This window comes from Microcosmobacter mediterraneus, assembly GCF_031846265.1.
GTDB lineage: Bacteria > Bacteroidota > Bacteroidia > Flavobacteriales > Flavobacteriaceae > Microcosmobacter > Microcosmobacter mediterraneus.
Map to the genome: position 1 here is coordinate 171,313 of NZ_JAVRIA010000003.1, position 57,671 is coordinate 228,983.

The following is a 57,671-nucleotide window of genomic DNA, read 5'->3' on the forward strand; positions in this document are numbered from 1 at the left end:
TCCAAATATCTGTATGGTTTGCTGTTCGTTCTACCGAAGTTCCCATAGCATATCCATTATTTTCGCAGATAAAAACTACTGGTAATTTCCAGAGCATAGCCATGTTAAACGTCTCATGCAATGAGCCTTGTCTAACTGCACCATCTCCCATATAACATAAAGTTACTGCTCCTGTGTTATTATATTTGTCTCCAAAAGCCATACCTGCTCCTAAAGGTATTTGTCCTCCAACGATACCATGACCACCATAAAACCCTTTTTCTTTTGAGAAAATATGCATAGAACCTCCTAAACCTTGAGAGGTTCCTGTAGCTTTTCCATAAAGCTCTGCCATGACGCGCTTTGGGTCTACTCCCATTCCGATCGGTTGTACATGATTACGATATGCTGTTATCATTTTATCTTTAGAAAGATCCATGGCATGCAATGACCCAGCCAAAACAGCTTCCTGACCATTATATAAATGAAGAAATCCTCTTACTTTTTGCTGAATATAAACAGCGGCAAGTTTATCTTCGAACTTACGCCAAAACATCATATCCTCATACCATTTTAGATATGTACTCTTTGTGACTTTTTGCATGTATTCTGTTTTTATTTCAAACGAATAACAAAAATAGCACTTTAGTTACGAATCAAAAAACAGTAATCTTTAAAATTTAAACTATAACGTTATAGGACTTCTTTATCAAAAATAAAAGGAAGCAAATTTGTTAAGGAACTAGATTTAGCTACTTCTCCAACTTTTCCCATAAAATAAATTTCTATTGGCTGTTTTTGCTTAATCTCATACTCTAAAATAGCCTGTCTACAAGCTCCACAGGGCGGGATTGGTTTATCCGTAACTTTTGTTTTTGAAGAAGCTGTTATTGCCATTCTAGTAATCTTTGAATTAGGATGTTGTGATCCAGCATAATAAATCGCTGTACGTTCAGCACACAATCCTGAAGGATATGAAGCATTCTCTTGATTGTTTCCTGTAATTATCTTGCCATTATCAAGACTTAATGCAGCTCCAACCTGAAAATTAGAATATGGTGAATAAGCTTTAGCTCTAGCCTCTATAGCTTGTTGCATTAACATTTGAATATCATTTGGTAATTCTTGTAAAGATGAATAAACTTCTAAAGAGGATTCTACAGTAATTTTTCTCATAGTCTTTAATGAGTTTAGACAAAAAAACTATTGCGCTAACAATAGTTTTTTTATGATTATTATGTAATATGATATCTAATATTCTTCATACTCTTCATCTCCAAAATTAAAAGTTAGAGAAAAACGCAACGTATTCTCTAAAGGACTCTGAACTTTAGATGCAGAGAACAAATACGATAAGTCTATATTAATAGTTGAGTACTTAAATCCTGCGCCTAGTGCAAAGAATTTACGTGCTCCTTTTTCTTCAGCTTCATTAAAGTACCCAGCTCTAAAAGCAAATGATTCTTGGTACTGATACTCTGCGCCTAATGCCCAAGTAAATTCTTGAATTTCTTCACTAAAACCTCCTGGTGCATCTCCAAACGATTGGAAAATACCATTAATAAAACTTACATTGTTATCTTGTCCTTCAACAATTATAGTAGGCTCATTACTATCCTGAACTCCATTAGGTTCTGTGTCTCCATCTTGAATGATATCTTCAAAACCTAAAAGTGGTGGCGTTGGCACCAATAATTTAGTTACCTCAGCAGTAATACCTAATTTATTATAATTGTCGAAAATAAAATCGAAACCACCTCCTAATCTTAAGTTAGTTGGTTGAAAATTTTCTCTTCCGCCATCATCATATTTAAACTTTGGTCCAACATTCTGAATGGCAAACCCTGCTCTCCAACGACCATTAAAATCGTTATATGCTTCTTCCTCACTTTGGTAATATCCAGAGATATCTACACCAAAAGTATTGGCAGCATTAGCATTTGGGTCTACTTGATTAATTCTTAAATCTGATCTTAAATATCTTAGCGTTACACCCATAGCAAATTGATCTGCTAAGCGAAGTGTATACGCTATATCTGCTGTAAATTCATTAGGCTTTACATTAACTCCTGGATCTGTTGGTCCTTGAGTTAGTGTAATCTCACCTAAACTGAAATATTTAAAACTACCAGAGATAGCACTATTTTCTGTTAATCTATTGAAATAGGTTAAATAACCTACAGAGATATCATTTACAAGTCTACTGAGGTAAGGAGTATAACTTAAACTAATTCCTGATTTTGCCTCAGAAAATGCATACTTAGCAGCATTCCACTGTTGAGCGTATCCATCTACAGAAGTTGCAACTCCCATATCTCCCATACCAGCAGCTCTGGCATCTGGAGCAATTAACATAAAAGGAACACCTGTTGTAATTACAGAGGACTGATCTGGGAATACAACTGTTTCCTGTCCAAACGATAGGTTTAAATATATAAGAGTGATAAGGGTTAAAACGTACTTTTTCATATTCTATTTAGTGTCTTTGTGCTGTGTACACGACATTATAAACGTTCGCAAATATAAGTTATTATTAGAGGATTACAAGTTTTTGAATTTTTTCCACTTGTACATTGAGTGTTTGTGATTTTACTTTAAGTTTATAAACATAAACTCCTTTTCCTATTTTATCACCAAAATCATCTCTTCCATCCCAGATAATATCTTTAGATAAGGTACCTGTAGATTTACCACTTGTATTCGTAGAACCATTTAAGGTTCTGACCAATTTTCCGGAAACTGTGAAAATTTGAACCGAGATATCTAATGAATCTGCGCTATTATGATTAAACCAAAACTCAGTATAGTCTACAAAAGGATTAGGATAGTTTAAAACATTTGTGATTTGGAGGCTCTCATCTTTATCAAAAACAACAAACTGAACTTCTGATGTTGTTGAGTTATTGTAAACATCCCAAGCCTTGAAGGTTAAAGTGTGCAAGCCTGGCTCTAAATCTCTGAATGGAAATGAGACCACACCAGAAGTGTAGTCATCTACATTAGCTTGGTAATAATCATTTAAAATAAAAGGATTAGTTTCATCACCATCTAAAATAGCTGAAATATCATGACCAATTCCACTGACTGTATTTATTCCATTTGTATCAGACAATTTTGCTAACAATGTTGGAGATTCGTTTGTTATCCCTCCATTCACAAAGTTTTCATCATTCATAAATAAATTAACTATTGGTGGCTCATTATCTGCTTCTGCATTTTCATTAATACCTCCTACAGTAATATCAAAACTATGACCTGCTTTATCTTGAGTGAAATTTTCATCTACTGCATAAAAACTAACTTTACCTTGTCCTAACGGAATGGTGATGTCTCTTGGTACAACAAATTCAAACTCAAATATTCCATTAGTTACAGAGGCTTGCCCTTTGAAGATTAAATTTCCTAAGGTTTCAAATTCTATCTTAATAGCACTACCTCCTTGTTGTACTCCATCATTAGCGAGTGTTTCTCTTTGGATAGGTTTATCAAAAATAGTTGCTGTTAACACACCATTAAAATTAGTGTTTAAAGCTCCTGAGAGGTCCAACACTTCGCCAGACATTTTTATTTTACTAAGTGCTTCTAAATTATCAGTATTTTGACCTATTGGTGTATCGTTGATAGCTGTTAATCTAATATTGGGCTCTGCAAAAGCCAATTTCATTGCTGGATCTCCAATAAAAAAGACTAGGCGCTTCTGTGGATTACCAGCTACACCAGGATCTGTTTTAGTTAATCTGAGAGCTTCTGCCATTGATGGGTATTCATTAGAACCATAAGCAAATAAATACTGATTCATTTCCTCATTAATAATTCTCCCAGGTGTTACAAAAATTTGACGCGTTGTAGTAATTAAAGCAATGGCTCCTGCATTTTTATTCCAATAGGTGAATTCACCTGCTGTTGGTCTATTAGGATCATCAAACTTAGTGTACTCGCAAGTAACGGTTATAAATAAATTAAACTTACAAACATTATTAACTTCTTGCGCATCATCCTTATCAAAGATTCGCTCTTTTGCTAATCCGTCTTCTCCTCCATGACCAAAATAATTAACGACTAGTGCTCCAACTTCTATAGCATCTCTGATAGCTTCATTTACATCTGGATATCGATCACCTGCAGATGATGATTCTTGTTGGTAAGCATCAGTTAATATTTTAACAGAGTTTACAAAGGGCTTATCTAATGTAATTTCATCTGCAATATTATTGGTTGTTGTTTGTAATGTATTTTCCCAAGCTTCATCTACATCATCAGCCACACCTAAAAACGTATTTCTCCAACTACCATAAGCTTCATTAGCATAATAGCCTTGAATTTTATCGACTAAGTCTTTGGCACGTTGCGGAGAATCAGCCAAAATTCTACCTACTGCTATATCTAATCGATCGCTTCCAACGAGATCGTCACCTTCATTATCATCTAGCATACCATAATAATCGTCTGACACAAATGAACTTGTTAAACTAAAACTACTTAAAGCATGCCAAGAGGGTACATAATTAGTATTATTGGGTATTCTATTTTTATAATCATAAGATCCATCTCCAAATAAACAAAGGTATTTTAAACGACCTGATTGTGATTGAGCATTATCATAAACATACTTTACCAAATTTCTAATTGCAGAAATATCTGGATTACCAGAGCTAAACTCTAAATAAATGTCTTCTAGTTTAAGCACTCTTACAGTTAAACCATATTGCTGTCTGTTAATATCAGCTAAACGCAAGGCTTGATCGTAAAAAACACTTGGTGTTACGATAATATAATCTACATCTTCTACTTCACCTTGCTCATTAATAAAAACAGTACCTTTTATATCCTGGTTAGAAATTGAAATTAAATTATCTGTTAATGGTGTATAAGCATCTTCTGGAGAAAAAGCTAAATAGTTTTTTAATGTTCCGGCCGAAGCATTAAAACTAAATGTGTTTAAATTATCTGCATTGGTTACACTTGTTACATTATATTTATCTGAAATATCCCAAACTTCTGATACTGATGTTGCGTTGCTAATGTTATATTCAACAATACCAGAAATTGTAGCCACACTATTATTTTTAAATAGTAACTGTTCATTATTGTAAGTTAATGCTCGAGTCGCTTCAATAGAAATAAAATCCAAATAGCCTTTTGAGGATGGATTACCTGCATTATCATAAGTAAGTGTTATACTAATATCTTCTGAACTTACCGAGATAGGCTCATCTAACTCATTAGAACTTGCTAAAACAGCATCATCTGGATTTATAACTGAAAAACCTATAACACCAGCATTAGTTCCATTTACATCAATGCTAAAACTCGTGGCAGACTCAGAAATCCCTGCAGTTAAGACACGCAATTGAATAGGTATTGTTGTCACCAAATTAGGAAACAAAAACTCGTAGGTACGTACTGTTTCAATATCAAATTTATCTCCAAACCATCGCCTTCCTAACTTAGCTAAATTAAACTCATCTACTTCATAGAATTGGTAATCTTGAAACTCATCAATAAAAACATCTGGAGTTTGCTCTGATTGTATCATAGATTGAATACGTTTACCGTTACCAGAGCTAATGTTTACATAGTAATATGATTTTTCTGAATACAAATTAATATTAGTATCACTTACGTCGCTATAACCTGTTGGTCCTTCAGCGTAAAATAAAATATAATCTTCATTATCAAATGAGCCATCGCTTTCTCCAACAAATCTTATAGCATTCTCCATTAAATCTAATGGATAAAACTCACTGTTAGCCTCAGGCAACATTGCACCTCCATTACCAAAAATTTTAATATTTCTTGGATCTACTGCATCAGTATTAATACCTATTTGATTAAGAAAGCTTTTACTTAAACGAAAAACTCCTGTTTTATCAACATGAAATCTATACCAATTACCTGAGCTTAATACTGAGTTGGTAATATCTTGCACATCATTAGCATCTCTTCGATTTGAAGGAGTAAAGTTTATAGTAAAACTTACCAATTTTTTATATTGTCCTCTATCCTTAATTATAGGGCTTAATGTTAAATACGCAGATAATTTATCTCTACTCTTAGCATTACTTAACTTTACATTATGACCAGATGATATAGTTTTAAGGTTAATATCTTTTAAGTCTGAAATTGATATTGGTTGATAAACTGTATTAGAAATTGTTGGCGAACCTTCATCGATGTAACTAGAATTTTCCCACTGCGCAAAAAAAGTAATACCATTATCAATTGTAAAGCTGAAGTTTTCTTTCTGAAATGAAGGAATTTCTTTTACTGTAATGCCAGAAGCATATTCTGTAGTACCTTCCCATTCAATCACAAAATCTTTTCCCTGAGAAAACGCAATGCTTAAAAAAAACAGACAAGTAATGGTTAGTAGTATCTTTTTCATAGTAAATTAACGAGACAAAATGACCCTTATTATTGTACTCTTCTTTTTTTATCAAAATTACAACAATAATTTATTTTTGGCGTCGTTAACTAAGAACAAATTACAGCTAAAAAGGGTCTAAAAATCCGATATTCTGTAATAAAAACAGGATGAAATGCACTTTTTTTTGCAAATTCATTCCAAAAAAGGTTGCTTTGTAACCTATTATTATTATATTGCGAATCAAAATTTAACTAGCTTACTTAAAACGTATGGATATGAAAAATGTCTCAAATCTAAGGATATTACTAGCCCTAACGCTATCCTTAGCGATGTTCAGCTGTAAAAAATCCTCAAGCTCTTCTAACAGTTCTAGAGCCACTGGATGGAACATCAATAATAAAAAAGGAGGATTTCAATACAATACAAACTTCAAAGAGCAGCAAACTGCTCCTGGTTTAGTATTTGTTGAAGGTGGTACTTTTACAATGGGTAAAGTATCTGATGATCCTATGCATGATTGGAACAATAGTCCTAATCAGCAACATGTTCAATCCTTCTACATGGATGAAACAGAAGTTACTAATTTAATGTATATGGAATACTTAGATTGGTTAAAAAATGTTTATCCGCCAGACGATCCAAATTATTCATTAATATATAAAGGTGCACTTCCAGATACTCTAGTATGGAGAAACCGATTAGGTTATGCCGAAATGATGACCGAAAACTATTTACGCCATCCAGGATATGCAGAATATCCAGTTGTTGGTGTTAGTTGGATTCAGGCCGTTGAATTTGCAAATTGGAGAACAGATCGTGTTAACGAATTATACTTAGAAGAAGCTGGTTACATTGGAAGAGATGCTAAAGTATCTGAAAATATTACTGCAGATTCTAATTTTAACACTGATGCCTACATCAATGCACCATCACAGACCTATGGTGGCAATGAAGATATTTTAAATGGTGGAAGAAGGAAACAACAGACTGATGCTGAAGGAAATCCTATAAATGTATATGCTAAAAGAGAATCTGGTATAATTTCTCCGGATTATCGTTTACCAACTGAGGCAGAATGGGAATATGCAGCTCTTGGTCTTAGCGAGTTAAGAAGCTATAATGTTTACAGAGGTCGAAAAAAATATCCTTGGGATGGTCAATACACACGTTCAGGTAAACGTAAATGGAAAGGCGATCAGTTAGCTAATTTTAAACAAGGAAAAGGTGACTATGGTGGAATTGCTGGGTGGTCAGACGATGGCGCAGACATTACTGCTCAAGTAAAATCTTACGAACCTAACGATCATGGTTTATATGACATGGCTGGTAACGTTGCAGAATGGGTAGCTGATGTTTACAGACCTATTGTTGATGATGAGTTTAATGACTTTAACTACTTCAGAGGTAATGTTTATTACAAAAATGCTTTAAACGAAGATGGCACTACAAGAATTGTAACAACAGATGAGATGGCTTATGATACGCTACCTAATGGTAAAGTTGTTGTTAGAAATTTCCCTGGTGAAGTTGCTAAAGTTGCTGTTGATGAAAATGAAACGTACTTAAGAACTAACTTTGATAGGAGCGATAATCGTAACTTTAGAGATGGTGATAAGAAATCATCTAAGAGATATCGTGAGAGTTTCAGCGAAGACGAAAACAGAGACTCAAAAAACAAACCTAGTGAAACACGTAAAATGTACAACTCACCTCAGCATAAAATCGAAAGAGATTCTGCTGGAAACATTATTAGAGAATATGATAAATCTAATTCTAGAACATCATTAATAAATGATAATGTTAGAGTTTATAAAGGTGGTTCTTGGAGAGATAGAGCGTATTGGATTGATCCTGCGCAACGTCGCTACTTTCCACAAGATATGGCTACAGACTACATTGGCTTTAGATGCGCAATGTCTAGAGTTGGCTCTAAAAGTCAAGGCGGTTCAAAAAAACGTAACTAAGTAATTATATATTTTGAATTAAAAGTCCTAACATTGTTAGGACTTTTTTAATGGGTTAAATTCATGACAGCTGAAAAACTGCACCATTTATTTCTTAAATCTTCTCAGGTTTGTACTGATAGTAGAACCATCTCCAAGGATTGTATGTTTTTTGCATTAAAAGGCGATAATTTTAATGGCAATCTATTTGCTAAAGAAGCTCTAAATAAAGGTGCAAAATATGCTATAGTAGATGAAAATATAGATGTAGAAAAAGAAAACATCATTAAAGTAAACGACGTTTTAAAAAGTTTACAATCTTTAGCAACATACCACAGAATAAAACTAGGTATACCTGTAATAGCATTAACTGGTAGTAACGGAAAAACAACTACAAAAGAATTAATAAATTGTATACTTAGCACAACCTACAATACAAGTGCAACACAAGGAAACTTCAATAACCATATTGGTGTTCCTTTAACCTTACTCAACTTTAATAGTAATACCGAAATAGGTATTATAGAAATGGGAGCTAATCATCAAAAAGAGATTGAATTTTTATGTGAAATTGCTTTACCAGATATTGGTTTAATAACAAATTTTGGTAAAGCTCACCTAGAAGGGTTTGGTGGCTTTGAAGGTGTTATCAAAGGAAAAACTGAATTATACAGTCACTTAAAAGCCAATGAAAAACCTATAGTGACAAACCTAGACGATAAATTGCAAGTAAAACAGTTAGCAAATTACAAAAATACTATTGCGTTTTCTGCATCTCAAAGTAAAAATGTTTTGGAGATAATACAAACCGAACAAAGCAATAACTTTGTTACTCTAAAATACTTAGATACTCTTATAAATAGTAATTTAATTGGTAATTACAACTTTACAAACCTAGCCTATTCTATTACAATTGGTCATCATTATAAAGTTGATAAAGAAGACATAAAAAAGGCTATACAATCTTATGTCCCTAAAAATAATAGATCTCAAATAATTAAAAAAAATAGCAATTCAATTATACTTGATGCTTACAATGCCAATCCAACAAGTATGAAAGCTGCGTTAGACAATTTAAAAAACAACTCCTCTAATTCTAAATTCGCAATCTTAGGCGATATGTTTGAGTTAGGTGATGACGCCAAAAAAGAGCATCAATATATTGCTGAATATGCTGAAAAGAACACTAAGGTCTCTACTATTCTCGTTGGCGAAAATTTTTATACTTCCAAACTTTCAAAGCCAGAGTCTCTAAAATTTAAACAATTTTCAGATTTAGTGTACTATCTAGACAAGAATCCTATAAAAAAATCTACAATTCTTATCAAAGGTTCTAGAGGTATGGCTTTAGAACGCCTTTTAGATATAATCTAATTCTAAAAATTCGAAGATTTACGATATATATTATTTGTATAGTTATTTTTTAAGTATTAATAAAACTATACAAAGTTGTATATTGTACAATATTGCTGAAATATTAGGATATTATGAAGCATTTTAAGTACTGTTTTTTAATTGCATTTGTAATTATTTGTATACCAAAATTGGTTTCACAAGAGCTACCTCCAATACAAAATTTTCTTCCAGAACATTATCATGGTGAAACACAAAATTGGTCTATAACCCAAGACAATTCCAAAACCATTTATATAGCAAACAACAAAGGACTTTTATCTTTTAATGGTGAGCAATGGAGGCTTTATCCCTCACCAAACGAGAGTATTATTAGATCGGTTAAGGTAATAGACGAAAAAGTTTACTCTGGTTTATATATGGATTTTGGGTATTGGCAAAAGGACGAGATGGGTTTGTTACAGTATAATTCATTATCCAAAAATCTTAAAGTTGATCTTATTGAAGACGAACAATTTTGGCAAATTTCTGCACTTCAAGATTGGATACTATTTCAATCACTTAACAGAATTTACATATACAATACCATTGATGAATCCTTTAGTATTATTGAATCAAATACTGGGATTACAAAAATGTTTAAAGTAGAGGATCATATCTATTTTCAAAAAAATAACCAAGGTCTTTTTAAGATTGAAAGCGGAAAAGCCATTTTGGTAAGTGATGATCCGTTATTAATGAGTAACAGAATTATAAACGTCTTTGATAGAGACGAAAAATTACTAGTGCAAACTCAAGACAAAGGATTTTACACTTTAGGAAACTCCTCTATAAGACCATGGAATAACCAATTAAACGAGTTACTTAAAACCATTAGTACTTACAGTAGTATACAATTAAAGAATGGACACATTGCTCTAGGCACAATTTCTAATGGTTTACTTATTCTAAATAATCAAGGTGAATTATTAGACGAAATAAATCAAAATAAAGGATTAAGTAATAATACCGTTTTAGCACTACATGAAGATTTAGAACACAATTTATGGTTAGGAACTGACAATGGCTTATCCTGTATTAATATGAATCCACTTATTAAAATCTATGATGATTTTAATGGACAATTAGGATCTGTTTACACCTCAGCTTTACACCAAGGCTATTTATTTCTTGGAACAAACCAAGGCTTATTTTACAAGACCTATAATAGCATTGAAGATTTTAAATTCATTGAAGGCACCCAAGGACAAGTTTGGAATCTAACAATACTTAACAACAACTTATTTTGTGGTCATAATGCAGGGACGTTTATAATAGATAAAGCTACTGCCACAAAAATCGCTGATATTGAAGGCACATGGAACATCATGCCTATACCAAATAAACCAAATCTATTAATTCAAGGGAATTATGATGGCTTATATATTTTAGAAAAGAAAAACACCAGTTGGTCCATTAAAAATAAAATTGATGGTTTTAACATCTCCACAAAATATTTTGAATTTATTAATAACGAAGAAATTATTATAAGCCATGAATATAAAGGCATTATAAAATTAGAGCTTGATAGTGATTTCAAAAAAGTTAACTCCATTGATATTAATGACACTTTAAGAGGATTAAAAAGTAGTCTTGTAAAATACCATGACGAAATATATTACGCCTATAATAATGGTATATACAAATACAACCTAGAAGAAAACGATTTTATAAAAGATAATTATTTAAGTAAGATCTTTACAAAAGAAAGTTTTGTGTCTGGTGAATTAATTTCTGATCAAAAAAATAATCGATTATGGTTATTTACTAATAATGAAATTACATCCATAGAGCCAGGTAATTTTAGTAGTACTCCAAAAGTTGAATCTATTCCATTACCATATGAGCTTATTAAAAGTGTACCAGGTTATGAAAACGTATTATCTCTTAACGCAGATAAGTACCTTCTAGGTACAACAAATGGATACATTGTTTTAGACTTAAATAAAATTCCGAATAAAAATTATACTTCATCAATAACAAGTGTATTTAATGCAAAGAGAAAAAATGAAATCTCAAAGAATAGAGTATCTCTCAACTCTGAAGGTGAATTTACCAACGAGGAGCACGATCTAGAAATAACTTACACCATTCACGAATTTGATAAATATTTTAAGGCAGAATATCAATACCAGCTCTTAGGTATTTATGATACATGGAGTAACTGGTCAACAGACTCTAAGCAAACATTCGAAAATTTACCTCATGGTAATTACACCTTTAATGTTAAAGGTCGAATAAATAATAAAGAAACAGAAAACATTGCCTCGTATACATTTAGTATTGCAAAACCTTGGTATATAAGTAATACGATGCTCGTATTATATATAATCGGTTTTATCTTACTCTCTTTAATACTTCATAATGTATACAAACATTACTACAGAAAACAGCAAAATAAACTTGTTGAAGAAAACAGATTAGAGTTAGAGCTCAAAGAGCTTGAAAATCAGAAGCAAATTATGCGTATCCAGAATGCCAGTTTAGAACAAGATATAGAAAATAAAAATAGAGAATTAGCTATCTCTACGATGAGTCTTATTAAAAAGAACGAGTTCTTAAGCACTATTAAAAATGAGCTTAAAAAGTCTCCTAATGAAGAACTCAAAAAAGTTATTAGAATTATAGATAAAAATATAAACAATACAGATGATTGGAAACTCTTTGAAGAAGCTTTTAATAATGCAGATAAAGACTTCCTCAAAAAAGTAAAAGCTAAACATACCACCTTAACACCAAATGATTTAAGATTATGTGCATATTTACGTCTTAATTTAAGTTCTAAGGAAATTGCTCCTTTACTTAATATTTCGCCTAGAAGCGTAGAAGTAAAACGTTACCGATTACGTAAAAAAATTGGTCTAGCTCATGAAGAGAGCTTAACAAACTACATCATTGATTTGTAACAGCTAAACAAATTGATTTTTTAACCATACATAACCACAACATTTTTAAATTATTACATTATAAGCTCTGAGATTACCCAAGATTCTCTATGATATGATTATCTTTATAAACCAAGCTATTATTGAGAAAAGGTAATTATTATTGATGTTTTTTTACGATGTATGTTTTTTATTGTGGTAAATATTAAGAATTTAATAATCTTAAGTTCATAATTTAGAAATCTAAGATTTAATAACTATGATGAATAAAAAAATTTTCTATTTATTATTTGTTTTTACAACGTTCTCTTGGTCACAGACTTTAGATCTCACAGGTAACGTTAAAGACAAAGCAAACAATGATCCTCTTCCCGGAGTAAATATCGTTGTCAAAGGTACCAGTTTGGGAGCCTCAACAGATTTTGACGGAAACTTCGTTCTTAACGATGTACCTACAAATTCAGTTTTAGTTGTATCCTATCTAGGTTATCAAACTCAAGAAATCACAGTAACCAACGCCAATCCTCTAGATATTTTAATGGAGGAAGACGCAGAATCTCTTGAAACTGTTGTTGTAATTGGTTATGGTACTCAGAAAAAAAGAGAAGTTACAGGTGCAGTATCTACAGTTGGTACTGAAGTTTTAGATGAACTTAAACCAATTAAAGTAGAACAAGCACTACAAGGAACCGTTTCTGGTGTTAATGTAACATCACAATCTGGTGCACCTGGCGCAGGCTTAGATATTAGAATTAGAGGTATCTCAACTAATGGTGCTAATGGTCCTTTGGTAATTATCGATGGTTATCAAGGAGATTTAAGCATTTTAAATCCAAACGATATAGAAACGATAACGGTTTTAAAAGATGCTCAAGCAGCAATCTATGGTACTATTGGTGCAAATGGTGTTGTATTAATTACCACAAAGTCTGGTAGAAAAGGTGCTAAAACAAAAGTATCTTATAACAGTTGGGTAGGTTTTCAAGAAACTACAAGAGAGCTACCGCTTTTAAATGCAACAGAATATGCATTGATTCTTAACGAAAGTTATGCTGCTGGTGGCCAAGCTGTCCCTTTTCCAAATGTCAGTGGATTAGGGGTAGGAACTAATTGGCAACAAGAAGTATTTAACGAAGCAGTACCAATTATTAGTCATGATTTTAGTGTTTCTGGAGGATCAGAAAAAATAGCTTACTCTATTAGTGGTTCGCATTTATATCAACAAGGTATAATTGCTCCTGTGAAATCAGATTTCAGAAGAAACACAGCTAGGCTTTCGCTACGTGCAGATTTATCTGACAAAGTCAAAGTAAACACAAATCTTATTTATACATATTTAGATAGAGATGCTATTAATGATTCTGGACTAGGATCAGTACTTTTCAATGGATTAAATGCACCTCCAACGCTTTCACCTTTCCAAAGTAATGGTGACTTCTCTTTAATACCAAGTACTCCTGGTCTAGGTATAGAGATCATTAACCCATTAGCACAAATAGAAAACACATTCAATGATTTTGATCTCAAAAAATTAAATGGAACTGTTTCTCTTGATTATGAGATTTTAGAGAATTTAAATCTTACAGGACGTATAGGTTTCAATACAACAAATAGTGAAGGAAAAACGTTTGCAAAGCAAATAGATTATGGCGGAAAAGTATTTGATGTGCCAAGAAGTAGTGTTTCTCAAAATGCTATTAATGATGATAGTTACACCTTAGACTTCTATGGTACTTATAAAAATTCCTTTGCAGATGCCCACAATGTCACTTTTACTGTTGGTACAACCATCTATAAAGAATTTGGTAATGGTTTATTTGCTACTGGTTTTGATGTACCAAATAACGATTGGGGATTTGCTGATATAGCTTTAGCTAATGGCGCACCTCCAGCAGGAGCAATAACAGTTGGATCTTATCAATATGATGAAAGACGATTATCATTCTTCTCTAGATTACAATATGATTACAAAGGTAAATACCTTTTTTCTGCCATGCTTAGACGAGATTTATCAACAAGATTTGGACCAGGAAACAGAGTGGCTTATTTTCCTTCTGTAACAGCTGGTTGGGTTGTTTCTGATGAAGAATTTTTTAAAGAATCTAGTTTTATGAACTTTATGAAATTTAGAGTTAGTTATGGTATCTTGGGTAATGACCAAATTCCTAACAATGGATACATAGGGCAATTAAATGGAGAAGGTACTTATGTATTTGATGGTACACTTATTAATGGTGTTGCTATTGGCCAATTACCAAACCCAGATTTACAATGGGAAGAAGCCAAAAAATTTGATGTTGGTTTAGATTTAAAACTTTTTGATAATAAAGTAGATATTGTTACAGATTACTTTATCAATAAAAGAGATAATTTATTAATATCTAATATTCCTGTATCTGGTATTGTCGGAGTCTCTGCTCCTGGTGGAGCTGCTCCTACTGTAAATGCTGGTGGAGTTGAAAACAAAGGATTTGAATTTGCAATCACATACAAAGAAGATATTTCAGATGACTTTAATTTTAATATTAATTACAACCTAACTACATTGTCAAATAGAGTTACCGAAGTAAATAATAGTACAGGTTTTCTTGAAGGTGGTAGTTTTGGTGTTGGTCAACCAGCTATATCTAGAATGGAAGTAGGTCAACCAATTGGTTATTTCTTCGGTTATCAAACTAATGGTATATTCCAAAACCAAGGTGAAGTAAATGCACATCCATCACAAATTGCCTTAGGTGCAGATGCAGCTCCTGGTGATTTGCGTTTTGTTGACACCAACAATGATGGTGTTATAGATCCTAACGATAGGGTTAATCTAGGAGATCCAATTCCAGATATGACTATGGGCCTTAACTTAACATTTAACTATAAAAATATAGATTTCACAGCCTATGCATTTGCATCTATTGGAAATGATATGGTTAGAAATTATGAACGTACGTTGACTGATGTAAACAGATTAAATTATGTGTTAGGACGTTGGACTGGAGAAGGTACAAGTAACACAATACCTAGAGTAACAACTGCGGCTACATCTAACAATGTATTCTCAGACTTCTTTGTAGAAGATGCCTCTTATGTAAGAATCCAGAATATCCAAGTTGGATATTCACTACCTCAAGACGTTATTGATAAAATTGGTATGACAAAAGCAAGAATTTATGCTGGTGTAAACAACCTGTATACATTTACTAAATACAAAGGTTATGATCCTGGTGCTTCTAACGGAGCTCCTATTGGTGGCGGAATAGACTTCGGTTTCTATCCAATTCCAAGAACTTATCTATTCGGTATAAATCTTAACTTCTAAAAAAATGAAAATGAAAAATAATATAATTAAGAAAAGTGCAGCACTATTAGTCATAGTAGTTGCTTACTTATCCTGTACAGATGAGTTTGTTAATAGAGATCCCGTTTACTCTATAGATTCAGAGAACTACTTCAACTCAGAGAGCGATTATTTTAATGCCTTAATTGCATCTTACGATATGTTACAATCAACATATGCTAATGCAATACTGGGAGAAATCGCATCAAATAATACTCTCTGTGGTGGTGAAAGCGCAACAGATGTAGTCGGTTGGCAACAAATAGATGATATGATTCACACACCTGTCAACGGTAATCTTAGAGATATTTGGAATTGGATGTTTGCTGGTGTAAACAGAGCAAACTATATCCTAGAATTCCAAGACAGAACAGATTTTCCTGGTAAAGAAATTTACATAGCGGAAGCTAGATTTCTTAGAGCATATTATTATTTTGAACTAGTAAAATGGTTTGGTGGTGTACCTTTAAAAGTAGATGAGCGTTTTCAATTGGGAGATGAAACATCAATACCAAGAGCATCAGTAGAAGAGGTTTACAATCTTATAGAATCTGACCTAGAATTTGCTATTAATACACTATCATATACAGCACCTCAAACAGGTAGAGTTACCAAAGGTGCAGCGCAAGCTCTTCTTGGAAAAGCACACTTATATCAAAATGAATTCTCACTTGCCGCTGGTGTTTTAGATAACTTAATATTAAGTGGTCCTTATGATTTAGTTACTGATTACAATAGTATTTTTGAAAATGAAGGAGAAAACGGTATCGAGTCTGTTTTTGAAGTTCAATATACAGACGTAGAGGGCGCAGGATTTGGTTGCTTACAATGTAGTGAAGGAAATGTTGCAGTAGGTTTTAGTGGTGTACGAAGTTATGATGGTCCAGAGTTTACTTCTGGTTTTAGTTTCAACGTGCCTGTACAAGATGTTGTTGATGAGTTTGAAGCAGGTGACATAAGAAAAGACGTTGCAATTTTAGATATTGAAGCTTGGGCTTTAGCAACTGGTGCAACTTTCGGAACTGGTTTTGAACACACCGGATTTTTCAACAGAAAGTATTTACCAAGAAAAAGAAGTGCTAATGCACAAGGTGATTTAAACCTTACAAATCCTAATAACTACAGAGCTATTCGTTTTGCCGATGTTCTTTTAATGGCTGCCGAAGCCTTTAATAGAAGTGGTATAGATGATGAAAAAGCTAGACAATACTTAAATAGAGTTAGGTTTAGAGCAGGTTTAGGCGACGTAACAGCTGGAGGAAATGCATTAACCGATGCTATTTATCATGAAAGACGAGTAGAACTTGTTGGTGAAGGTCATCATTTCTTTGATTTAGTAAGAACAGGTAGAGGTACAGAAATTGATGGTTTTACAGCAAACAAAAATGAATTATTCCCTATTCCAATTGAAGAAATTCAATTCTCTAATGGTAACTGGGAACAAAATCCAGGATATTAAAAAAAAGAAGCATGAAAAGAATAAAAAACATTTTAAAATTTACGCTTGTAGTATTAGCCTTTTTTGGTTGTACTCAAGATGATGATAATACAGATTTTGTAGATGCTATTGCTGCACCTACCAATATTTCTGCAAGTGTCAGTGTAACTCAGGATAATTCAGGTTTAGTCACTTTGACTCCTCTAGGAGAAGGTGTCACTAGCTTTATCATTAATTTTGGTGATGGTTCAGATGCATCTGGAGAGATACAACCAGGCGGAAGTGTGGATCATATTTATGAAGAAGGCACATATGAAGCCTCTATAACTGGTAATGGAATTAATGGCTTATCAACAACAGTATCACAAACAGTTGTGGTATCATTTCAAGCACCACAAAACTTAGTAGTAACCATAGAGAATGATGCAGCAATATCTAAGCAAGTTAATGTTACTGCAGAAGCTGATTTTGCAATGAATTACGAAGTAGATTTTGGCCAAGTTGGAAGCGATCCAGTTGCTGCTAATATTGAAGATACTGTAAGTTTTGTCTACGAAAACGCAGGCACATACACTATAACAGTAACTGCATTTAGTGCAGCGATAGAAACCACAGTATATTCTGAAGAGTTTGTAGTCACTGAGATACTTCAACCTTTAGCTGCAGCACCAAACCCTCCAAATAGAAATCAAAATGACGTTATTTCTATGTTTAGTAATGCCTATGACTTAGATGTTAATGTTAGTTCATGGCGATCAGATTGGAGTACAAGTATATTAACAGACACTCAAATTGATGGAGATGATGTAAAATTCTATGCTGATGCAGATTTTGTAGGCGTTGAGTTTTATGGTGCAGATGCTGTAGACGCTTCTAACATGGAGTTTTTCTACTTAGATTTTTGGTCAGTAAATGCTACAACATTCAGAGTAAAATTAGTAGATCTTGGTGGTGATGCAACAGAAGCTGAGATCGTTTTTGATGATCTACCACAAAACGAATGGGTTTCTCTAGAGATACCTATGAGTGCTTTCACTGATGCAGGAATGACAGCAACAAATTCAATCCAACAATTGATTTTCTCTGGTCTACCAACAGGTACTTTCGATTTCTTTATAGATAATGTCTATTTCTACAAATCACCAACAAATCCTGCCGATGGTATAGCTGGTACATGGAGAATAGCAGATGAAGATACTGGTATTGGTGTTGGTCCTGCGCCAGGAGATACACAATGGTTTACCTGTGATGCACCATGTAGAGAAATAAGAGCATGTTATTTTGATGATACTTACGTTTTTGGTGAGGATGGCTCATTTATGAATGTTCTCGGAGCAGATACTTGGATTGAAGGTTGGCAAAGTGGTGCTGGTGATGCTTGTGGAGCACCGATTGCACCTCATGATGGCTCTAATCCTGCAACTTATGTTTTAGATGAAGGTTCTGGTACGTTAACTTTAAACGGAGTAGGTGCTTATTTAGGTGTACCTAAAGCTAATAATGATGGGGAATTACCTATGGTCGCAGTACCAAGTTCTATAACTTATGATGTTGTTTTATCCAATAACAATAACACAATGGAAGTAACCATTGAAGCTGGTGGAGGTGTATTTTGGCAATATAAATTAATTAGAGATTTGGATACATCATCAAATCCTCTTGAAGGCACTTGGCAAATAGCAGATGAAGATACTGGTATTGGTGTTGGTCCTGCGCCAGGAGATACACAATGGTTTACCTGTGATGCACCATGTAGAGAAATAAGAGCATGTTACTTTGATGATACATACATATTTGGAGCTGATGGTTCATTTACCAATTCTTTAGGTGCAGATACTTGGATTGAAGGCTGGCAAAGTGGAGCTGGTGATGCTTGTGGAGCGCCAATTGCTCCGCATGATGGTTCTAACCCAGCTACGTTTACCTATAATGAAGGTGCTGGAACACTTACCTTAAATGGTGTTGGTGCTTATTTAGGTGTGCCTAAAGCTAACAATGATGGAGAACTTCCTATGGTTGCAGTGCCAAGCTCTATAACTTATGATATAACATTATCAGATAATAACAACACCATGGAAGTTATTATCGAATCAGGAGCTGGTGTATTCTGGCAATATAAGCTTGTAAAAATTTAAAAAATGAAAAAGATGAAAAAAATTAAGTATGTAATTGGATCATTTCTAGCCATAGCAGTATTATTAACTGCATGCCAAGAAGATGACGCCTCAATTGGAGAAATTACTGCGCCAACTAATTTAGTTATTTCAGCGGAAATAATTGGACAAGATGCAGCAAATCCAAATGGAGATGGAAGTGGTTTTGTAACTCTAAGAGCAACAGCAGATAATGCCTTGAGTTATAGTTTTGTATTTGGTGATGGACTAGATGGTGTAGCACCTTCTGGTGAAATAACACATCGATACAGTATAGTTGGTACTAACACCTATAATGTAGTAGTTAATGCTATTGGAACTGGAGGTATTTCTACGACTCAAACCATGAGCATAGACGTATTTAGCTCATTTGATGATCAAGAAGCTAAAGATTTATTATCCGGAGGAGCTGGTAATTCAAAAGTTTGGTATTTAGATGCCGCTGTACCAGGTCATTTGGGTGTTGGGCCAACAGTTACTTCTGGTGATCCTGCAGGTCAAACATCATTCTATTTCCCTCTATATTTCTCTGCTCAACCATTTGAAAAATGTGGTCCTGCAATATCAGATTGTCTTTGTGATGACGAGTTTACCTTCTCATTAGATGCAGACAACCAACTTACAATGCAACTAAACAATAATGCTGGTACCTTTTTTAATGCAGGTCACCAAGCTGTTATTGGTGAAAATGCAGGAGAAGATGCTTGTTTCCCATTTGATACGTCATGGAATAGTATAGTATCCTTGGCTCCTTCTGATGATTTGGCTAATATTCCAGATCCAGATTTCCCACCAGTTAGAGGTACAGTAATGAATTTCTCTGATGATGCCTTTATGGGTTATTATGTGAGTTCTTCTTCTTATGAAATTATTTCGATAACAAATTCTACACTATATGTAAGAACTTTAGATGGTTTAAGTTCTGATTTAGCATGGTATCATAGATTTACCACAACACCTCCAGATGGTGGTTTTGAAACTATTTATAATGACTTGGTGTGGTCTGATGAATTTGATACTAATGGAGCACCTAATGCTGCTAATTGGACTTATGATTTAGGTAATGGAGATAATGGATGGGGAAATGGTGAAGTTCAAAACTATACAAACGCTCCAGAAAATGTTATAGTTGAAGATGGCTTATTAAAGATCAATGCATTAGCTGATGGAAGCGGTTATACTTCTGCAAGAATTAAAACAGAAGATATTTTTGAATTTACTTATGGACGAGTTGAAGTTAGAGCGAAATTACCAGCTTCTCAAGGCACATGGCCTGCGATTTGGATGCTAGGTGAAGACTATCAAACTAATACGTGGCCAAATTGTGGCGAAATAGATATAATGGAGCAAAAAGGGCAAGATAAAAATACAGTTTTAGCTACGTTACATTATCCTGCTGTTTCACCAGGGACTGGTAATAGTGCTTCAACTAATTTACCGACAGCTATTTCGCAATTTCACAATTACACTGTAGAGTGGACACCAGAATTAATTACATTTTTAGTAGATGACACACCTTATCATTCGGTGCCTAATACATTTGATTTACCGTTTGAGAGTGATTTCTTCCTCATTCTAAACGTAGCTATGGGTGGAACACTTGGAGGTGATATTGATCCTGCTTTCACAGAAGATACAATGGAAGTTGATTATGTAAGAGTTTACCAATAAACTATTTGAGTAGTAAATTGAAGAAAAGGTTGTATTGTCATCCACTTTACAACCTTTTTAATACCTAGAGAATTACCATTAATGAATTATATAGATCAAAACATATTGAATACAGATACTTCTATAGATTTTGTAAAGATTAATAACGAAAACTATTTTAAGATTTCTAATAGTGATGCAATGCGTCCATTTTTTATGAGCATTGTAAGTGATTCTAACCACTGGATGTTTATATCTAGTAATGGTGGTTTAACTGCTGGTCGTAAAAATGCAGAATATTCGCTTTTTCCTTACTATACAGACGATAAGATAACTGAATCGGCAGAAATAACAGGTAGTAAATCGATATTTTTAGTTAACAAATTTGGTGAATCTAAACTTTGGGAACCTTTCTCTAATCGTTTAGAAGGCTTATATCAAATTTCGAGACATCTTTACAAGAATGAATATGGAAATAAAATAATATTCGAAGAAGTTAATCATGATTTAGGACTTACGTTTAGATACCAATGGAGCTCAAGTAACAGGTATGGATTTGTTAAAGAATCTACTCTTATTAATACTAATGAAAGTTCTGTTACAGTATCGTTATTAGATGGTATTCAAAATATAATGCCATATGGTGTTGGCAGTGATTTACAGAATCAAAGTAGCAACTTAGTAGATGCTTATAAACGCAGTGAATTAGAAGAAAATACAGGTCTAGGAATATTTGCTTTAAGTGCAATCATTGTAGATAAAGCAGAACCTAGTGAAGCTTTAAAAGCCAATGTTGTTTGGTCATTAGGATTAGAAAATCCAAAATATTTATTGTCTTCTCTCCAGCTTAGAGCATTCAGAAATCGCCAACCTATTCAACAAGAGGTTGATATAAAAGCCGAAAAAGGAGCTTACTTTCTTAATGATACCCTAGAATTACATCCTAAGGAAGAAAAACAATGGTTGTTTATTGCGAATGTAAACCAAAATCATTCAGATATAGCAACATTATCAAAAAGTATTCAAGAAGATAATCAACTATTAAATAAAGTAAAAGAGAATATAAATTTTGGAACTAAACGTTTAATATCTCTTAATGGATCGTCTGATGGTCTACAATTAACCCAAGATAAATTTAGAGATACTAGGCATTTCTCAAACACATTGTTCAATATAATGCGTGGTGGGATTTTTGATTTTAACTACCAAATTGAAAAAGGTGATTTTAATACTTATATAGCTAAAGCAAATAAAAAAGTTGCTCGCAACAACGAAGACATCATTAATAAATTACCCGAACTTTTTTCACTTTTCAATCTGCGAGAAATTGCTTACGATAGTAGTGATCCAAACTTTAGACGTCTATGTTTAGAATATATGCCTCTTAGGTTTAGTCGTCGTCATGGAGATCCTAGTCGACCTTGGAATAAATTCTCCATTAATACGCGTAGTGAGATTGATGGATCAAAAATATTAGATTACGAAGGAAACTGGCGAGATATTTTTCAAAACTGGGAAGCTTTAGCAATGTCGTTTCCAGAGTTTATTGAGAGTATGATTCATAAGTTTTTAAATGCCACAACTTTTGATGGTTACAATCCTTACAGGGTTACTAAAGATGGTTTTGATTGGGAAACCATTGAACCAGATGACCCTTGGTCTTACATTGGATATTGGGGCGATCATCAGATTATTTATCTCCTTAAATTTTTAGAGTTCATAGAAAAGCGTAAACCTGGTAAACTAGAGAGTTATTTTAACTCAGATCTATTTGTTTATGCCAATGTTCCTTACAGAATAAAAGATTACAAGAGTATTTTAAGTAATCCTAAAGACACAATAGAATTTGATGAAACACTTGATGCTAAAATTAGACAAGAACGTATAGAAGTTGGTGCAGATGGTGCATTATTAAGAGATGAAAATAGATTTATTATTAAAGTAAATTTTATTGAAAAAATACTCGCAACAACGCTTGCCAAGTTATCAAATTTTATTCCAGAAACTGGGATTTGGATGAACACTCAACGTCCTGAATGGAATGATGCTAATAACGCATTAGTTGGTAATGGTGTATCCATGGTAACCCTTTATTATTTACGACGTTTTCTTAATTTCTTTCAAGGAGTTTTTGAAAATACAGATCAAGACGCATTTGAGATTTCTACTGAGTTAGTTACGTTCTTTAATAAGGTACACGACACATTAAAAACCCATGAAGCCCTTTTATCTGATAGCTTTGATGATGCTCAGCGTATGCAAGTATTAAAACCACTACTTAAAGCTGCAAGCGATTATAGAACTAAGATTTACAACAACGCATTTTCAGGTCGAAAAACTGAAATCTCTTTAAACAGTCTAAAAGATTTTGTAAACACGAGTATTGAACATTTAGAACATGCTATTCGTGCCAACAGAAGGGAAGATAATTTATTCCATGCTTATAATTTGATTACTGTTGATGATAAAACGGCAAAAATCTCTTATTTGAATGAAATGTTAGAAGGACAAGTAGCAGTACTTAGTTCTAAATATTTATCTTCTGTTAAAGCTCTTGAAATATTAGATGCTATGAAGCAAAGTGCTTTATTTAGAGAAGATCAGTATAGCTATCTATTATATCCTAACAAAGAGTTACCCAATTTTATAAATAGAAACACGATTTCGCAAGAGCAAGTTTCTAAATCAGACTTATTACAACAACTTGTTACTGATAAGAATACTCAAATTATCGAAAAGGATATAAAAGGCCATTATCATTTTAATGGAAACTTTAAAAATGCCAATGATCTTAAAGATGCTTTAAACCTTCTTAAAGATACCAAATATAAACTTTTAGTGAAATCAGAAACAAGTCTGATTCTTAATATTTTTGAAACTATTTTCAATCATAAATCATTTACTGGTCGATCTGGTACATTTTATGGTTATGAAGGTCTTGGTTCTATTTATTGGCATATGGTTTCTAAGCTTTTATTAAGCGTACAAGAGAATTGTTTAAAGGCAATTAGAAATAATGAAAGTTCAGAGTTAATAGGTAAATTATTAGATCATTATTACGAGATACACGCAGGAATTGGTGTACATAAGCCACCAAAATTATATGGTGCATTCCCAACAGACCCTTACTCACACACACCAGCAGGAAAAGGTGCACAACAACCAGGAATGACTGGTCAAGTTAAAGAAGATATTTTATGTCGTTTTGGTGAACTAGGTGTTTTCGTTGAAGATGGAAAGCTACAATTTCATCCTTGCTTACTTAGACAAAGAGAATTCTTAAATGATGCTAAAACATTTAATTATGTTGACGTAAAAAAACAGCAGAAATCCATAGAATTAAGTAAAAACACATTAGCATTTACATATTGTCAAGTACCAATAGTTTATGAAATAGCTCAAGACAACAGTATTGAAATATTTAACAATAATAATACAAGTGACCAATTAGAGAGTCTCATTATAGATGCTTCTAGAAGCAAAAGTATATTTAAAAGAACTGGTGATATTACATTAATTAAAGTAAAAATTAATAGAAGTATTTTAAAGTAAAATGAAAACAAATGCAAACATCATACTACTAGTCTTAGCAGTAATGCTTGTATTTTCATGTAAAAAAAAACAAACCAAAGAACAATTAATGCAATCGCAAAAAAACATATCCGCTAAAGATATTTTGGGTAACCCAGAATATTTAGCTATTTCTTATGGAGCTTACAGAGATAACTCTCGTAAAGTACAACCTACGATTTCCGAAATAAAAGAGGATCTTAAAATCATGGCTGCTATGGGAATAAAAATAGTAAGAACTTATAATGTGCACTTTCCTCATGCAGAGAACATTCTAAAAGCTATTTCTGAACTTAAAAATGAAGACACAAGTTTTGAAATGTACGTGATGTTAGGTGCTTGGATTGAAGCTAAGCATGCGTTTACTGATGTTTCTGAAAAAATTCGTAATCAAGACGGAGAACGATATATGCCACAGATTGACAGAATGATTGGTAATAAATCTGAGATGGAAGAAGCTGTAAGACTCTGTAAACAATATCCAGATATCATAAAGATTTTAGCAGTTGGAAACGAAGCCATGGTGCATTGGGCTTCAGAATATTTTGTTGAGCCTTCAATTATACTAAAATGGGTAAATTATGCTCAAAACTTAAAACAAAAAGGTGAGCTGCCTAAAGAATTATGGATTACTAGCTCTGATAATTTTGCGTCATGGGGAGGCGGTGATTTAGTATATCATAAAGAAGATTTAGTCAAACTTGTTAAGGCAGTAGACTATATTTCTATGCACACCTATGCCTACCATGATACACATTACTCTCCAGAATACTGGATTAATGATACCACTGAATACGAAACAAATTTAGAGAAAATTGAAGCCGCAATGCTACGAGCTAAAACCTATGCCATGTCTCAATATAATGGTGTAAAATCCTTTATTGACAGTATAGGCATTGATAAACCAATTCATATTGGAGAATCTGGTTGGGCTACTCAATCTAACGGTCTTTATGGTAATAATGGATCTAAAGCTACAGATGAATTTAAAGCTGCACTTTATTACAAGCATTTACGAGATTGGACTAATAAAGCAGGTATCTCCTGCTTTTATTTTGAAGCGTTTGATGAAAATTGGAAAGATGGAGGAAATCCTGGAGGATCAGAAAATCATTTTGGATTGTTTACAGTAAATGGTAAAGCAAAATATGCGCTTTGGGATTTGGTGGATCAGGGTGTTTTTGATGGACTAACTAGAAACGGTAAACCAATTACCAAAACCTATAATGGAAATAAAGAAGAGCTTATGAAAGATGTTCTCGTTCCAAATACAAATGCAGAAGTTGTTAATAATTAAACAGTGAATAAAAAAATACTATACATATTAACTTTTTTAAGTATTTCATTAGTCTCCTGTAATGTTGAATCACAAGTAGATAAGGTAACCGTTTCAAAAAGACAACTATTAGTTAATGGAAACCCATACATAATTAAAGGTATTTGTTACCATCCTGTTCCAAAAGGAAGCGAAAATCATAGAAATTTTGATAATCTAACTCAAGATTTAGGGCTTATGAAAGAAGCAGGAATTAATACGATTAGGGTTTATGAGCCCATTGATGACCTGCAGGTTTTAAATGAAATTTATAAAGCTGGTATTAAAGTGATTATTGGATTTGGGTACAATCAAAATGGAGTATACGACATCGAATCTGGTACTTTCATCGATTATGTAAAACAATATAAAAACCATAGTGCTATTTTAATGTGGGAATTAGGTAACGAGTACAATTACCACCCAGATTGGTTTAAAGGCGATATTAAAAACTGGTATAACCAGATGAATGCTGCTGCTGCTTTAATTAAAGATACAGACCCTAATCATCCAACTACAACAGCACATGGCGATTTACCAGATAATACAGCTCTATCAATAGCTAAAAATATTGATGTTTGGGGAATGAATGTTTACCGTTGGGATGACCCAGCACCTATTTATAAGCAATGGGAAAAAGTGAGCGACAAGCCAATGTATTTATCCGAAGCAGGAGGTGATAGTTATATGAAAATAACCAAAGCTGGTTATCAACAAGGTGAAAATCAACAAGCACAAGCAGACGCTAATGACAAAATTTTGGAAGATGTTTTTGCCAACACGAACATTGGTTCTGGAGTAACCTTATTCTCATTTTTAGATGGCTGGTGGAAAGCAGGAAATCCTAATCAACAAGATACAGGAGGAAGCGCACCTAATAGCTCAGGAGTGCCATATGATGGTGCACCAAATGAAGAATATTGGGGAATTGTAGATATAGATAGAAACAAGAAAAAAACCTTTGAAGTTGTGAAACTGAGGTATAAATCATCAAATAACTAAAATAAGATGATAAAACTAAAACACTATATCATTGTATTAATTGGATTATGTATGAGCTGTAATTCTAATCAATTAGACGTAGAGGTTTATGAAACATCTGCTTCAGGTAATAAGTTGACAAAACTAACTGAATTTAAATCTTCTGAAAACGTATCAGAAATTACGCTCAATCCAGATAAAACTTTTCAAAAAATAACAGGTTTTGGAGGCTCATTTACAGAATCTACAGCCTATTTACTAAATCGATTAAGTAAAACTAATAGAAACTCAATAATACAAGCCTATTTTGGTGAAGAAGGTGCTCGTTATTCTCTAACAAGAACTCATATTGCGTCTTGCGATTTTTCTCTAAACAATTATACCTATGCTCCTATTGAAGATGATCTAACTTTAGAAAATTTTTCTATTGATAAAGATCGTGATGACCTTATTCCTCTGATTAAAGATGCTATGTCAATTTCAAAAAATGGCTTTAATATAATTGCTTCGCCTTGGACTGCACCACCTTGGATGAAAGATAACAAAGCCTATGTTGGCGGAAAATTACTTCCTGAATATTATGATGCATTTGCATTGTATTTCAACAAATATTTAGATGCCTATAAATCAGAAGGTATTGGTATTTGGGGCTTAACACCAGTAAACGAACCTCATGGAAATGGCAATAATTGGGAGAGTATGCACTTTTCTCCCGAAGAAGAAACCGATTTTGTACAAAACCATTTAGGTCCAAAATTAGAAGCTGAGGGAAAAGGTAATATCCATATTTTAGGGTATGACCAAAACAGAGCAGGATTAAAAGAATGGGTTGATGTGATGTTTAAAGATGAAGCGTCTTCAAAATATTATGCAGGGACTGCCATACATTGGTACGAGAGCACTTATGATTATTTCCCTGATGACCTGCAATATGCTCACAATAAAGCACCAAATAAATATTTAATCGAAACTGAAGGTTGTGTAGATGATGAAATCCCAAAATGGAAAGATGATGCATGGTATTGGAAAAAAGAAGCAACAGATTGGGGCTGGGTTTGGGCTCCTGAAGATCAAAAGTATTTACATCCTAAATATGCGCCAGTGTATAGATATGCAAGAGATATTATTGGGTGCTTAAATAATTGGGTTGATGGTTGGATAGATTGGAATATGGTTTTAGATAAACAAGGAGGTCCTAACTGGTTTAAAAATTGGTGCGTTGCTCCTGTTATTGTAGATCCAGATAATGATGAGGTCTATTTTACACCTTTGTACTATACAATGACGCATTTTAGCAAATACATAAGGCCTGGTGCGAAAGTTATTGATGTCTCAAATAATGATGAAGAATTAATGGTTACTGCAGCTCAAAACCCAGATGGGACCATAGCAGTTGTGCTGCTTAATCAAGGTATGAAAATAAAACATTTCTCTCTTACACTTGGTGAGAAGAAGACAAGTATTTCAATTAATCCACAAGCTATACAAACGATAACACTAAATAACCTATAACTTATGTCAATTACAACTACAAAAAAAGTCCCAATGAGCCAGAAAATAGCATTTGGTATTGGTATGTTTGCCAATCAAATGTTTCCTGCCATTATGGGAATATTTATGGTTGTACTTGTCGAAGACCTTGGGTTTCCAGGTTGGATGTGGGGCGTTATATTCTTTGCACCAAGGATATTTGATTCTATCACTGATCCTATAATGGGTTTTATTTCAGATAATACCAAATCAAAATGGGGTCGTCGAAAACAATACGTATTAATAGGAGCAATTGTTATGGGAATTTCTTATATAGCAATGTGGCAACTTTTTAGGGAAAACTCATTACAATTTAATTTTTGGTACTTCTTTTTATGGTCTATTGTTTTTTATTTAGGGCTTACATTCTTTAGCGTTCCTTATGTAGCCATGGGTTATGAAATGAGTGATGATTTTCATGAGCGTACACATATCATGGCAGTAGCTCAGTGGATAGGACAATGGGCTTGGGTTATTGCTCCTTTATTCTGGATTATTATGTACGATCCAGAATGGTTTCCATCTGCTGATGTAGCAGTAAGGCAATTAGCGATTTGGGTTGCAATACCTTGTGCAATTTGTGCCATGATACCAGCACTATTTATAAAAAGCGAGTCTACACTAGACAAAGACTATGAGCCCTTAAACTCAGTAAATATTGGTAATAGTTTAAAGATAATTTATGATAGTTTTATTGAAGCCTTTAAGATTAAAGAATTTAGAAAATTATGTGGCGCAACATTCTTAATTTTTAACGCATTCAACACTGTTGCAGCGCTCACATTTTTTGTAATCGTCTACAAATTATTTAATGGTGATGCCGAAGCTACTGGTTATTGGGTGTCTTTATTTGGTTGTTTTGGCGCTTTAGGTACAACTTTTATTGTGATACCTATTGTAACATGGATGGCTAAGGTATTTGGTAAGAAAAAAGCATTTTTAATAGCTCAGAGCATATCTATTGTTGGCTATATTATGCTGTACTTCTTATTTATTCCTGGAAAACCTTGGATGTACATTTTCGCCTTACCTTTCTTTTCTTTTGGAATAGGAAGTTTATTTACGATTATGATGAGTATGACAGCTGATGTGATTGATGTTGATGAACTTATAACTGGTAAACGTAGAGAAGGTATTTTTGGTGCTATATATTGGTGGATGGTTAAAGTAGGCTTTGCTATAGCTGGAGCATTGAGCGGTCTTATCATTTGGATTGTAGGCTTTGATGCAGATCTTCCAACTGTAGAGCAACAATCTGCTGTAGATGGCTTACATGCATTTTTCTGCTTCTTTCCTCTAGTAGGCACATTACTAGCAATGTATATAATGTGGAATTATAATATAGATGAAAAGACAGCCAATGAAACTAGAACAAAAATAGAAGAACGAAAACAACAATCTGATACTATATAATAATTTAATATGTCTTATAAAGAAGAAAAAATATTAGCACTAACTGCTGTAGATTATGATGATGTCTCCATTGATGGTTTAAAAAAGACATTCAAAAAAGTACTCAAAAACGGTATTCATGGTTTATGTTTTAGTCCTTATATGGATGGTCAAGAACCAGGCGAAGAACTCTCTGAGGCTCAGATAAGACGACGTATTGAAATCATAAAACCTTATACAAAATGGATTCGTTCATTCTCCTGTACAGAAGGTAATGAACTTATACCAAAAATTGCCAAAGAATATGGTTTAAACACTTTAGTAGGTGCATGGTTAGGTGATGATTTGGAAATTAATGACAATGAAATTAAAGGGCTCGTAGAGTTATCAAACAAAGGCTATGTAGATGTTGCTGCTGTCGGGAATGAAGTAATGTATCGTGGAGATTTAACAGAAGAGGAACTCATCAATTATATAATCAGAGCAAAAAATGAAATACACAATGTACCTATTGGCTATGTTGATGCCTATTATGAGTTTTCTGATCGTCCTGCAATAACTGAGATTTGTGATGTTATTTTAGCCAATTGCTACCCTTTTTGGGAGGGTTGTGACCAAGATTACTCATTATTGTACATGAAGGATATGTACCATAGAGCAAAACGTGCTGGCAATGGAAAACGCGTCATTATAACAGAAACAGGTTGGCCAAATGAAGGTACTAATTTAGAAGGTGCTTTTCCTTCAGAGGCAAATGCATTAAAATACTTTATAAATGCTCAAAGATGGTCTAAAGAGGAAGGCATAGAAATGTTCTATTTTTCATCTTTTGATGAATCTTGGAAAGTTGGAGCTGAAGGCGATGTTGGTGCTTTTTGGGGAATTTGGGATAAAAACGAAAAAATAAAATATTAAACATCTAATTACGATTTTCACAATTTTTGGAGTCTAATACTAAGTAAAACATTAAAAATTAACACATAAAGGCAGTTTGTATACCTATTGTATTGGTAGAAAATACATATAAATCGCTAATATGTTTGTATTTTTACATATTATTTAAATAAAAAATAAATAACTAAATATTTTAACTATGAAAAAAAATTACATTTTATCTTTTTTATTGGCATTAGCATTTTTGCCAATGCAAGCTCAAGTAACAGTAACTGTTGATCCAGATGCTACTTGGGTTGGTTTTATGTCTGTAACTAATTTACCAGCTCCTCAAGGTGATGGCGCTTTTCAATTTGATAGTGGTTGGGGTGTTCCTGATTTGGTAGCTGAAGTAAACGCAGGATCTGATATTACTTTAAAACCAAACAGAATAAATGATTCAAACATTTACTGGAATTCGCCTGGTGAATTGAGAGGGAATAAGTATATGTCAGCAAGCTCTTTTGTAGAAGAAAATGACAATATGGCTTTAACTGGGCAAGAAATCACATTTACTGGAGACATCACTGCTTTTACTCTAAATAGTACTGGTATTGACGTACCTTTTACAGTTGAAGCTTTTGTAAAGAAATTTGCTGCTGGTTTTGTTTTATTGGAAGAAGTTTACACTACCATCACAGGAACTGGTACGTTTTCTGTTACATCAACAGACACAAATCCTGATGGAATTATAATTCAGTATGGGTTTTTAGTAAGAGGAGCTAACATAAATATAGATGCAGCTTTTAATACAGATTATGATAATTTAGGATCTGTAGTTGCTGAACCGTTTCCTCTTAGTAATGAAGAGTTTGATACTTCAGAATTTAACGTATCTCCTAACCCAACAAAAAACACTTGGAATATAGAGTCTAACCAAGTAATTATAGGAGTAGAGGTTTTTGATATACTCGGTAAAAGAGTTATGAATTTAAAACCAAATACTGAAGAAGTTAACCTAGATGCATCTCAGTTAATTAACGGTGTGTATTTTGCGAGAATAGAATCTGTAAATGGTACCAAAACTATGAAGCTTGTTAAAAATTAAGATTACTAGCTGATATATTTTTAATAAAAGAGCGTATTTATTTAAGAAAATACGCTCTTTTTTAATCTCTATACTATTATGATAACAATGAAAGAACTGGCTAAGAAACTAGATGTTTCTGTTTCTACAGTTTCTAAAGCACTGAGTGATAGTCCAGAAATAAGTCCTTCAACAATTAAAAAAATAAAGGAAATTGCTAAACTTTACAACTATAAGCCTAATCAAGCTGCACTAAATTTAAAAAATAGTGAAACCAAAACAATAGGTGTTATTATACCAGATATATTAAACCCTTTTTTTGCTAAAGTACTCCATGGTATAGAGGAAGAAGCCAGTAATCTAGGGTATAACATTATTACAAGTTTATCTAACGAAACTCAGCAAAAAGAAGAGCAAAGCATAGAATTACTATCTAATGGAAGTGTTGATGGTTTTATACTCTCTGTAGCTGAAGAAACACAACTCACAAAAAATTCAGATCATTTTAAAGCCTGTTTAAGCAATAATTTGCCACTAGTAATGTTTGATCGTGTTGCCGAAGATATTAGCTGCGATAAAATAATTATAGATGATTATAAAGCTGCATACGAAGCTACAGAATTTTTAATTAGTAAACAACGTAAACACATTCTACTAATCAGCACTATAGATAATTTAAGTGTTGGCAAAATGAGAGTTAAAGGTTATTTAGATGCTATTAAAAATCACAGTCAAAAAAATCACATACTTACTATAGATAAAAAAGAAGCACATCATAAAATACTTGAGTATTTAATTTCTAATACTAATATTGATGGTATACTTGCTATTGACAATTCCTCAGGAGTTAAAGGAATTAATATTGCTACAGCATTAGGTAAGAAAGTGCCCAAAGATATATCTGTTATTGGATTTGCCAACGAATCCATTGCTTGTTATTCAATTCCAAAATTATCTACAGTTAATCAGCATGCGGAAGATATTGGTAAAAAATCTGTTAACCTTATGGTTGAGCGATTAAAGAATAAAGATTCTAAAACTGACCCAAAAACTATAGTTGTTCCAATAAAAATAGAAGAACGCTCATCGACATAAAAAAATCTGCATTGATATAATGCAGATTAATAATATTGTGACTCCTCAGGGATTCAAACCCCGAACCGCTGGAGCCGAAATCCAGTGCTCTATTCAGTTGAGCTAAGGAGCCTTTTCTAAGACAATTTTGCCTTTACAATATTAGAAATTGTTTTTCCATCAGCTTGGCCAGCTAATTGTTTAGAGACTATTCCCATAACCTTTCCCATATCTTTCATACCTTCTGCTCCTACTTCATCTATAGTCATTACAACTACTTTTTCAATTTCTTCTTCACTCAATGCTTCAGGTAAAAACTGACTAATAACTTCTGCCTCATCTATTTCTGGTAAGGCTAAATCTTTTCTGTCTTGTTCTAAATAAATAGCAGCACTATCTTTTCGCTGTTTAACTAATTTCTGAAGCAATTTTAATTCTTGCTCTTCGGTTAATTCTCCATTAGATGCACTTTCTGTTTGCGCTAATATTATAGCTGATTTTACTGCTCTTAATGCTGTTAGAGCAACCTGATCTTTGGCTTTCATTGCAGCTTTCAAAGCTGTCATTACATCTTGTTGTAAACTCATATTGTTATATATTTAGAACTGCGAAGATACTAAAGAAAACCCGAAAAGCTGGCAGGCTTTTCGGGTTTGACAAGTGTGAAACACTAAACTAAATTTGCTATTAATCTACGTTGTCGTGTAAAAATGAATTGTTACTTCTTAGCTGAATCTCGTCGTTGTCGTCAGTACCAACAGACATTCTAGAAGCATTTGTTTCAGAAGAATGCTGAGCATCTTCTAAATTCACACCTTGTCTCTTATAAGCAGGTTCTTTTTCTATTTCATCAATCTTAGCATTATTGAACTTATAATTGAAGTCTTTCATCTTTTTTCTTCGTTCATCAGCTCTCGCTTTTAATAACTCAGAAATAGGGCTATTCATAGGATCTATATCCTCAGGATCTAAAATTTGCTCTTCTTCTTGTGGCAATACTTTCTTTTCAAAAACGATATCGTCTTCGACCTCTGGATCTTTTACTTGAGTTTTATTCATTGAAGACTCGTAGGTAGTTACATCTTCTAATGCATACCTTTTTTCTCCGGCTTCATTAGCTTCAGTAACAGGAATCATTTCTGTATATTCTTCTACATCTAAGTCTTTTAACTCTTCATCTAATGAAAACAAAATCTTCTCTTCTTTGACCCCTTCCTCTTCCACCTCAGGATTGGATAATGGTAAATCAAAAGTTAGTGTAATTTGCTCTTTGGCTTCCTCTTCTTCAACACTATTTACAACGTTGTCTTTAGATGTAATTATAAACTCGTTTTCTTGATTTTCTATTTCATTAACGGGTGTATCAATCACTTCATCATATACTACACTCATGTTTTTAATGAACTCTGTTGTTGGTATTAAACCTAAATCATCTTTAGGCTCTTCAATCTCCTCATCTGTTAATGTATGAATTACTATTTCTTCTTTTTCTAAGATAATATCTGGAGTTATAATAGCAGGATCAGATTCTCTTACGATAACTTCTTCACTATCTTCTTCTAGTGCGTGTATTACTTTTTTAGTTTCGGTATTAGAAATCTCATTTTGTTGATCTATATCAAAACCAGTAGCAATAATAGTTACTGAAATAGATTCGTTTAGTGATTCGTCTTCACCAACACCCATAATAATATTAGCACCATAACCAGCTTCAGTTTGAATATGATCATTAATTTCACCGATCTCGTCAATAGTGATTTCTTGTGAACCAGAAACAATTAACAATAACACATTTTTTGCTCCTGTAATTTTATTATCATTAAGCAATGGTGAGTCTAAGGCTTTCATAATGGCTTCCTGAGCTCTAGTTTGACCTGAGGACGTTGCAGAACCCATTATAGCTGTACCACTATTACTCAAAACTGTTTTAGCATCACGTAAATCTATATTTTGAGTGTAATGATGCGTAATAACTTCTGCAATTCCTCTAGATGCTGTTGAAAGGACTTCGTCTGCTTTTGAGAATCCTGCTTTAAAACCAAGATTTCCATAAACTTCTCTCAATTTATTATTATTAATAACAATTAACGAATCTACATGTGCACGTAAGTTTTCTATACCTCGTTGTGCTTGTTGATTTCGCATTTTTCCTTCAAACTGAAAAGGCATTGTAACTATACCAACCGTTAAAATATCTAGCTCTTTGGCCATTTTGGCTATAATAGGTGCTGCACCTGTACCAGTTCCGCCTCCCATTCCTGCTGTAATGAAGACCATTTTGGTATTAGTGTCTAACATACGGCGTATATCTTCTAAACTCTCTACTGCAGCTTGTTCTCCAACATCAGGATTAGCACCAGCTCCAAGACCTTCGGTTAGGTTAACTCCGAGTTGTATTTTATTTGGTACACCACTGCTTTGAAGAGCTTGAGCATCTGTATTACAGATTACAAAATCAACACCTTTAATGCCTTGTTGAAACATGTGGTTTATAGCATTACTGCCTCCTCCGCCAACTCCAATAACTTTGATGACGTTAGATTGGTGCTTAGGTAAATCAAATGCTATGTTGCCCATTTCGTTATTGTTGCTCATGTAATTAGTTTTTTGGGTCTGTTATGGATAAATTAATTATTAGGTTTTTTTATTATCGTTACTCCGCGTTATCTAAAAAATCTTTAACACGTTCAGTGAGTTTATCTAAAAACGATTTACGTTCTTGTTTAGGTTGTTGTATTACTTCTGCTTGTTCTTCTTCTAAAGTTGAATCTTCTGTATCCATAGACTCAGACATAGTTGCGGCATGCATTTCTACTTTTTTGCGTTCTTGTCGTTTAAGACCATCCATGACCAAACCAACAGCTGTAGCAAAAAGAGGACTAGTAACATCATCATCACTATCACCTGCTAAGTGCTCATTAGGATACCCTATTCTGGTATCCATACCTGTTATATATTCTACTAACTGCTTAAGATGTTTTAATTGACTTCCTCCACCTGTTAAAACAATACCAGCAATAAGCTTTTTCTTTTGTTCCTCATGTCCGTAATTTTTTATTTCTACATATACTTGCTCTACAATTTCAACCACTCTGGCATGGATTATTTTAGATAAGTTTTTTAATGTTATTTCTTTGGGATCTCTACCTCTAAGACCAGGAATAGAGACAATTTCATTATCTTTATTTTCTCCAGGCCAAGCAGATCCAAATTTTATTTTCAACAGTTCTGCTTGCTTTTCAATGATTGAACAGCCTTCTTTAATATCTTCTGTAATAACATTTCCTCCAAAAGGAATTACTGCTGTATGTCTAATAATTCCATCTTTAAAAACTGCTAAATCGGTAGTTCCTCCACCAATATCAATGAGAGCAACACCAGCTTCTTTTTCTTCTTGGCTTAAAACTGCATTTGCTGATGCCAAAGGTTCTAATGTAATACCTTCTAGATTTAACCCTGAACTTTTTACACAGCGTCCAATGTTTCTAATAGACGATACTTGGCCAACAACGACATGAAAATTTGCTTCTAATCGACCACCATACATACCTATTGGTTCTTTAATTTCTGGTTGACCATCAATTTTATATTCTTGTGGCAATACATGTATAATTTCCTCACCTGGTAACATTACTAATTTATGCACCTGATTAATTAATCGGTCTATATCGTCTTCATCAATAACCAATTCAGAATTGGCTCTAGTTATATAATCACTATGTTGAAGACTTCTTATATGCTGACCTGCAATACCAACTGTAACTTCATCTATAGAAGAACTAGCTGCTGCTTCAGCTTCTTGAACGGCTTGTTGTATAGATTGTATAGTTTGTGTAATATTATTTACCACACCTCTATGTACACCAAGGCTTTTAGATTTTCCAATTCCTAAAATCTCTACTTTGCCATACTCATTTTTACGCCCAATCATGGCCACAATTTTTGTGGTACCAATATCTAATCCAACTGAGATTTTATTGCTTTCCATAGTTTACTTTTTGGTGCATATAACTTGACTATCGAATTTTAAATTCACAACCCTGTAACTGTCTATAGTTTTATCTTTAATTGCTTTTTTATAAAAAGCTTTTAAATTATTTATTTTTTTATCTAACTGTTTTAAACTACCTAATTGCACTTTAAAATTATTATCTCTTACATAGAGATCTAGTGTGTTGTCAGAGTTTTGATTTATACTTGTTATATGTATTTTTAAAAACTCATCTTCATTAATCTTCTTTGCAATATTATATATGCTTGTAAGATTATTCTTCTCTATATTACCAGTGACTAGAGGAACTCTTGCCGTATAATTAGCAGACAAAGGCATAAAAGAACCTTCATCGTCTATATAATATGACATATTAGTTCTAACTCTTGCAATAGGTCTTTTCTGTTCAATTTCAGCTGTAAGTACACCATCTACTGACATGTGAACTTGTGCTGATTTAATCATAGGGCTAGAATTTAGGGCTGCTTCTAATTGACTCAAATCTATAATATCTTTAGGCTTACCCGTAACGGTCTGTTGATTTTGTATTAACAATTTACTAACAGCCTCATGAGTTATGAATGGTTGGCTTTCTCCGATGAATTTTATGATTGGCTGAACCACCTTCCTATTTGAATTTCTATGTGTTGAAAACGCAAATAAAAAGACTACCAGAAGGACTAGAACAAAGACTTTTATGTAGCTGAAATTAACTCGCATAACATAATGCCTTTTTAATAGATTCAACTTCTTGTCCAATATCTCCTGCGCCTAATGTAATAATGACTTCTGCCTTAGAATTAGTTACTTTATGAATTATAGTATCTTTAGAGATAACCGATTTATTATTATTTTCTACAAAACCTAACAACCACTCTGAAGTAACACCTGGTATTGGTAATTCTCTTGCAGGATATATTGGCAATAAAACAACCTCATTAAATTGCGATAAAGATTTTCCGAAATCATCTACAAAATCTTTTGTTCTACTATATAAATGCGGTTGAAAAATAACCAGTGACTCTTTCTTTGGATACAATTCTTTTATTGTATTGTATATTGCATTAATCTCCTCAGGATGATGTGCATAATCATCAATAAAAACAAGATCTGATGTTTTAATTTGATAAGAGAATCTTCGTTTCACACCTTGATAAGATGCTAAAGCCTTAACGAGCTGCTGGTGAGGGCAACCATACTCAAGAGCCATCGCTAAGGCTATTAAAGCATTCGACAAATTATGTCTACCAGGTAGGTTAAATTCTACATCTTTAATACTAATTTTTGGTGTTTTTACATCAAACACATAAGTCCCATCTGTTATTTTTATATTTGAAATACTATAATCAGAATTATCTTCAATTCCATAGGTTATACCAGTAATAGGCAGACCATTTTTTACAAAAAGTTTACCGCCTGGTTTTATTTGTTTAGTAAAATCTATAAAAGAAAGCTCCAACTTCTTTTTTTCTCCATAAATATCCAAATGGTCTGCATCCATTGAAGTAATACATGCTAAATCTGGAAAGAGTGTTAAAAAGGAACGATCAAACTCATCAGCTTCTACGACTGAGACCTCAGTACCCTTTAAAATGAGATTAGAATTGTAATTTTCACTTATACCTCCAAGAAAGGCTGTAACAGCTACATTAGATTCGTATAACAAATGACCTAGAATACTCGTTGTAGTTGTTTTACCATGAGTACCAGCTACAGCTAAACATGTCGTCGATTTTGTGATTGCTCCAAGGACTTGAGAACGTTTCATAATCTGAAACGCATGTGTTTTAAAATAACTTAATTCATTGTGATCAACAGGAATAGCTGGAGTGTAAATCACTAAGGTCTCTTTTGGGTTTTTAAAGTGATCTGGAATATCACTAATATCGTCATTAAAATGAATTGAAATACCCAAAATTTGTAACGCATCTGTTATTTCAGAGCTTACTCTATCATATCCAGCAACAGTACTACCTTTAGCTACAAAATATCTAGCTAAAGCACTCATACCTATGCCACCAATGCCAATAAAATAGATATTTCGTTTATTTATATTCATTTAGCTTTTTAGTAGTTTTTCGACCTCGTCAGCTATATCTTTTGTAGCATTAACAAGTGCCAATACTTTAATATTTTTACTTAATTCTTCTCTTTTTTCTGATGACTTTATTAAGGTTGTAAAGGTGTCTTCAAACTTTGCTTCTAATTCATTTTCTGTTAACATAAGTGCGGCACCTTTATCTGCTATAGCTTTTGCATTTTTACTCTGATGATCCTCTGCAACATTAGGAGATGGAATGAATAGCACAGGTTTACCAACTACACATAATTCGGAGACTGAACTTGCTCCTGCTCTAGATATAATAATATCAGCAGCAGCATAAGCATTATCCATTTCATTTAAAAAAGCATGAACTTGAACATGGTCTTCCTTGTTATATGTTCTATATAAATCGTAATACAATTTTCCGCATTGCCAAAGTAATTCAATATCATGATTTTGAAAAAAAATGAGTTTTTCTTCAATAAATTGATTAATTCTTGCTGAACCCAAACTTCCACCTAAGACTAGAATAGTGAATTTACCATGTTTTAGTCCAAAGTGGTCTTTTGCACCAACAATTTTATTGTGTACATTAAGCAAACCTTCTCGTATTGGATTTCCTGTTTTTACGAGTTTATCCTCTGGAAAAAAGCGCTCTAAACCATCATAAGCAACACAAATTTTATTCACTTTTTTACCAAGAATTCTATTTGTTATGCCTGGAAAAGAATTCTGCTCTTGTATTAGACTTGGAATATTTTTATTTGCTGCAACTTGTAAAAGTGGACCACTAGCAAATCCTCCTGTTCCTATAACTACATCTGGATTAAAATTTTTAATTATTTTCTTAGATTTTAATAGGCTACTTATTAACTTAAAAGGAAATACTAAGTTTTTTAATGTTAATTTTCGTTGTATTCCTGAAATCCATAGACCTTCAATTGCATAACCAGCTTGTGGTACCTTCTCCATTTCCATTCGATCTTTTGCTCCAACAAAGAGGAATTCAGATTTTGGAAATCGCTTTTTCATTTCATTTGCAATAGCTATTGCAGGATATATATGACCTCCTGTTCCTCCTCCAGATAATATGATTCTATAACTAGACATTAAATTGTTTCACTTAAAATTTCTAACGGATTATCTTCTTGTATTTCTTCCTCTTTAATTTCTTGACGTCTTGCACTTACACTCAGTATAATACCAATTGCTAAACAAGACATCCAAATAGAAGTTCCTCCACTACTAATAAGCGGTAATGTTTGACCAGTAACGGGAAATAACTCTACTGCTACTGCCATATTTATTAATGCTTGAAAAACTATTGGAAGTCCTACACCCAGCACTAATAATTTACCGAAAACTGTATCTGATTTTTGGGATACAATAACCAATCTAAATAGCAACCATGAATACAAAATCAACAGAAAAATTCCGCCAATTAATCCGTATTCTTCAATAATAATAGCAAAGATGAAATCTGAAGACGATTGTGGTAATACATTTTTTTGTCTACTCTTACCTGGTCCTAATCCTTTAATTCCACCTGAAGCTATTGCTATTTTAGCATTTTCTATCTGATAATCAGACTCTGTATCTTCGCCGTTGGCAAAGCTTTCAAACCTACCAATCCATGTATCAACTCTATTAGGCATTGCATCAGGAAATGCTTTTGCAACTAATACAAATAATACTAAAGCGCACAAACCTGAACCTATAATTACGAGCAAATATTTAATTGGGTACCCTCCAATGAATGTAAGCATAATAACCATACAAAACAGAATAGCTGTTGTTGAAAAATTAGCTGGCAAAATTAGTATGAGTACAAAAAATACTGGCAACCATAATGGAAGTATGGTTTCTTTGAATGAGATACTTTTATCTTTTATTTTTGATAAATACCGAGCCACATATACCATTAAAACAACTGATGCTAAGGTTGAGGTTTGGAATGACATGCCTACAAACGGAATTTGAATCCAGCGGCTTGCATTAGCACCACCAATAGTCTTACCTTGAAAAATTGTAAAAGCCAATAACACCAATACTATAGGCATCATGACCATTGATAATCCTCTAAAATACCTGTATGGTACTTTATGGACGCCGTACATAATAGCGAAGCCTAAAAATAAATGCATAAAGTGCTTAACAAAATAACTAAAAGTATTACCTGATCCTCCAGTATATGCCAAATTACTAGCTGCGCTATAAACAGGTAAAAAAGAAAATATAGCTAATAAGGCTGCAATTGCCCAAATTAGTTTATCTCCTTTTAAGTTATTTATAAATGAATGCATTTAAACCGTTTAGTTTTTACAGATTTCTTACTGCATTTTTAAATTGTCTTCCTCTATCTTCATAATTTTCAAAAAGGTCGAAACTTGCACAAGCTGGTGATAGCAAAACACTATCTCCAGAATCTGCAACCTTGTAGGCTATTTTTACAGCCTCAGACATAAATTGAGTTTCAATAATAATATCTACCATATTAGAGAAAGCCTGCATCAGTTTTTCATTATCTACACCAAGACATATGATAGCTTTAACTTTCTCATTTACAAACGGAAATAATTCTTCATAATTATTGCCTTTGTCTTCACCTCCTACTATCCAAACTGTTGGTGCCTCCATACTCTCTAAAGCGTAATATGTTGCATTTACATTGGTAGCCTTTGAGTCATTGATATAGTCTACCTTATTTATTTTTAAAACATGTTCTAAACGATGTTCTACACCTTGAAAATTTTCTAAACTTTCTCTAATGGTCTGCTTACGTATCCGCAATAAATGCGCTACTGTAGAAGCAGCCATAGCATTTTTAATATTGTGTTTCCCCTCTAATGTTATACTTTTTGTTGGCATAGTTATACTGTTGTTATCTATTGTGATTTTTATATTATTATTTTCTAAATACGCTCCATTCTCAATAACTTTTGTTAACGAAAAAGGCAATAATGTGGATTGAACTGGATTTTCCTCTAACCATTTAATAATAACTGCATCGTCAGCATCATAAATGAGGTAATCTTCCGAGGTTTGATTCATGGCAATTCTGAATTTAGATGCGATATAACTTTCAAACTCATAATTATATCTATCTAAATGATCTGGAGTTATATTCAGTATAACGGCAATATTTGGTTTAAACTTTGTTATTCCATCCAACTGAAAACTGCTAACCTCTAAAACGTAGTTTTTTAGTTGCTCATTACAGACAGAGCTTGCGAAACTATCTCCAATATTTCCTGCTAAACCTAAACTTTCTTCACTCTTCAAAAGATGATGAGTTAAGCTAGCAGTTGTTGTTTTACCATTACTTCCTGTAATTGCAATTAGCTTGGCATTGGTAAACCAAGAAGCAAACTCAATTTCAGAAATTACAGGAATCTCAAGCTTTTTTAACTGCTTAACCAGTTCTATTGAGTCTGGAATTCCTGGGCTTTTCATTACCAAATCTGCATTCAATATCCTATCAGAAGAATGCTGTTTTTCTTCCCATTCAATCTCATTATGTATAAGAGCGTTTTTGTATTTGTCTTTTATTGTTCCTTTATCGGAAACAAATACATTGTAACCTTCTTTTTTTCCAAGCAGCGCTGTCCCAATTCCACTTTCTCCTCCTCCTAATATGACTAATCTTATTTTTGTCATTTTCAATGTCATTGAGATTCTTTAATAAAATCAGAACACCAATGTTTATCTAATTTTCAATGTCACTATTGTTAAAATTGCCAAGAGTATTCCAATAATCCAGAATCGTGTTACAATCTTACTTTCGTGATATCCTGATTTTTGATAATGATGGTGTAAGGGCGACATCTTAAAAATCCGTCGTCCTTCACCATACTTCTTTTTGGTATACTTGAAATAGCTCACTTGCATCATCACTGATAAATTTTCAGCTAAGAAAATGCCACAGAGCAATGGTATTAACCATTCTTTTCTAACTGCGATTGCTATTACCGCAATAATTCCTCCAATGGTTAGACTTCCAGTATCTCCCATAAATACTTGAGCTGGATAGGTGTTATACCATAGAAAACCAACTAAAGCACCAACAAAGGCTGCGATATAAATTGTAATCTCTTCTACTTGAGGTATATACATGATGTCTAAGTAGTCTGAGAAAATGATATTACCAGAAACCCAAGCAAAAATCCCAAGAGTTAAAACAATGATAGCAGATGTTCCTGCTGCTAAACCATCTATACCATCGGTTAGATTGGCTCCATTAGACACAGCAGTAATAATAAAAATAGCTGCCAGAATAAAAATAAGCCAAGTGTATTTTTCTAAACTTGGATGAATCCAAGTCACTAAATCTGAGTAATCAAACTCATTTTGTTTTACAAAAGGAATGGTTGTTTTAGTTGATTTTACCTCATCCATAAACAACTTTGAAGGAGCTATATTTGGATTTTCTGCTATTAGAACTTGTTGCTCATTTAATGGTAATTTTTCTTTTATCGTTACATCCTCATGAAAATAAAGCGTTGCACCAACTATAATGCCTAAACCAACCTGACCTAAAACCTTAAATCTACCTTTAAGTCCCTCTTTATCATTTTTAAATTTTTTAATATAGTCATCTATGAATCCTATAGTTCCCATCCATAGTGTCGTCACAATAAGTAGAATAATATAGATGTTCTCTAGCTTGGACATCAAAACCACTGGGATGAGTGTAGCTAGAATAATAATGATTCCTCCCATTGTAGGAGTTCCTGCTTTTTGAGCCTGACCTTCTAAACCTAAATCTCTAATCGTTTCTCCTACCTGTTTCTTTTGTAAAAACTTAATAATACGTTTACCAAAAACTGTAGATATCATTAAAGACAATAAAATTGCAACAGCAGCTCTAAATGTTATGAAACCAAAAAGTGATGCTCCAGGAAACTCAAATTGTTTTTCTAAATATTCAAATAGATAGTACAGCATTTACTTTTGTAATTGTTTTAATAGTTCTTTTACAATTTTGAAATCATCAAAATCAAAACGTTCTCCTTTAATTTCCTGATAAGACTCATGACCTTTTCCTGCAATAAGAATTATGTCTTTTGGATTAGCTAATTGGCAAGCCGTTTTAATAGCTTGCTTTCTATCAACAATAGAGAGTACTTTCTTAAAGTTTATAGGCTCTACGCCTTTCTCTATATCATCAATAATGGTTTGCGGTTTCTCACTCCTTGGATTATCGCTTGTAAATATTACTTTGGTACTTAGCTCGGAAGCAATGTGGCCCATTTTAGGTCTTTTGGATGTGTCTCTATCTCCACCACAACCAATTACTGTGATAAGTTCTTCGTTTTTAGTTCTAATAGAATTAATGGTTTCAAGTACATTTTTCAAGGCATCTGGTGTATGTGCATAATCTACAATTGCAGTAATTCTATCTTCAGAAACTAAATATTGAAAACGTCCACTAACACTTTCCAACTCACTTATTATTCTTAAACTCTCTACTTTTTCTAAACCTAGAAGTTCTGCAGTAGCATAAATTGCTGTTAGGTTATAGGCATTAAAATCGCCAACTAATTTTGACCAAAGTTCACTCTCATTAATTTTTAGTAATAGTCCTCCAAACTGATTTTCTAGAATTTGAGCTCTATAATCTGCATAACCTTTTAAAGCATAGGTGTATTTATTTGCAGCTGTATTTTGAAGCATAAATAATCCATTCTTATCATCAACATTTACCAAGGCAAATGCCTTTGCAGGAAGCTGGTCGAAAAATGCTTTTTTTACATCTCTATATTCGGCAAAGGTGTTATGGTAGTCTAAATGATCGTGAGAGATATTTGTGAAGATGCCACCAATAAAGGTCAATCCTTCTGTACGTTTTTGATGAATACCATGAGAGCTTACTTCCATAAAGCAAAACTCTACACCTTCATCATTCATTTGCTTTAAAAACTTATTTATAGTTACAGAATCTGGAGTAGTATGAGTAGCTAAAAACTCATTATCGTCTACCATTATTTTTACCGTTGAAAGCAAGCCAACTTTAAAGCCAGCTTTCTTAAACATTTGATAAAGTAATGAAGCTACTGTAGTTTTACCGTTTGTCCCTGTAACACCGACTAACTTTAAATTTTCTGAAGGTGAACCGTGAAAATTAGATGCTATATAAGCTAGAGCTGTTGATGTATCTTCAACTTGAACATAAGTAATATTATCTTCTAAACGTGCAGGAAGCACTTCGCAAATAATAGATGTTGCTCCTAATTTTATAGCTTTATCTATGTAATCATGGCCATTAGTTAAAACACCTTTAATAGCTACAAACAAATCATTTGTTTCAACTTTTCTTGAATCAAACTGAATAGTATTTACAGTAGTCGTCGTACTACCAACTACTGCATTTATATTAACCTTATATAATATGTCTTTTAATGTCACCATTAAATTGTCAACTCTATTGTTTGATTCTTTTTAATTCTCACACCCTTAGCAACGGACTGATTTTTCACAACACCAATACCATTAATTTTAACCTTTAAACCCATATTTTCTAACAGTGCTAAAGCATCCATAGTTGGCATTCCTTTTACATTAGGCATTATGGTTTTATACTTTTGAGCAGTGTCATAATACTGCTCGTATTGAGTTTCGGCAGATGAGTTTGCAACATTTAAAGTTTCTACTTCATCTATGAGTGGTGTATCTGTATATATTTTCTGAGCTATTTTTTTGAAGACTGGGCCAGAAACATCTGCTCCATAATAACCTACACTCTTATCAGGCTCATGTATAACAACTATACAGGAGTATTCGGGGTTTTCAGCTGGAAAAAATCCAGCGAAAGATGATATATAATTTAGCTTTTCTTTATCTCTATAATCCTTCTGACAAGTTCCTGTTTTTCCTGCCATAGAAAAATTTTCTGAATATAATCCATGACCAGTACCATGCTTCTTCTCAACTACATTTACAAGCAACTGCTTAAGTTTCTTTACAGTTTCTTTTGAGCAGACTTGTTTATTAATTACTTTTTTATCAAAGGATTCAATTGTTTTATCAAATTCTCGTACCTCTCTTAAAAACAAAGGCCTTACCATTTCTCCTTTATTAGCTATGGCATTATAAAAAGTTAAGGTTTGCAATGGCGTAAAGGAAACACCATATCCATAAGCCATCCATTCTAAAGCAATACCACTCCAACGTTTATTTTTAATTCTTGGATCTGGTATAATAGGTTTTCCTTCTCCAATTATTGGCAAGTCTAACGTTTCATTGAGGTTCATATCATATAACCCGTCAACAAACTTTTTTGGATTATTTGTATAGCTATTATGAATAGCTTTTACAATACCTGTATTCGATGATACTTCTAAAGCTTTAGCTACAGATATTTTTCCATAACCTCCATTTCTTGAATCGCGAACTTTTTTACCATAGTAAGTAAGTATTCCTTTCTCTGTATCAACAACATCGCTGGTATCAATAACCTTATCATCCAAAGCTACTGCCAAAGCCATTAATTTAAAGGTAGAACCAGGCTCGTGACTTTCGCCTACCGCATAATTTAAACGCTCATAATATTTACCTTCCTTGTTTCTGCCTAAGTTAGAGATGGCTCTAATTTCTCCTGTTTTAGTTTCCATAACCACCACACACCCATGGTCCGCTTTGTAAAATTCTAACTGCTCTAATAAGGCGTGATGTGCTATATCTTGTATATTAATATCAATAGTGGTGTAAATGTCATAACCATCTTGAGGCTCAACTTCATTATTATCTCTTATAGGTTTCCACTGACCTTTCCCAATTTTTTGCTTTAAACGATGACCACTTTTACCTCTTAAATACTGCTCGCCAAAAGCACCATCTAAACCAGCTCTAGTAACATTTCCGTCATCATCAAATCGCTCATATCCAATAGAGCGTAATGCAATTTCACCCATTGGATGTTCACGTTTAGTCTTTTGCTCTACTATTAAACCTCCTTTAAAAGCACCAAGACTAAGCATTGGAAAATTCCTAAAGCGTATATAATCAGAATAGCCAAGATTCCTTGCTAGAAGAAAGTATCTGTTCTTATTTTTTCTGGCTTTCTGTATTTCATTTTGATAATAACTTGATGGTTTCCTTGAAAATTTTGAAAGTGAATCACATAATGGCTTTAAGTATTCATTAAATACAATATTTGAAGGTGTTATTGCATCTAATCTTATATCGTATTTAGGTACAGACGTAGCTAGAAGGCTTCCATCTGCTGAATACACATTACCTCTATTTGGCAAAATTTCAACATCTTTAATTGTTCGTTCTTCAGCCAAATCTCTATACTTATCCCCTTGAATAAACTGTATACTCACCAGTTTAAATACCACAGCTAAAACAAAGACAAACATGCAGCCTGCAACAAAATATAATCTATTTAATATGTGCTTATCTTCTATTGCCAATATCTATTTGGATTGAGATTTTACTTTTATTTTTTTTGGAGGAATCAACGATGTTTCAATCCCTTTTAGTTCCATTTTCTTTACCACTGACGATTGCATTTTTAAACCCATTAGTTTTTTTCTGCCCTCAACCATAATAGATCTTAGCTCTTTAACTTCATTATTTAATCGCGCTATTTCATGTACTTTTTTATCTGCACTATGAGAACTAGCAATCATTATTAATGCAAGTATTGAAATAAAAAGAATCATCCTCCAGTTTTTAAATGAGTCGTCACTCACCAAAAACTTCCCTTTTAATATGCTGTAAACATTTTTTTTCAACTATATTTTTTCTGCTACTCGAAGTTTTGCACTTCTTGCTCTATTATTAATTGCAATTTCTTCTGCATTTGGAATTATTAAACCTCCAACTTTTTTTAATGGAACTTCAAAATTTCCAAAAACATCACGTTCTGGTTCTCCTTCAAATAATCCATTTCTAATAAATCGCTTTACCAATCTGTCCTCTAAGGAGTGGTAAGAAATAAAACTTAATCGCCCTCCTTTGATTAATAACTCAGGACACTGCAGTAAGAACTCTTTTAAAACAGCAATTTCCTGATTTACCTCTATCCTAATCGCTTGGTATATCTGAGCTAAAATCTTATTTTCTTTACGTGGTGGCAAAAACCGTTGCAACACTTCTTTTAATTGAACGCTAGTTTTAATATGATTATTTAATCTTGCAGCTGTAATAACTCTTGCCATAGCAGGTGCTTGTCTTAATTCCCCATAATCTTTTAACATACAACGAAGCTGTTCTTCGGTATAATCATTAACAACATGAAAAGCAGACAACGTATCATCTTGATTCATTCTCATATCTAAGTCTGCTTCGAAACGAGTAGAGAAACCTCTTTCAGCCACATCGAATTGATGAGAAGACACTCCAAAATCTGCAAGAATTCCATTAACTTTTTTAAAACCATAAAACTTTAAAAACCGTTTTACGTACCTAAAATTTTCATTAATTAAAATGAACCTCTCATCATTAATAGTATTTAAAAGAGCGTCTTTATCTTGATCAAAAGCAATGAGCTTACCTTTTTCTCCTAGTCGATTTAATATTTCTTTACTATGACCACCACCACCAAAAGTGACATCTACATAAACGCCATCTTCTTTAATATTTAAACCATCAACTGTTTCTTGAAGTAATACTGGGTTATGATACTCCATAGTCCAAATCATCTTGTCCCATTACCTCTTCTGCTAAATCAGCAAAGTCTCCAGTTGCATCATCTATGGCCTTTTCATATAAATTCTTATCCCAAATCTCAATTATACTTACAGCAGAAGCCATGACCACATTTTTTTTGATCTGAGAAAAGGCTATTAAATCCTTTGGAATTAGCAAGCGACCTGCTGCATCTACCTCTACAATTTTAACTCCAGCTGTAAAACGACGAATGAAATCATTGTTCTTTTTCTTGAAGCGGTTAAGCGTATTTACTTTACTCATAACAGCATTCCACTCATCTATTGGATAGAGCTCCAAACATTTCTGAAAAACGGAACGCCTCAGCACAAAACCTTTTTGCAACACGGGAGAGAGCTGTTTCTTTAAACCAGACGGTACAAGGAGCCTTCCCTTAGCATCTGCCTTACATTCGTATGTTCCGATTATTGAGTTCAATTCTTTGACTTTTAAGCACTAACGACTACGATTCAAATATATTGAAAAAAAACCCACATTTACCCACAAATACCCACTTTTGTTGATAAGTTTTCGATGAACGACACCAAACTCTGCTTTTAAATTGTTTTGTTAGTCATCTACATCTTAGTTATCAAGAGTTTAAAAGCTAATTTTATTTTATTCAACAAAGTGTTAATATCTAATTATATAAGTATAATTAAGAGCTGTTCTTAATCATTGTATTATGTAGGATTTAACTATATTTGTTTAAAGAACAGACGACCCGTTTATGGCGTATACTTTAAAAAAAGAAAAGAATTTTAGTTATATAGAAACAGGAGAAGGCACACCAATTATTGTGCTTCATGGATTAATGGGAGGACTAAGTAATTTTGACGGTGTCTCTAAATTTTTCTCCGAAAAAGGGTATAATGTTATTATACCTGAACTACCTATTTATAGCATGTCGCTTTTAAAGACGAACGTAAAAAGTTTTGCTAAGTACCTTCATGATTTTATTGAGTTTAAAGGATTTGAAGAGGTTATTTTACTAGGAAATTCACTTGGAGGACATATTGGCTTGTACCACACTAAGATGTTTCCGGATAAAGTAAAAGGTCTAATTATCACTGGAAGTTCTGGTCTTTATGAAAGTGCAATGGGTGGAGGCTATACCAAACGTAGTGATTATGAAGTTATTAAGAAAAAGGCTCAGGATGTTTTTTATGATCCAAAAGTAGCTACTAAAGAGATTGTTGATGAAGTTTATGCTACAGTAAATGACAGAAACAAACTTATAAAAACATTAGCAATTGCCAAGAGTGCCATACGACACAATATGGCAAAAGATCTTCCTAAAATGCAAACTCCAACATGTATTATTTGGGGAAAACAAGATAACGTAACACCTCCTGAGGTTGCTAAAGAGTTTAATGAATTACTCCCAGATTCTGACTTATTTTGGATAGATAAATGTGGTCATGCTGCCATGATGGAACATCCAGATGAGTTTAATATCATTTTAGAAAATTGGTTGAAAAGCCGCGGATTCTAAATTCAATTTAATATTATGAAAATTAAATCTGCTGAATTTGTAATGAGTAATTCAGATGTTACTAAATGTCCAAATAATGCAATTCCTGAATATGCATTTATTGGCAGAAGTAATGTTGGTAAATCCACTTTAATTAATATGTTAACCAGTCGTAAAAGCTTAGCTAAAACCTCTGGAAGGCCTGGAAAAACGCAACTTATCAACCATTTTATCATAAATAAAAATTGGTATTTGGTAGATTTACCTGGTTATGGTTATGCTAGAGTCTCTAAATCTGAGAAAAAGAAATTTCAGAAATTTATTACTAACTATTTTGAGCAACGAAAACAACTCGTTTCTGCTTTTGTACTGGTTGATATTAGACACGAACCTCAGCCTATTGATTTAGAATTTATTCAGTATTTAGGCGAAAAAGAGATTCCGTTTTCCATAGTGTTTACAAAAGCAGATAAATTAAAACCAAAGGCTATAAATCGTAATGTAAAAGCTTATTCTAATGAACTTTTAAAGACTTGGGAAGAACTACCTCAGCTATTTGTTACATCATCTTCAAAAGCTATTGGTAAAGACGAATTATTAGAATTTATTGACGCAACAAATGAAGAGATTAATACTTTGAGGCAATCTTAGTTTTTCACATCTAACGCATCTCTTAAAGCATTACCTATTAGCATAAATGCCATCACTAAAATCATTATACAAAGACCAGGAATTATTGCCAAATAAGGCTTTCCAAGGATAATATAGTTGTAATGATCTTTGATCATTGCTCCCCAACTTGCCATAGGTGGTTGTGCTCCTATTCCTAAAAAACTCAATCCACTTTCTATTAATATGGCTGCAGCAAAATTAGCTGCCGAAATCACAATAACTGGTGCCATAATATTGGGCAATATGTGACCCGAAATAATCCTAAAATCTTTAAAACCTAATGCTCTTGCCGCAGTAACATACTGCATTTCTTTTACACTTAATACTTGACCTCTTACGACTCTAGCTACTTCAACCCACATCGTTAAGCCAACAGCTATAAAAACTTGCCAAAATCCTTTTCCTAAAGCTAGTGTTATTGCAATGACTAATAACAGTGTTGGTATAGACCACGTTACATTAATGAGCCACATAATTGCAGCATCAATTTTCCCACCATAATAGCCTGCTATACTTCCTAAAGTTACACCTATAATTAATGAGATGAAAACAGCTACAAATCCTATAAAAAAAGAAATTCTAGAGCCTATCAAAATTCTACTCAGATAATCTCTACCATACTTATCTGTTCCGAAAATGAAGCGTCTACTTTTAATGTATTTCTTATAATTAGCATTGGGGAAAACATCTAATGAAATTATTTTTTCTTCACCTACTATGCCATCAGAACTATACAATACATATTTCATTTCACGATCCTTAACCTCAAAATCTGAAATAGGTATTTCTGTATCTAAATTTTCTTTTCCAAAAAAAAGAGATGATAAAAAATTTTGTTCTGTATTTTCATTAGAAGGTATTGTAAGCATTAAGACTTCAAAACCTGGTTTTTGAGAATGTATAGACAAATGCATTTGATTTGCATTTGAAGAATCATCTGGACTTATCACATAAGCAAACACTGCAATTAATCCTATACATACAATAACCCAAAAACTGAAAACGCCCCAGAAATTCTTTTTAAATCTCTGGAGCGCTAATTGAGTTAATGATTGACTCTTTATACTCATTAAGTTTTAGTTTTTAACTGCAACTTTAGTTTTCTTTATCTGATAAGATAATTTTAAATCATTTAAAACATTTAGAGCTTCTTCTATATAAACATCTCTACTTAAACTCTCATGCCATCGTTTACGCTTCTCAGCCAATATAGAATCTTCTTCCATTAATTTTAGCTCATATGGTAAGGATTTAAAAGTAAGATTGGTTTGGTAATCTCCAATCATATCGAATCGTTTGGCTTCTTCTTCATTACGTTTCATTTCAGTTCTATAGGAATCATAATTTAAAGAGTAAAGCTCTCTATCTCTAATCTTTTTAATCCATCGTGCATTAGCATCTATAAGTTTTAACTGCTCATTGTTAGCCATACGTGTTCTACTTTTTTCTATAGTAGATTCATAATCATAGTAATTTTCCCAAACGCTATAATTGGCAGCATCAATTTCATCCCACGATAATGGGTTTTCCTGATCTTTCTCACCAATATCTATGTAACTGTAACGATCAGGAACAATAACATCACTCTTAACGCCTTCTAACTGAACCGATCCACCATTAATTCTGTAATATTTTTGAATGGTGAATTTTAGAGCTCCCATATCGCCATTAGTATTATTTCTAACCATTCTGTTTAGATCAAAAATAGTTTGTACAGTTCCTTTCCCATAAGTTTGTTTACTACCTATTACAATACCTCTTTTATAATCTTGTATCGCAGCAGCCAAAATTTCTGACGCAGAAGCAGATAATTCATTAACCAGAATCACTAAAGGACCATCCCAAATAATAGACTGATCTGTATCATTTAGCACTTCTTTTGGTTCACCTGTTGTTTTTACTTGAACAACTGGACCATCTTTTATAAATAAACCTACTAAATCCACTACGATCTGTAGTGATCCTCCTCCATTATTACGCAAGTCTAAAACCAGCCCTTCCATGCCTTCAGCTTTGAGCCTTTCTACTTCTTTTTTTACATCAGTAGCTGCATTACGTTTATTATAATCTTCAAAGTTTACATAGAATTTAGGTAAATCAATAACACCAAATGTTTTACCTTCTTTCTCTACCTTTGAGGATTTAGCATAAGTTTCTTCAATTTCTACTATATCTCTTGTAATTGAAATATCTTCAATAGTACCATCAGTTCGTTTAAGAGTTAAAATAACTTTTGTTCCTTTTGGGCCTTTTATAAGTTTAATAGCATCATCTAAACGCATACCAACAATAGAAACAGCTGTTTCTTCATCTTCTTGCCTTACTTTTACGATTTGGTCACCAACTTCTAATTCGTTAGCTCTCCAAGCAGGACCACCACTAATAATTTCGTTAACCATTATGGCATCCATTTTTTTCTGAAGTCTTGCACCTATGCCTTCAAAATTCCCAGACATAGCAACATCAAAACGTTCTTTATCCTCTGGAGCTAGGTAAAACGTATGTGGATCAAATTCCTGAACTACTGCGTTAATATAAACTGCAAACCAATCTTTTCGTTGTCTGTCGTCTATGAAACTGTAAAGCTCATCCAAAGATTTTAATGTTTTTTCTCTAGCCTCTTTTTCAAGTTGTTCGTCAGATTTTTCATCAGTAGAAGGTAATTCTTCATTCTCAGAAGAAAACTCACCAGATAACAACATATCTAATTGCTCAATAGCATCGTCATAATTAGCAATTGTAGAAAATTTAAGCTGATTTCTCCATCGTTCTTTAAGCTCTTTTTTGTTTTTTACAAAAGGTAATGCCTTATAGTCTGTGGAAAATGTTTCGTCTTTAGTAAAATCAAAAGGCGATTCAAGAATATCTTTGTAAAACGCCTTAGACTCTTCAATACGCTTTACTAACCTCTCGTGTGTAATATTAAAAAATGTTATATCGTAAGACTTTAGTTGGTCGTCTATCTGATCTTTGTAAGCTTCAAACTCTTTAATATCAGACTCGTAAAAGTAACGTTTAAAAGGATCTAATTGTTCTATATAGCCTTCAAATACATTTTTTGAAAACTCATCATCAACATTCTTAGGATCAAAATGTCCTTCTTCAATAACATAAGTAATTAACTGAATTAGTAACTTATCTTTATCAGGATCATTAAACTTTTTTGAGGTAAAGCTGCATGAGGCAAATGCTAATAGCAACGCAAGCAATAAAAACCTATAATTCCTTCTCATTATTCTCATAAATTGCATGGTATATTTTTCACTAAAATAAAAGAAAAAACCGTGCCAATAAAAAACCGTGCTACTAATTTTTTGTTAAACCTACTATAGTAAGAGATTACAATGTATTTTATGTATTTTTGAACTGAAAAAAAGCAGTATTATATGTCTAAAAGACCCTTAATTTTAGTCACAAATGATGATGGTATTACAGCACCTGGAGTTAGAGCTTTAATAGAGGTTGTAAAACCTTTAGGAGATGTTGTGGTGGTTGCTCCAGATAGTCCTCAAAGTGGAATGGGACACGCTATTACGATCAATTCTACATTATTTGTTGAAAAAATATCTGAAGAAGGTTCTGAAATAGAAGAATATAGTTGCTCCGGAACTCCTGCTGATTGTGTCAAATTAGCTATTAATGAGATATTGAATCGAAGACCAGATCTTTGTGTTTCAGGTATTAATCATGGTTCCAACGCTTCTATAAATGTTATCTATTCTGGAACAATGAGTGCTGCTATTGAAGCTGGTATTGAAGGTATACCTGCTATTGGGTTTTCACTTTTAGATTATAATTGGTCAGCAGACTTTACTAGTGCAAAGTACTTTGCAAGAAAAATTGTTGAGAATGCCATTAATGAAGGTATTCCTGATGATGTCATTCTTAATGTGAATTTTCCGAATCTTCCTGAAAAAGACATTAAAGGGATAAAAATTTGTAGACAAGCAAGAGCCAATTGGAAGGAAGAATTTGATAAGCGTCAAAATCCCATGGGGAAAGATTATTATTGGTTAACAGGTAAATTTGTAAATATGGACAAAGGGCAAGACACAGATATATATGCGTTACAAAACGGATATGTTTCAGTAGTACCTGTTCAGTTTGATCTTACTGCACATCACTGTATACAACAATTAAACAGTTGGAATCTCAATGATTAGAAAGGAAGTTTTTAAAGGCATGTTTGTTGGCTTAATTGCTACTATTTTTGGACTTGTATTTGCTATGGAAATTTTTGGATCATCCGATAATTACGCTGTCGTTATTGAACAAGCCATTGCCAAAGGGTTCTTAGGAAAACTCATCAGTATTGGCGCCATTTTAAATCTTGGTGCTTTCTTTATTTTCATTAAAAAGAAACAAGATCATAGAGCAAAAGGTGTTCTTATTATGACAATAATAGTTATGCTAACTACATTTGCTATTAAATTTTTAAGCTAATGAAGTACTACATCATTGCTGGCGAAGCCTCCGGAGATTTACATGGTTCTAATCTTATGAAAGCTCTTTTAAAACATGATAAAAGAGCAGAAATACGATTTTGGGGAGGCGACCTTATGCAGCATGTTGGTGGAATCTTAGTAATGCATTATAAAGAACGTCAGTTTATGGGTTTTGCTGAAGTAATTTTCAATCTCAGAAAAATCTTAGGACTCATTTCGTTCTGTAAAAAAGATATTGAAACTTTTAAGCCAGATGTGATTATTTTTATTGACAACTCAGGTTTTAATCTCAGAATAGCCAAATGGGCTAAAGCGCAAAACTTTAAAACACATTATTATATTTCTCCTCAAGTTTGGGCATCTAGAGCTGGTAGAGTTGAAAAAATAAAGCGCGATGTTGATGCCATGTATTGTATTTTACCGTTTGAAAAGGAATTTTACAAAAAATACAACTACGATGTTCATTTCGTTGGTCATCCTCTCATTGATGCCATTGCAGATAGAAACCCTGTAAAAGAGTCTGAGTTTAGAAAAACACATAGTCTAGGAAATAAACCAATTATTACTTTATTACCAGGAAGTAGAAAGCAAGAAATCACTAAAATGCTTGGTGTAATGCTTAGTTTAGTTGATGATTTTACAGATTACCAGTTTGTTATCGCAGGAGCACCAAGCCAAGATTATGAATTTTATAAAAAATTTATAAAACAAGATAATATTAGCTTTATATCTAATAAAACTTACGATCTTTTAAATATATCTTATGCTGCTTTGGTAACTTCTGGCACAGCTACTTTAGAGACTGCTTTATTTAAAGTACCACAAGTAGTTTGTTACAAAGCCAATGCCATTTCTTATGAGATAGCTAAGCGTATTATTACCCTAAAATTTATTTCATTGGTTAATCTTATTATGGATGGTAAAGTCGTTGCCGAACTTATCCAAGGTGACCTAAATACTAAACGTCTCAAAAAAGAGCTTCATGCCATATTAGATCCTAAAAAAAGGGAACAATTATTTATAGATTATTTTGAATTAGAGCAAAAACTAGGCGGAAAAGGAGCTAGTGACACCACAGCAAAATTAATTGTTAAAGCTATCTCATCTTGAAAACTTTTATTCAAGTTTTAATTATTCTATTCTGCTTCTTCAGCTGTGGTTCTTCAAAACGTGCCTCTGAGCGCAAAACCGTTTCAACAAAAACTGAACGAAGTACATCATCAATAAAACCCAATGCTAAGACAACAGCGATCATAAATACAGCTGAAGATTTTAAAGGTGTGCGTTACAAGTATGGAGGTACTACAAAACGAGGTATGGATTGTTCTGGCCTACTATATGTTGCCTTTAGAGAGCATGGTGTTTCTATACCTAGAGTATCTTCAGATATGGCAAAACAAGGGGATTGGATAGACATTAAAGCCATAAAACCTGGAGATCTAGTATTCTTTGCTACTAAAAAAAATAGCAGACGCATTAACCATGTAGGATTAGTTACTAATGTTCGTGGAGACGATATACAGTTTATTCATTCAACAACAAGCAAAGGTGTTATTACCTCATCCATAAAAGAGCGGTATTGGTATTTAGCATACGTGCAGGCAAGACGTTTGTTATAAGTCTAATTTTTAGTAACTTACATTATGAAGTTACTAGATTTTCCTATTATAAAATTAACTTGCTGTATCCTTTTTGGAATTCTTATTGCATGTTATATAACAATTCCTACTGTAACTTCAGCAATCTTAGCTCTAATAGGATTTTTAACTATCCTTTTTGGGTACTTATTTAAGTCCTTAGGAAGATCGTATTGGTTTGGAATTTGTGTTTTTATTACTGGCATTAGTATTGGCATTCTTACTTATAATCTTCATGATCAAAAACGTTGGAAAGCTCATTATAACAATATTGGCATCAACCAAAATGATGTTAGTTTAATTACTTTCAAAATAACAAAACGGTTAAAACCATCTCATTTTCATAATAAGTACGAAGCTAAAATTCTAAAGATTAATAATGAAAAAGTCGTTGGTAAAATCTTAGTTAATATCTCTAAAGACTCTACAGAAAGCTACTTATATGTTGATGAAGCCTATGTCATAAATTCGAAATTAAGTACTATTTCTGGACCAAAAAATCCGTTTCAGTTCAACTATTCAGATTACTTAAAAAAACGGCATATTTATGCGCAACTTTTTACCACTTCTGAGCAGCTAGTAAAACTAAAATCAATACGTACCTCAGTACATGCTTATGCAGAAGGTTTGAGAAATAAAATCATACATAATCTTAAAAACAGTCGCTTATCAGAAGATGAGCTTTCTATTATACAAGCCCTTTTACTTGGGCAGCGACAAGATATTTCAAAAGATATTTATGATGACTATGCAAAAGCTGGTGTGATTCATATCCTTGCTGTTTCAGGATTACATGT

General features: G+C 33.1%; 42 protein-coding genes and 1 tRNA gene (2 of these 43 only partly in view). 22 read left to right on the forward strand and 21 right to left on the reverse strand.

The window, feature by feature from the left end; all coding sequences use genetic code 11:
* From pdhA to porU, 4 genes are all read right to left on the reverse strand, one after another.
* Positions 1-583, reverse strand: partial view of a pyruvate dehydrogenase (acetyl-transferring) E1 component subunit alpha gene (pdhA, locus tag RM697_RS07285; protein ID WP_311427210.1) — the 5' portion only. Its footprint begins 416 nt before the window's first position; only the first 583 of its 999 coding nucleotides appear in the window; it begins with the start codon at positions 581-583; its stop codon lies beyond the left edge, outside the window.
* Positions 584-672: 89 nt separating this feature from the next.
* Entirely contained in the window at positions 673-1,155 is a 483-nt protein-coding gene (gene cdd, locus RM697_RS07290; protein WP_311427211.1) for a cytidine deaminase, read from the reverse strand.
* A gap of 75 nt (positions 1,156-1,230) precedes the next feature.
* Positions 1,231-2,448 carry a type IX secretion system outer membrane channel protein PorV gene (gene porV / locus RM697_RS07295; RefSeq protein ID WP_311427212.1) on the reverse strand — a complete coding sequence of 406 codons (1,218 nt, stop codon included), beginning with the start codon at positions 2,446-2,448 and terminating at the stop codon, positions 1,231-1,233.
* A gap of 64 nt (positions 2,449-2,512) precedes the next feature.
* Positions 2,513-6,364 carry a type IX secretion system sortase PorU gene (gene porU / locus RM697_RS07300; RefSeq protein ID WP_311427213.1) on the reverse strand — a complete coding sequence of 1,284 codons (3,852 nt, stop codon included), beginning with the start codon at positions 6,362-6,364 and terminating at the stop codon, positions 2,513-2,515.
* Positions 6,365-6,615: 251 nt separating this feature from the next.
* Here porU and gldJ point away from each other — a divergent pair, with 251 nt between their 5' ends.
* From gldJ to RM697_RS07375, 15 genes are all read left to right on the forward strand, one after another.
* Positions 6,616-8,310 carry a gliding motility lipoprotein GldJ gene (gene gldJ, locus RM697_RS07305; RefSeq protein WP_311427214.1) on the forward strand — a complete coding sequence of 565 codons (1,695 nt, stop codon included), beginning with the start codon at positions 6,616-6,618 and terminating at the stop codon, positions 8,308-8,310.
* Between the two features lie 63 nt (positions 8,311-8,373).
* Positions 8,374-9,663: a UDP-N-acetylmuramoyl-tripeptide--D-alanyl-D-alanine ligase gene (locus tag RM697_RS07310; protein ID WP_311427215.1), complete on the forward strand. Its 1,290-nt coding sequence runs from the start codon at positions 8,374-8,376 to the stop codon at positions 9,661-9,663.
* Positions 9,664-9,776: 113 nt separating this feature from the next.
* Entirely contained in the window at positions 9,777-12,587 is a 2,811-nt protein-coding gene (locus RM697_RS07315) for a helix-turn-helix and ligand-binding sensor domain-containing protein (RefSeq protein WP_311427216.1), read from the forward strand.
* Between the two features lie 241 nt (positions 12,588-12,828).
* Entirely contained in the window at positions 12,829-15,876 is a 3,048-nt protein-coding gene (locus RM697_RS07320; protein ID WP_432277881.1) for a SusC/RagA family TonB-linked outer membrane protein, read from the forward strand.
* A gap of 4 nt (positions 15,877-15,880) precedes the next feature.
* Positions 15,881-17,353: a RagB/SusD family nutrient uptake outer membrane protein gene (locus RM697_RS07325; protein ID WP_311427218.1), complete on the forward strand. Its 1,473-nt coding sequence runs from the start codon at positions 15,881-15,883 to the stop codon at positions 17,351-17,353.
* 11 nt (positions 17,354-17,364) lie between these two features.
* Entirely contained in the window at positions 17,365-19,467 is a 2,103-nt protein-coding gene (locus RM697_RS07330; RefSeq protein WP_311427219.1) for a PKD domain-containing protein, read from the forward strand.
* Positions 19,468-19,479: 12 nt separating this feature from the next.
* The gene (locus RM697_RS07335; protein ID WP_311427220.1) at positions 19,480-21,156 is read left to right on the forward strand and encodes a family 16 glycosylhydrolase; all 1,677 of its coding nucleotides are present in this window, start codon (positions 19,480-19,482) and stop codon (positions 21,154-21,156) included.
* Positions 21,157-21,237: 81 nt separating this feature from the next.
* Positions 21,238-24,687, forward strand: coding sequence for a hypothetical protein (locus tag RM697_RS07340; RefSeq protein ID WP_311427221.1), 3,450 nt, complete (start codon positions 21,238-21,240; stop codon positions 24,685-24,687).
* 1 nt (position 24,688) lies between these two features.
* Positions 24,689-26,002: a glycosyl hydrolase family 17 protein gene (locus RM697_RS07345; RefSeq protein WP_311427222.1), complete on the forward strand. Its 1,314-nt coding sequence runs from the start codon at positions 24,689-24,691 to the stop codon at positions 26,000-26,002.
* 3 nt (positions 26,003-26,005) lie between these two features.
* On the forward strand, positions 26,006-27,022 hold the full coding sequence (locus RM697_RS07350) for a glycoside hydrolase family 2 TIM barrel-domain containing protein (protein WP_311427223.1): 1,017 nt from the start codon (positions 26,006-26,008) through the stop codon (positions 27,020-27,022).
* Between the two features lie 51 nt (positions 27,023-27,073).
* On the forward strand, positions 27,074-28,513 hold the full coding sequence (locus RM697_RS07355; protein ID WP_311427392.1) for a glycoside hydrolase family 30 protein: 1,440 nt from the start codon (positions 27,074-27,076) through the stop codon (positions 28,511-28,513).
* 33 nt (positions 28,514-28,546) lie between these two features.
* On the forward strand, positions 28,547-29,944 hold the full coding sequence (locus RM697_RS07360) for an MFS transporter (RefSeq protein WP_311427224.1): 1,398 nt from the start codon (positions 28,547-28,549) through the stop codon (positions 29,942-29,944).
* Between the two features lie 9 nt (positions 29,945-29,953).
* Positions 29,954-30,838: a glycoside hydrolase family 17 protein gene (locus RM697_RS07365; RefSeq protein ID WP_311427225.1), complete on the forward strand. Its 885-nt coding sequence runs from the start codon at positions 29,954-29,956 to the stop codon at positions 30,836-30,838.
* 178 nt (positions 30,839-31,016) lie between these two features.
* Complete coding sequence (locus RM697_RS07370; protein WP_311427226.1) at positions 31,017-31,904, forward strand: T9SS type A sorting domain-containing protein; 888 nt, start codon at positions 31,017-31,019, stop codon at positions 31,902-31,904.
* 78 nt (positions 31,905-31,982) lie between these two features.
* Entirely contained in the window at positions 31,983-32,978 is a 996-nt protein-coding gene (locus tag RM697_RS07375; protein ID WP_311427227.1) for a LacI family DNA-binding transcriptional regulator, read from the forward strand.
* Between the two features lie 38 nt (positions 32,979-33,016).
* On the opposite strand, the gene RM697_RS07380 is transcribed toward RM697_RS07375, so the two are convergent.
* From RM697_RS07380 to mraZ, 15 genes are all read right to left on the reverse strand, one after another.
* Positions 33,017-33,090: transfer RNA gene (locus tag RM697_RS07380), tRNA-Arg, on the reverse strand.
* 4 nt (positions 33,091-33,094) lie between these two features.
* Positions 33,095-33,544 (reverse strand): GatB/YqeY domain-containing protein, encoded by a 450-nt coding sequence (locus RM697_RS07385; RefSeq protein ID WP_311427228.1) that lies wholly within the window; start codon positions 33,542-33,544, stop codon positions 33,095-33,097.
* Positions 33,545-33,644: 100 nt separating this feature from the next.
* Positions 33,645-35,552, reverse strand: coding sequence for a cell division protein FtsZ (gene ftsZ / locus RM697_RS07390; RefSeq protein ID WP_311427229.1), 1,908 nt, complete (start codon positions 35,550-35,552; stop codon positions 33,645-33,647).
* A 58-nt stretch (positions 35,553-35,610) separates the two neighbouring features.
* A complete protein-coding gene (ftsA, locus tag RM697_RS07395) occupies positions 35,611-36,945 on the reverse strand; it encodes a cell division protein FtsA (RefSeq protein ID WP_311427230.1) in 1,335 nt (444 codons plus the stop codon).
* Between the two features lie 3 nt (positions 36,946-36,948).
* A complete protein-coding gene (locus RM697_RS07400; RefSeq protein WP_311427231.1) occupies positions 36,949-37,668 on the reverse strand; it encodes a cell division protein FtsQ/DivIB in 720 nt (239 codons plus the stop codon).
* On the reverse strand, positions 37,658-39,007 hold the full coding sequence (gene murC, locus RM697_RS07405) for a UDP-N-acetylmuramate--L-alanine ligase (protein ID WP_311427232.1): 1,350 nt from the start codon (positions 39,005-39,007) through the stop codon (positions 37,658-37,660). The genes RM697_RS07400 and murC overlap by 11 nt, the downstream gene beginning before the upstream one ends.
* On the reverse strand, positions 39,008-40,102 hold the full coding sequence (murG, locus tag RM697_RS07410; protein WP_311427233.1) for an undecaprenyldiphospho-muramoylpentapeptide beta-N-acetylglucosaminyltransferase: 1,095 nt from the start codon (positions 40,100-40,102) through the stop codon (positions 39,008-39,010).
* Positions 40,102-41,295 (reverse strand): FtsW/RodA/SpoVE family cell cycle protein, encoded by a 1,194-nt coding sequence (locus RM697_RS07415; RefSeq protein ID WP_311427234.1) that lies wholly within the window; start codon positions 41,293-41,295, stop codon positions 40,102-40,104. The genes murG and RM697_RS07415 overlap by 1 nt, the downstream gene beginning before the upstream one ends.
* A gap of 16 nt (positions 41,296-41,311) precedes the next feature.
* A complete protein-coding gene (murD, locus tag RM697_RS07420; RefSeq protein WP_311427235.1) occupies positions 41,312-42,649 on the reverse strand; it encodes a UDP-N-acetylmuramoyl-L-alanine--D-glutamate ligase in 1,338 nt (445 codons plus the stop codon).
* 45 nt (positions 42,650-42,694) lie between these two features.
* Positions 42,695-43,936: a phospho-N-acetylmuramoyl-pentapeptide-transferase gene (gene mraY / locus RM697_RS07425; RefSeq protein WP_311427236.1), complete on the reverse strand. Its 1,242-nt coding sequence runs from the start codon at positions 43,934-43,936 to the stop codon at positions 42,695-42,697.
* Positions 43,937-45,400: a UDP-N-acetylmuramoyl-L-alanyl-D-glutamate--2,6-diaminopimelate ligase gene (locus RM697_RS07430; protein WP_311427237.1), complete on the reverse strand. Its 1,464-nt coding sequence runs from the start codon at positions 45,398-45,400 to the stop codon at positions 43,937-43,939. It abuts the gene before it with no gap.
* The gene (locus RM697_RS07435) at positions 45,400-47,352 is read right to left on the reverse strand and encodes a penicillin-binding protein (protein ID WP_311427393.1); all 1,953 of its coding nucleotides are present in this window, start codon (positions 47,350-47,352) and stop codon (positions 45,400-45,402) included. The genes RM697_RS07430 and RM697_RS07435 overlap by 1 nt, the downstream gene beginning before the upstream one ends.
* 57 nt (positions 47,353-47,409) lie before the next feature.
* Positions 47,410-47,730 carry an FtsL-like putative cell division protein gene (locus RM697_RS07440; RefSeq protein ID WP_311427238.1) on the reverse strand — a complete coding sequence of 107 codons (321 nt, stop codon included), beginning with the start codon at positions 47,728-47,730 and terminating at the stop codon, positions 47,410-47,412.
* On the reverse strand, positions 47,731-48,627 hold the full coding sequence (gene rsmH / locus RM697_RS07445) for a 16S rRNA (cytosine(1402)-N(4))-methyltransferase RsmH (RefSeq protein ID WP_311427239.1): 897 nt from the start codon (positions 48,625-48,627) through the stop codon (positions 47,731-47,733).
* A complete protein-coding gene (gene mraZ / locus RM697_RS07450) occupies positions 48,614-49,084 on the reverse strand; it encodes a division/cell wall cluster transcriptional repressor MraZ (RefSeq protein WP_311427240.1) in 471 nt (156 codons plus the stop codon). The genes rsmH and mraZ overlap by 14 nt, the downstream gene beginning before the upstream one ends.
* Positions 49,085-49,376: 292 nt before the next feature.
* Here mraZ and RM697_RS07455 point away from each other — a divergent pair, with 292 nt between their 5' ends.
* Together RM697_RS07455 and yihA are read left to right on the forward strand one after the other, a co-directional pair.
* Positions 49,377-50,141 carry an alpha/beta fold hydrolase gene (locus RM697_RS07455; protein WP_311427241.1) on the forward strand — a complete coding sequence of 255 codons (765 nt, stop codon included), beginning with the start codon at positions 49,377-49,379 and terminating at the stop codon, positions 50,139-50,141.
* A gap of 15 nt (positions 50,142-50,156) precedes the next feature.
* Entirely contained in the window at positions 50,157-50,771 is a 615-nt protein-coding gene (gene yihA / locus RM697_RS07460) for a ribosome biogenesis GTP-binding protein YihA/YsxC (RefSeq protein ID WP_311427242.1), read from the forward strand.
* Here the strand turns inward: yihA and RM697_RS07465 are convergent.
* Entirely contained in the window at positions 50,768-51,862 is a 1,095-nt protein-coding gene (locus RM697_RS07465; protein WP_311427243.1) for an ABC transporter permease, read from the reverse strand. The genes yihA and RM697_RS07465 overlap by 4 nt on opposite strands.
* 6 nt (positions 51,863-51,868) lie before the next feature.
* A complete protein-coding gene (locus tag RM697_RS07470; RefSeq protein WP_311427394.1) occupies positions 51,869-54,025 on the reverse strand; it encodes a carboxy terminal-processing peptidase in 2,157 nt (718 codons plus the stop codon).
* 153 nt (positions 54,026-54,178) lie between these two features.
* Between RM697_RS07470 and surE the strand changes: the two genes are divergently transcribed.
* The 5 genes in view from surE to RM697_RS07495 are tightly spaced (at most 24 nt apart) and all read left to right on the forward strand, a layout consistent with a single transcriptional unit that may run on beyond the window.
* Positions 54,179-54,955, forward strand: coding sequence for a 5'/3'-nucleotidase SurE (gene surE, locus RM697_RS07475; protein WP_311427244.1), 777 nt, complete (start codon positions 54,179-54,181; stop codon positions 54,953-54,955).
* Positions 54,948-55,235 carry a hypothetical protein gene (locus RM697_RS07480; RefSeq protein ID WP_311427245.1) on the forward strand — a complete coding sequence of 96 codons (288 nt, stop codon included), beginning with the start codon at positions 54,948-54,950 and terminating at the stop codon, positions 55,233-55,235. Before surE ends, RM697_RS07480 begins: the two co-directional genes overlap by 8 nt.
* Positions 55,235-56,347 carry a lipid-A-disaccharide synthase gene (lpxB, locus tag RM697_RS07485; protein WP_311427246.1) on the forward strand — a complete coding sequence of 371 codons (1,113 nt, stop codon included), beginning with the start codon at positions 55,235-55,237 and terminating at the stop codon, positions 56,345-56,347. The genes RM697_RS07480 and lpxB overlap by 1 nt, the downstream gene beginning before the upstream one ends.
* Positions 56,344-56,856: a C40 family peptidase gene (locus tag RM697_RS07490; RefSeq protein ID WP_311427247.1), complete on the forward strand. Its 513-nt coding sequence runs from the start codon at positions 56,344-56,346 to the stop codon at positions 56,854-56,856. The genes lpxB and RM697_RS07490 overlap by 4 nt, the downstream gene beginning before the upstream one ends.
* 24 nt (positions 56,857-56,880) lie before the next feature.
* A protein-coding gene (locus RM697_RS07495) for a ComEC/Rec2 family competence protein (RefSeq protein ID WP_311427248.1) crosses the window boundary here: on the forward strand, positions 56,881-57,671 show its 5' portion. Its footprint extends 1,234 nt past the window's final position; the window shows 791 of its 2,025 coding nt (coding positions 1-791); it begins with the start codon at positions 56,881-56,883; the stop codon falls past the right edge of the window.

Excerpts from the sequence above, each read along its gene's own strand:
- RM697_RS07465 (WP_311427243.1), bottom strand. The coding sequence starts at position 51,862 with ATGAGTATAAAGAGTCAATCATTAACTCAATTAGCGCTCCAGAGATTT.
- porU (WP_311427213.1), bottom strand. The coding sequence starts at position 6,364 with ATGAAAAAGATACTACTAACCATTACTTGTCTGTTTTTTTTAAGCATT.
- RM697_RS07315 (WP_311427216.1), top strand. The coding sequence starts at position 9,777 with ATGAAGCATTTTAAGTACTGTTTTTTAATTGCATTTGTAATTATTTGT.
- RM697_RS07320 (WP_432277881.1), top strand. The coding sequence starts at position 12,829 with ATGAATAAAAAAATTTTCTATTTATTATTTGTTTTTACAACGTTCTCT.
- RM697_RS07335 (WP_311427220.1), top strand. The coding sequence starts at position 19,480 with ATGAAAAAAATTAAGTATGTAATTGGATCATTTCTAGCCATAGCAGTA.
- RM697_RS07355 (WP_311427392.1), top strand. The coding sequence starts at position 27,074 with ATGAGCTGTAATTCTAATCAATTAGACGTAGAGGTTTATGAAACATCT.
- RM697_RS07325 (WP_311427218.1), top strand. The coding sequence starts at position 15,881 with ATGAAAATGAAAAATAATATAATTAAGAAAAGTGCAGCACTATTAGTC.
- RM697_RS07370 (WP_311427226.1), top strand. The coding sequence starts at position 31,017 with ATGAAAAAAAATTACATTTTATCTTTTTTATTGGCATTAGCATTTTTG.
- RM697_RS07415 (WP_311427234.1), bottom strand. The coding sequence starts at position 41,295 with ATGCATTCATTTATAAATAACTTAAAAGGAGATAAACTAATTTGGGCA.
- ftsA (WP_311427230.1), bottom strand. The coding sequence starts at position 36,945 with ATGGAAAGCAATAAAATCTCAGTTGGATTAGATATTGGTACCACAAAA.
- RM697_RS07470 (WP_311427394.1), bottom strand. The coding sequence starts at position 54,025 with ATGAGAAGGAATTATAGGTTTTTATTGCTTGCGTTGCTATTAGCATTT.
- RM697_RS07400 (WP_311427231.1), bottom strand. The coding sequence starts at position 37,668 with ATGCGAGTTAATTTCAGCTACATAAAAGTCTTTGTTCTAGTCCTTCTG.
- rsmH (WP_311427239.1), bottom strand. The coding sequence starts at position 48,627 with ATGGAGTATCATAACCCAGTATTACTTCAAGAAACAGTTGATGGTTTA.
- yihA (WP_311427242.1), top strand. The coding sequence starts at position 50,157 with ATGAAAATTAAATCTGCTGAATTTGTAATGAGTAATTCAGATGTTACT.
- cdd (WP_311427211.1), bottom strand. The coding sequence starts at position 1,155 with ATGAGAAAAATTACTGTAGAATCCTCTTTAGAAGTTTATTCATCTTTA.
- gldJ (WP_311427214.1), top strand. The coding sequence starts at position 6,616 with ATGGATATGAAAAATGTCTCAAATCTAAGGATATTACTAGCCCTAACG.
- RM697_RS07330 (WP_311427219.1), top strand. The coding sequence starts at position 17,365 with ATGAAAAGAATAAAAAACATTTTAAAATTTACGCTTGTAGTATTAGCC.
- murC (WP_311427232.1), bottom strand. The coding sequence starts at position 39,007 with ATGAATATAAATAAACGAAATATCTATTTTATTGGCATTGGTGGCATA.
- RM697_RS07310 (WP_311427215.1), top strand. The coding sequence starts at position 8,374 with ATGACAGCTGAAAAACTGCACCATTTATTTCTTAAATCTTCTCAGGTT.
- RM697_RS07360 (WP_311427224.1), top strand. The coding sequence starts at position 28,547 with ATGAGCCAGAAAATAGCATTTGGTATTGGTATGTTTGCCAATCAAATG.
- murD (WP_311427235.1), bottom strand. The coding sequence starts at position 42,649 with ATGACAAAAATAAGATTAGTCATATTAGGAGGAGGAGAAAGTGGAATT.
- RM697_RS07430 (WP_311427237.1), bottom strand. The coding sequence starts at position 45,400 with ATGGTGACATTAAAAGACATATTATATAAGGTTAATATAAATGCAGTA.
- ftsZ (WP_311427229.1), bottom strand. The coding sequence starts at position 35,552 with ATGAGCAACAATAACGAAATGGGCAACATAGCATTTGATTTACCTAAG.
- RM697_RS07385 (WP_311427228.1), bottom strand. The coding sequence starts at position 33,544 with ATGAGTTTACAACAAGATGTAATGACAGCTTTGAAAGCTGCAATGAAA.
- mraY (WP_311427236.1), bottom strand. The coding sequence starts at position 43,936 with ATGCTGTACTATCTATTTGAATATTTAGAAAAACAATTTGAGTTTCCT.
- surE (WP_311427244.1), top strand. The coding sequence starts at position 54,179 with ATGTCTAAAAGACCCTTAATTTTAGTCACAAATGATGATGGTATTACA.
- RM697_RS07455 (WP_311427241.1), top strand. The coding sequence starts at position 49,377 with ATGGCGTATACTTTAAAAAAAGAAAAGAATTTTAGTTATATAGAAACA.
- lpxB (WP_311427246.1), top strand. The coding sequence starts at position 55,235 with ATGAAGTACTACATCATTGCTGGCGAAGCCTCCGGAGATTTACATGGT.
- RM697_RS07375 (WP_311427227.1), top strand. The coding sequence starts at position 31,983 with ATGATAACAATGAAAGAACTGGCTAAGAAACTAGATGTTTCTGTTTCT.
- porV (WP_311427212.1), bottom strand. The coding sequence starts at position 2,448 with ATGAAAAAGTACGTTTTAACCCTTATCACTCTTATATATTTAAACCTA.
- RM697_RS07435 (WP_311427393.1), bottom strand. The coding sequence starts at position 47,352 with ATGTTTGTCTTTGTTTTAGCTGTGGTATTTAAACTGGTGAGTATACAG.
- murG (WP_311427233.1), bottom strand. The coding sequence starts at position 40,102 with ATGTCTAGTTATAGAATCATATTATCTGGAGGAGGAACAGGAGGTCAT.
- RM697_RS07345 (WP_311427222.1), top strand. The coding sequence starts at position 24,689 with ATGAAAACAAATGCAAACATCATACTACTAGTCTTAGCAGTAATGCTT.
- RM697_RS07480 (WP_311427245.1), top strand. The coding sequence starts at position 54,948 with ATGATTAGAAAGGAAGTTTTTAAAGGCATGTTTGTTGGCTTAATTGCT.
- RM697_RS07340 (WP_311427221.1), top strand. The coding sequence starts at position 21,238 with ATGAATTATATAGATCAAAACATATTGAATACAGATACTTCTATAGAT.
- RM697_RS07365 (WP_311427225.1), top strand. The coding sequence starts at position 29,954 with ATGTCTTATAAAGAAGAAAAAATATTAGCACTAACTGCTGTAGATTAT.